Raw genomic sequence first — 55871 nt, 5'->3', positions numbered from 1 at the left:
TCTTCACGTAGTCTTCGAACACGGCGCCGGCCAGCACGTTCAGGCGGGCCTGTTCCAGTTGTTCCTGCACGTCGTCGCGCTGGGTCAGGCCGCGCTTGTTGGCTTCCTGCACGAGCAGTTCGCGGTCGATCAGCATGTTGCGCGCGCGCGAGCGCAGCTCCGGGTTGTCGGGCTGGCCGGTGCCGGCGATCAACTTGTCCAGCTTTGCCGACGAAATGGCCTTGCCATTCACGACGGCGGCATTCTGGGCGATGGCCGGCAGGCTGCCGGCAGCAAGCACAGCCGCCAGGCTGAACGAGAGGACGGTGGTCTTCATGGAATCAGGTCTGAGAGTTGCTGGAAGAATCGCGTGATGATGCGCGGGATTGGTACTCTTGGTCGGTGAACGCAGTCACGGCAAGTGCGTGGATCTGCGCGGGGAACAGACCGCGCAGCGCATCATACACCATGCGGTGTCGCGCAACCCGGCTGTGACCCGTAAAGCGCTCGCTGACGATTGTCACGTCGTAATGTCCGCCGCCGGATGCGGCGCCGGCATGTCCGGCGTGCAGCGCGCTGTCGTCGCGCACGGCCAGGTGGCTGGGAGCGAGCGCTTCGCGCAGCATCGCCTCGATAGTGGCGGGATCGGCTGCCATCAATGGTTTCCTTCGGTTCGTGGGGTGCGGGGGCGGGGCCGTCAGTCCTGGCTGTTCTCGGGCATGTGGCGCGACAGCCAGACGCTCTGGGCGACGATGAACACCAGCATCAGCCCCATGCTGCCGAACAGCTTGAAGTTGACCCAGGCCTCGGTCGAGAACTGGTAGGCCACGTACAGGTTCAGCACGCCCATGGCGGCAAAGAAGCCGGCCCAGGCGGCGTTCAGGCGCGCCCACACCGGGTCGGGCAGGGTCACCTGTTTCTCCATCATGGCGCGGATCAGGTTCTTGCGCCAGCCGATCACCGAGCCCAGCAGCGCCACCGCGAACATCCAGTAGAGCACGGTCGGCTTCCACTTGATGAAGGTCTCGTTGTGCAGCACCAGCGTGGCACCGCCGAACACCGCGATGATCAGCAGGCTGACCCACTGCATCGGCTCGACCTTGCGGTGGCGGAACCAGACCCAGCCGATCTGCAGCACGGTGGCGCCAATGGCCACGGCGGTGGCGGTGTAGATGTCGGCCAGCTTGAAGGCGGCAAAAAACAGGATGACCGGGAACAGGTCGAACAGGAATTTCATGCGGTACCAGGTTGTGTCCGGCGTGCTTGCCGGAGCATTCAGCGCTGCGGGTCGCGCCGGGGTTTGTCGTCGCTGCCGGCAGCGTGGGCCTCATCCGCCGCACGCTGTGCCGGGTCGCGATCATCGAATTTTAGCGCAGCCGAGTTGATGCAATAGCGCAGGCCGGTCGGCGCGGGGCCATCCTCGAAGACATGGCCGAGATGGCTGCCGCATTCCTTGCAGCGAACCTCCACCCGCGTCATGCCGTGGCTGTGGTCGACGTGCTCGGCAATCACCTCACCGTTGATGGCGCGGAAATAGCTGGGCCAGCCGCAGCCGGCATCGAACTTGGTGGCGGATTCGAACAGCGGCGTGCCGCAGCCCACGCAGTGGTAGATGCCGTTGTCCCAGTGGTCCCAGTAGCGGCCGGTGAACGGGCGCTCGGTGGCGGCCTCGCGGGTCACGCGGTATTCGATGTCTGAGAGTTGTTCACGCCACTCGGCGTCGGTCTTGGTGGTGGTCATGGTCTTGTCCTCGCAGGGCTTCCTCGGCTGGGTTCCTCAGTTAAGGCATTGGTCGTGCAAACTGCGCGAACCTTACACCGGCTGGGGCCGGCGTGCAGGGCGCGGATGACATGGCGTCACGACGAGCAACTGACCTCCAGGCCGGAGGCCCAGTCCGGCGGCAGCGCCGCGTAGTGCTCTGCTTCCGGCTGCTCGTCGAAGGGGCGCGACAGCACTGCCAGCAGGCGGTCCACTTCGGTGAAGTCCTTCTCGCGTGCGCGCCGGATCGCGGTTTCGGCCAGGTGGTTGCGCAGCACGTACTTGGGGTTGACTGCCAGCATTTCCAGTTCGCGCGCGGCGTCGTGCGACTGCTCGGCGCGCAGGCGCGCGCGATAGTCGGCCACCCATGCGTCGAAGGCGGCGCGGTCCAGGAACAGGTCGCGCACCGGCGCGTCGCGCGAGGCATCGGCGGACGAAATGCCGCACAGCTTGCGCCAGAACAGCGTGTAGTCCACGCGCTGGCCGTGCAGCAGCTGGAACAGGCTGGTCAGCAGCGGCTCATCGCTCTTGTCATCGCCGCCGGCGGGCGGGCGCAGGCCCAGCTTGGCACGGTAGTGGCGGAAGAATGCCGCGGCATAGCGGTCGCGGAACGGGTCCAGCGCCGCGCGCGCGGCTTCCACGGCGGCGTCGCGCGCGCCTTCCTGGTCGGCATCCTCTGGCGGCAGCCACAGCGGCAGCAGCGCCTGCGCCAGGCAGTGCAGGTTCCAGAATGCCACCTGCGGCTGCTGGCTGTAGGCGTAGCGGCCCTGCGTGTCGGAGTGGTTGCAGATATGGTTGGCGTCGAACGCGTCCAGGAAGCCAAATGGACCGTAGTCGATGGTCAGGCCCAGGATCGACATATTGTCGGTGTTCATCACCCCGTGGCAGAAGCCCACTGCCTGCCAGTGCGCGATCAGGTCGGCGGTGCGCAGCGAGACCTCGCGCAGCAGCGCCTGGTAGGGCTGGGTGTCGTCGCGGCAGGCGGGCATGAAGTTGTCGATGACGAAATCCGCCAGCTTGCGCAGCGCGGCGACGTCGTCGTGCGCGGCGAAATGCTCGAAGTGCCCGAAGCGGATAAAGGTCGGCGACAGCCTGGTCACCACCGCGGAGGTTTCGATGGTCTCGCGCCGCACCGGCGCGTCCGAGCCCATGATAGACAGCGCACGCGTGGTCGGCACGCCCAGTGCGGCCATGGCTTCGGAGCAGAGGTACTCGCGGATCGATGAGCGCAGCACCGCCCGGCCATCGGCCATGCGCGAGTAGGGCGTCAGGCCCGCGCCCTTGAGCTGGATTTCCCACGGGCCGGTGGCGGTCTCGGCCTGCGCCAGGCGGATGGCGCGGCCGTCGCCGAGCTGGCCAGCCCAGACCCCGAACTGGTGCCCGGAATAGACCGTGGCGAGCGGGTCGGCCCAGTCCGGCACCTGGTTGCCGATAAAGGTCTCGATGAAGTCCTGCTGGCTGCCGATGCCGGCATCCCAGCCGAGCAGGGCCGCAGCGGCCGGCGCCACCCCCACCAGGTAGGGTGCTGGCAGCGGCGTCGGGCGCAGCCGCGTGAAGAACTGCGCGCCGAGTTCGGCGAAGCCGGGCGCGGTGCGCCAGGGCGCGGACAGCGTTGCCGGCGTGGCTGCGTCGGAGGGCTGCGGAGCTTGTGACTGGGGCGTGTCTGGCATCGCGTAGGGGCGCCTCGGGGCGCAAGGGGCGGTGCGAATTCCGTGCGCTCGTCGATGTGCGGCGAACCGCGTAAAAAGCGGTGCAGCGCGGCATGCCGGGGGCACGAAAATGCGGTGGTGGCTAGGGAAAACGACATGTTGAGGTGCAACATGCCACGCAGTATTGTACGTCCTCAACGGCACTCGACCGCTCGACCGAGTTAATGCCGCCATGCACCGCACGGTTATTTTCCTCCTTCAGTGCGCACATGAATCCGGTGCATGGGCTTTTCGCAGAATTGCGGCCCCGAATTCGATGGCAATACCGGCGGCAACCCCGACGGCAATACACAACGACAGTACAGCAGTGCACAACGAGATCGGCCGGACGCCGATTTGGTGCATGGAAACGACCGCCAAAAAATAGTACGGTTGTTCGTTTTCAGGCGAACTAGACAAGACTTTCAGGAGGCAGGTTCATGGCATTGATGGGTCAAATGATGAGCGCGCCGCTGCTCATTTCCTCCATCATCAAACACGCCGCGCGTTATTACGGCAGCACCGAGATCGTCTCGCGGCGCACGGAGGGCGACCTGCATCGCTACACGTACCGCGATTGCGAACTGCGCGCCCGCAAGCTGGCGCAGGCGCTCGGCGCACTGGGCGTGAAGCGGGGCGAGCGCGTCGGCACGCTGGCCTGGAACGGCTACCGCCACCTCGAGATCTACTACGGCGTGTCCGGCATGGGCGCCGTCTGCCATACCATCAACCCGCGCCTGTTCCCCGAGCAGATCGCCTATATCGTCAACCACGCGGAAGACGGCTATATCTTCTTCGACCTGACCTTCCTGCCGCTGGTGGAAGGCGTGGCGCCGCATTGCCCCAACGTCAAGGGCTGGGTGGCGATGACCGACCGCGCGCATATGCCGGCCGAATCGAAGGTGCCGCTGCTGTGCTACGAGGAACTGGTCGACACGCAGGACGGCAACTACGAATGGCCGCAGTTCGACGAGAACCTGGCGTCGAGCCTGTGCTACACCTCGGGCACCACCGGCAACCCCAAGGGCGCGCTGTACTCGCACCGCTCGACGGTGCTGCACTCGTACGCGTCGGCACTGCCCGACGCGCTGGGCTGCTCCGCCAGCGACGTGATCCTGCCCGTGGTGCCGATGTTCCACGTCAATGCCTGGGGCCTGCCGTACTCGGTGCCGCTGGTCGGCGCCAAGCTGGTGCTGCCCGGTGCCAAGCTGGACGGGGCCTCGATCTATGAACTGTTCGAGCAGGAGAAGGTGACCTTCTCCGCCGGCGTGCCGACGGTGTGGCTCGGCCTGCTCCAGCACGTGCAGTCGAACCAGCTCAAGTTCTCCAGCTTCCGCCGCACCGTGATCGGCGGCTCGGCCGCGCCGCCGGCGATGATCCGCGCACTCGAGGCGCTGGATGTGGAGGTGATCCACGCCTGGGGCATGACCGAGATGTCGCCCCTGGGCACGTCGTGCAAGCTGCTGGCCAGGCACCAGGACCTGTCCGACGCCGAGCGCCACAAGATCCAGGAAAAGCAGGGCCGCGTGATCTTCGGCGTCGACATGAAGATCGTCGATGGCGACGGCAACGAGCTGCCGTGGGACGGCAAGGCCTTCGGCGACCTGATGGTGCGCGGGCCGTGGATCATCGACCGCTACTTCCGCAACGATGACAACCCGCTGGCCGACGGCTGGTTCCCGACCGGCGACGTCGCCACCATCGACGCCGACGGCTTCATGCAGATCACCGACCGCAGCAAGGACGTGATCAAGTCCGGCGGCGAATGGATCTCGTCGATCGATATCGAGAACGTCGCCGCCGCGCACCCCGCGGTGCATATGGCGGCCTGCATCTCGGCCTACCACCCCAAGTGGGATGAACGCCCGCTGCTGGTGGTGGTGAAGAAGCCCGGCGCCGAAGTCACCCGCGAAGAACTGCTGCAGTTCTTCGAAGGCAAGGTCGCCAAGTGGTGGATCCCGGACGACGTGGCCTTTGTCACCGAGATCCCGCTGACCGCCACCGGCAAGATGCAGAAGCTCAAGCTGCGCGAGCAGTTCAAGGACTACAAGCTGCCGACCGCCTGACGCCGGCACGCGCTTTCCGGTGCGCCATGCCTGCTTGCGGCATGGCGTGTTCGGGGCCGGCTGCACGGCGTGGCATGGAGGACGCCGCGCAGCCAGCCAAATTCGACGACAAGCCAACGACAAGAGTGAAGGAGACAGGTATGACCAAAATGCGTCCGCTGGTGGCCGGTGTGGCCGTGTTTGCCGCACTGGGTTCTGCGCTGGTTTCAGGTACCGCACTCGCGGATACGGTGAAGATCGCCTTCATTGACCCGCTCTCGGGGCTGATGGCTCCCGTTGGGCAGAACCAGCTCAAGAGCTGGCAGTATGTCGCCGACATCGCCAACCAGAAGAACTGGGCCGGCGCGCACAAGTTCGAGGTGGTGGGTTTCGACAACAAGCTGTCGCCGCAGGAAAGCCTGACCATCCTCAAGCAGGCGGTCGACCAGGGCATCCGCTATATCGTGCAGGGCAACGGCTCGTCGGTCGGGCTGGCGCTGCAGGACGCGGTGGCCAAGCACAACGAGCGCAACCCGGGCAAGGAAATCGTCTACCTGAACTACGCCGCGGTGGACCCGGACATGACCAATGCCAAATGCAACTACTGGCATTTCCGTCTCGACGCCAACTCGGACATGAAGATGGAGGCGCTGACCACCTTCCTGGCCAAGGATCCGAACGTCAAGAAGGTCTACCTGATCAACCAGAACTACTCGTTCGGCCACCAGGTGGCGCGCGCCGCCAAGGACTACCTCAAGCGCAAGCGCCCGGACATCCAGATCGTCGGTGAAGACCTGCACCCGCTGGCGCAGGTCAAGGACTTTGCCCCGTACGCGGCCAAGATCAAGGCCTCTGGCGCCGATACCGTGATCACCGGCAACTGGGGCAGCGACCTGGCGCTGCTGATCAAGGCGGGCAAGGATGCCGGCCTGACCGCCAACTACTACACCTACTACGCCGGCACCACCGGCGTGCCCACGGCGATGGGCGCCACCGGCGCCGAGCACGTCAAGTATGTCGGCTACTACAACCCCAACAACAAGGGGTTCAAGGGGGCTGATGTCATCGAGGGCTTCAAGAAGAAGTACAACGACGACTTCTACGTGATGGCCTCCTACACCGGCATTGCCATGCTGGCCAAGGCCTTCAAGGACACCGGCTCGACCGATCCGACCAAGGTTGCCAAGGCGCTCGAGGGCATCAAGGTCGACAGCATGAACGGCACGGTCGAGATGCGCAACTCGGACCACCAGGCGCAGCAGTCGCTGGTGGTCGCCACCTGGACCAAGGTGGACGGCAAGGAAATCAAGTACGACCAGGAAAACACCGGCTACGGCTGGAAGACCAACGCGCTGATGGACCAGTACGTGTCGGCGCAGCCGACCTCCTGCCAGATGAAGCGGCCGGGCTGATCCTGTCCGTGACGGGCCGGCCACGCTGACAAAGTGGCCGCCCGATCCTGCATACTTTCAGTCTTTTTCGGTCGATACCGGGGAGCGTCCGGGGCGGGCATCCGCCCCCGGAGGGCGACGCTCACCCTCAATCCAACCGGACGGACGCCGGCATGCCCACGCATGGCGGCGCCAGCTTGAAGGACACGCTGTGGAATTCTTCGTCATCTCACTGCTGAACGGCATCAGCTACGGGCTGCTGCTGTTCATGCTGTCATCGGGCCTTACGCTGATCTTCAGCATGATGGGCGTGCTCAACTTTGCCCATGCCAGCTTCTACATGCTGGGCGCCTACTTTGCCTACACCATCGCCAGCAAGGTCGGGTTCTGGCCGGCGCTGATCTTCGCGCCGCTGCTGGTGGCCGGCGCGGGCGCGCTGGTGGAGCGCTTCGGCCTGCGCACGGTGCACAAGTACGGCCACGTGGCCGAACTGCTGTTCACCTTCGGCCTGGCCTACCTGATGGAAGAGGGCGTCAAGCTGGTGTGGGGCCTGGCGGCGGTGCCGTACCGGATTCCCGCGGAGCTGGACGGGCCGCTGTTCACGGTGTTCACCTCGTCCTTCCCCAAGTACCGCGCCTTCATGATGCTGGTGTCGCTGGGCATGCTGGTGGCGATCTACCTGGTGCTGACGCGTACCCGCATCGGGCTGGTGATCCAGGCCGCGCTGACGCACCCGGAAATGGTCGAGGCGCTGGGCCACAACGTGCCGCGCGTGTTCATGATGGTGTTTGGCGGCGGCGCCGCGCTGGCCGGGCTGGCGGGAGTGATCGGCGGCAATGCCTTCGTCACCGAGCCGTCGATGGCCGCGGCGGTCGGGTCGATCGTGTTCGTGGTGGCGGTGGTGGGCGGCATGGGATCGCTGGTGGGCGCCTTCATTGCGTCGATCCTGATCGGCGTGCTGCAGACCTTCGCGGTCACCATCGACGCCTCGCTGGCGGGCCTGATGACCAGCCTGGGGCTGGCCGTCAGCGAGGCCACGCCGTTCTATTCCTTGTGGAAGCTCACGGTGGCCCAGGTGGCGCCGGTGCTGCCGTACCTGCTGCTGGTGGTGATGCTGATCTTCCGCCCGCGTGGACTGATGGGAACCCGGGAGAGCTGACGCCATGGAGCAAGCGATGCAACAACCCCGCGAGCCGGTGGTGACCGGCCGCACCCTGCGCTACCGCCCGCTGAACCTGGCGCGCTGGATCATCTGGAGCCTGACCGTGCTGGTCATGCTGGTGCTGCCGCTGATCTTCACCGGGGGCTTCGCCATCACGCTGATGTCGCAGATGGGCATCATGATCATTTTTGCGCTGTCGTACAACATGCTGCTCGGGCAGACCGGCATGCTGTCGTTCGGCCACGCGGTCTACTCCGGCCTGGGCGCGTTTATCGCCGTGCATGTGCTGAACATGGTCGGGGCGGGCAAGGTCTGGCTGCCGGTGTCGATGCTGCCGCTGGTGGGCGGCGTGGCCGGCGCCTTCTTCGGCGTGATCTTCGGCTACGTCACCACCAAGAAGTCCGGCACCACCTTTGCCATGATTACCATGGGCATCGGCGAGATGGTGTTCGCCAGCTCGCTGATGTTCCCGGAGTTCTTCGGCGGCGAGGGCGGCATCTCCACCAACCGCGTGGTCGGCGACCCGTTCCTGGGCATCACCTTCGGGCCCGGGCGCCAGGTCTACTACCTGATCGCGGCGTGGTGCCTGCTGTCGATGGTGGCGATGTACGCCTGGACGCAGACGCCGCTGGGCCGCATCGCCAACGCCGTGCGCGACAACCCCGAGCGGGTCGAGTTCATCGGCTACAACACCCAGCGCGTGCGCTACCTGGTGCTGATCCTGTCGGCATTCTTCGCCGGTATCGCCGGGGCGCTGGGCGCCATCAACTTCGAGATCGTCTCGGCCGAGAACGTCAGCGCGGTGCGCTCCGGCGGCGTGCTGCTGGCGGTGTTCATCGGCGGCGCGGGCGTGTTCTTCGGGCCCATCATCGGCGCGGTGGTGTTCGTGCTGTTCGCGGTGGCGCTGTCGGACCTGACCAAGGCCTGGCTGCTGTACCTGGGCCTGTTCTTCGTGCTGATGGTGATGTTCGTGCCGGGCGGGCTGGCCAGCCTGCTGCTGATGCAGGTGCCGCTGCTGGGCAAGGGCAAGCTGGGCCGCATGCTGCCGTCCTATGCGCGTGCCGGCGGCGCCGGGGTGGTGCTGCTGCTGGCCATGATCCTGACGGTCGAGCTGGTCTACAAGGTCCAGGTCGACAGCGCCAACGGCACCACGATGTCGCTGTTCGGCGTCGGCTTCGATGCCGCGAGCTGGGCGCCATGGCTGGTGGCGGCCGCGCTGTGGGCGGCTGGCCTGTTCGCGTGGCGCCTGGCGGCGGCGCGGGTGCGCAGCGCGTGGGACAAGGTACAGATGGAAATCGCAGGAGGCAGGGCATGACAGCGGCACTGGAACTGACCGATGTACGCAAGAAGTTCGGCCAGACGGAGATCATCCGCGGCGTGAACCTGAGCATCCCGAAGGGTGAGCGCCATGCGCTGATCGGGCCGAACGGGGCGGGCAAGTCGACCACCTTCAACCTGATCTCGGGGCGCTTTGCGCCGACCAGCGGCACGGTGCGCCTGAACGGCGCGGAGATCGGCGGGCTGCAGCCCTTCGTGATCAACCGCATGGGGCTGTCGCGCAGCTTCCAGATCACCAACATCTTCCATCGGCTGTCGGTGTTCGAGAACCTGCGCTGCGCGGTGCTGTGGTCGCTCGGCTACAAGTATTCGTTCTGGCACCGGCTCAAGGGCCTGCGCGACACGCGCGAGCGCGCGGAGGAGGTGCTGGAGCTGATTGGCATGCAGCACCGCCGCGACAGCCAGGCGGGCCTGCTGACCTATGCCGAGCAGCGCGCGCTGGAGATCGGCATCACCATCGCCGGCGGCGCCGAGGTGATCTTGCTGGACGAGCCCACCGCGGGCATGAGCCGCTCCGAATCCGATCACGCGGTGGAGCTGATCCGCAAGGTCACCGTCGGCAAGACGCTGGTGATGGTGGAGCACGACATGAGCGTGGTGTTCGGCCTGGCCGACCGCATCTCTGTGCTGGTCTACGGCGAAGTGATTGCCACGGATACCCCGCAAGCCATCCGCAACAACCGCAAGGTCAAGGAAGCCTACCTGGGCACAACCCTCGACGAGGAAGCCACCGAAGGAGCGCACTGATGGGCAAGCGCATGCTGAACGTCCAGGGCCTGCACGCCTACTACGGCAAGAGCCACATCCTCCACGGCGTGGACGCGCATATCGGCGAAGGCGAGATCGTCGCGCTGCTGGGCCGCAACGGGGTGGGGCGCTCGACCATGGCCAAGGCCATCCTCGGCATGGTCAAGGCCGAGGGCTCGGTGCGGTTTCGCGACGAAGAGATCCTGGGGCGGCGCACCTTCGAGATCGCGCACCTCGGGATTGGCTATGTGCCGGAGAACCGGGACATCTTTCCGACGCTGACGGTGCGGCAGAACCTGCTGCTGGGGGAGAAGCGCAACCCGAGGCAGGCCAGGCCGCGATGGACCGTCGAGGACATGTTCAACATGTTCCCGCGGCTGAAGGAGCGCGAGAACACCTCGGCCGGCGTGCTCTCCGGCGGCGAGCAGCAGATGCTGACGTTGTGCCGCACGCTGATGGGCGACCCCGACCTGGTGCTGATCGACGAACCCACCGAAGGCCTGGCGCCGATGATCGTGGCCTTGGTCGGGGACTACCTGAAGACGCTGAAGGAGCGGGGTATTTCCGTGCTGCTGATCGAGCAGAAGCTGGCGATTGCGCTGGATATTTCCCAGCGCGTCTACGTGATGGGGCACGGGCATATCGTGTTCGAAGGCACGCCCGCGGAGCTGAAGGCCAACTCGCAGGTGAGAAAGGAGTGGCTGGAGGTTTGATCCGGCGCTCGCCGTGGATATGCGCCGGGTCTGCCTCGACCCGGCGCCAAGGCCCCGCCGCACCCTGCGGCACAGCTTCAGCCGGGCTGAAACATCAGAAAAATCAATGGTTTGTCAGCCCCTGGCAGTGACGGGAAATCCCCGCCGCGCGGGCACTCCTACAGGCGCCAGGCGCGCCCGCTGCTGCTAAGTAGACTAGTCAACAAGCTGCCGCGTATTACCGAAAAATGACTATATTGTCACGAAAAAAGTGGCATATGCAGCCATTTCTGCCATTTCCGACCGTATATTCGATATTTTAGTGATTGAATAGGAATGATTCTTGTTTGTGTTTTGATTTCGGCCATCTTATAATCGCCCGCCGTTATGGATGACATGAATCAAAGCTTTCACGCTGCCTGAGCCCTGTCTTCATGACCACGCACAGATCGAGTCAAGAAAACTACAAAGCAACAAAGGGAAGGTAGATCGTGAAACAACAACAGGACACGTTCCGGCTGAATCCGCTTGCCGGGGCGCTGGCCGGCGCCGTGGCAGTGTTTGCCATGCAGGGCGCTGCGGCACAGGAGAGCCAGCCTGCCGCCGCGGCCAGTGCCGACACCAAGCCCGTGACGCTGCAAAGCGTGACGGTGACAGGAGCGAAGGATGATGGTTACAAGGTGGACGAGGCCCAGTCGGCCAAGTTCACCGCGCCGTTGCTGGATACCCCCAAGTCCGTCACGGTGGTGCCGGCACAGGTGGTGCAGCAGACCGGTTCCAACTCGCTGCAGGACGCGCTGCGCACCACGCCGGGCATCACCTTCGGCGCCGGCGAAGGCGGCAACCCGATCGGCGACCGTCCGTTCATCCGCGGCTTCGACTCGATGTCGAGCATCTATGTCGACGGCGTGCGCGACACCGCTTCGCAGACCCGCGACACCTTCAATATCGAAAGCATCGAAGTCATCAAGGGCCCGAGCTCGGCCTTTGGCGGCAAGGGCTCGGCCGGCGGCATGATCAACATCGTGTCGAAGCTGCCGACCAGCGAGAACTTCGTGCAGGGCTCGGTGGGCGTGGGCACGGACTCGTATTTCCGCGCCACGGCAGACGGCAACTACGTGCTCAACGACAATACTGCCGTGCGCCTGAATGCGCTGGGGTATACCGCCAACGTGCCCGGCCGCGACGAGGTCGACCAGAACTCCTGGGGCTTCGCGCCGTCCGTGACCTTTGGCCTGAACTCACCCACGCAGGTCACGCTGTCGTACTACCACCTGCAGGGCAACGGCATGCCGGACTACAGCATTCCGTATTCCCGCCCCGCCAGCCAGTCGAGCAAGGCCAACCCGTCGCAGCCGGCCAGTGTCGACCGCAACAATTTCTACGGCCTGACCAATCGCGATTTCCAGAAGACGCAGTCCGATATCGCCACGGCCACGGTCAAGCATGACTTCCGCAACGGCCTGGTGTTCAGCAACACCACTCGCTGGGGCCGCGCGACCAACGACTACATCGTCACCAACCCTGACGACAGCAAGGGCAACGTGCCGCGCGGCTTTGTCTGGCGCAACACCAAGAGCCGCGATTCGGCGACCGAGACGCTGACCAACCAGACCGACCTGAGCGCCAAGTTCGACACCGGCAGCCTCAAGCACACCGTGCTGTTCGGCTTTGAGTTCAGCCGCGACGATACCGATAACACCCCGTACAACGTGGTCTCGGCCAACCGGGCGGCGGCAGCGGGCATCTGCAACGCGTCGCTGGTGGCCAGCTTCGACTGCGCGCCGCTGGCCAACCCGAACCCGAACGACCCGTGGCGCGGCAGCATCAGCAAGATGCCGGTCACTACCACCACGACCACCAACACGCAGTCGGTCTACCTGTTCGACACGGTGGAGATCACCAAGCAGTGGCTGGTCAACGGCGGCATCCGCTACGACAACTACGACACGCACGCTTTCGCCAACGCGTACACCAACCCGAACACCGGCGCGGCCGTGGCGCAGCTGGATGTCCGCAACAAGTCGCACTTCTTCAACTACCAGGCTGGCGTGGTGTACAAGCCGGTGGAGAACGCCAGCATCTACGTGTCGTACGGCACCTCGTCGACGCCGCCGGGTTCGACCAACGGCGACGGCGCCGACAATATCACCGCGGCGCAGCGCAACCTGGAGCCGGAGACCTCGCGTTCGGTGGAAATCGGCACCAAGTGGGACCTGCTGGCCCGCCGCCTGTCGCTGACCGGTGCGATCTTCCAGATCGAGAAGAACAACGCGCGGGTCGCGGTTGACGCCAACACCACGATCAATGCCGGCAAGCAGCGCGTGAAGGGCTTCGAACTGGGCTTTGCCGGCAACCTGACCGACAAGTGGGGCGTGTTCGGCGGCTATACCTACCTGAACAGCGAGCTGATCGACAACGGTCCGCAGGCAGTCAACGCGGCCAACAACGGCAACCAGTTCCCCAATACGCCGAAGAACAGCTTCAGCCTGTGGACCACCTACCAGGTGCTGCCGGCGCTGACGGTGGGCGCGGGTGCGTATTATGTCGACAAGGTCTATGCCAACCCGGCCAACTCGCTGTATGTGCCGTCGTACTGGCGCTTTGACCTGATGGGCGCCTACAAGGTGAACAAGAACCTGTCGCTGCAGCTCAATATCCAGAACCTGTTCGACAAGACGTACTACACCAAGGCGCACAACCACTACGGCGCACTGGGCGCAGGGCGCTTTGGCATGCTGACGGCGAACTTCAGGTTCTGATTGCTACTGCGGCCGGAGTTCGACAACCACGGCCTGCGCAAGCTGTGTGTTCCCTCTCCCGCTTGCGGGAGAGGGTCGGGGCGAGGGCGGGGCGCCCCGGCGAAGTCATTCCGGTGACATGCCAGCGCCGGCCCTCACTCCCTGCCCGTCACCCGCAAGCGGTAGACGGGAGCGATCCGGTGGCTTCGGCAAGTCAAACGGCATATCGTCGTAATCAATCAGCCGCGACTTCTTCACGGCCCGGTATCCCCACCACAGCGCCAGGAACGCCGGCACGCCGATATAGGTCGCCACGATCTCCGGCCACCGGTTCGGAATATCCGCAAACGCCTGGTAGTTCTGCCCGGCCACGATCACCACGCACAGCACCACGGTAAAGATGGGGCCGAAGGGATAGAGCGGCGAGCGGTAGGCCAGCATGCCCACGTCATAGCCCTGGTGCACCAGCCCGCGACGGAAGCGGTAATGGCTGATGGCAATGCCCAGCCAGGCAAAGAAGCCGGTCATGGCCGAGGTGTTGAGCAGCCACAGGTAGACCGCCTTGTCCCCGAACAGCGAACTGAAGAAGCACAGCGCGCCCACGGCGGTGGTGGCCAGCAGCGCGTTGAACGGCACGCCGCTCACGGTCAGCTTGCCGAACGCGCGCGGCGCGCGGCCGCTGACGGCCAGGCCGTAGAGGATCCGGGTCGATACATACATGCTGGAGGTGCCGGCCGAGAGCAGCGCGGTCAGCACCACCGCGTTCATCAGTCCCGCGGCAAAGGCCAGGCCGGCGTGGCGGAACACCAGTGCGAACGGGCTCACGCCCACGTCGGTGACGTCGTTGCGCAGCAGGCTGGGATCGGTATAGGGAATCAGCACCCCGATGATCAGGATCGCGACCACATAGAACAGCAGGATGCGCCAGAAGGTCTGCCGGATCGCGCGCGGGATGGTCCTGGCCGGGTTCTCCGCCTCGCCGGCGGCCACGCCCACCGTTTCCGTGCCCTGGAAGGAGAAGCCCGCGATCATCGCCACGCCGATCATGGCCGGGATGCCGCCGACAAAGGGCGCGTCGCCCATGGTGAAGTTGTGCCAGCCGGACTGCGGGCCGCCTTTCATGATGCCGAAGATCATCAGCAGGCCCGCGCCGAGGAACACGATCACGGTCACCACCTTGATCAGCGCGAACCAGTACTCGGCCTCGCCGAAGCCGCGCACCGAGAACGCATTGAGCCCGAACATCAGCAGCAGGAACGCGGCGCTCCAGACCACGCCGGGCATTTCGGGGAACCAGTACTGCATCACCAGCTGCGCCGCGGTCAGTTCCACGGCGATGGTCACCGCCAGGCTGAACCAGTAGTTCCAGCCCAGCGCGAAGCCGAAGCCTTCGTCGACATAGAGCGCGCTGTAGGTGACGAAGGAGCCGGCCACCGGCATATGCACCGCCAGCTCGCCCAGGCTGGTCATCAGGCAATAGACCATCAGCCCGAGCAGCATATACATGAGCAGCGCGCCGCCGGGGCCGGCCTGCGCGATCGAGGCGCCCGAGGCCACGAACAGCCCGGTGCCGACTGCGCCGCCGATGGCAATCATGCTCAGGTGGCGGGCCTTGAGCCTGCGCTTGAGGTGGTCGTGCTCGACCACCGGGTGCTGGTGCTCGTGGGCGTGGGAGTGTGAGGGGGAAGACATCAGGGTCGCTGGACCTTCCGCCGATCCGGCATCTTGTGGAACCCGGACGGCAAAAAACGAAAAGCCGCGAGTTTACAGGGTCGGCCAGCGCGATTTGTCCGTGTCGGACAAATAAAGTCCGATACTGGTTTAGAGGCGGCACTCAGTCGCAGTCGGCAAGTGCTTTATCCGCCATGGCAGGGCGATTTGGCACCGGGTTAGGCGCCCCCGCCATGCATCGCGGTCAGGGGCGGCATTCGCGCCGCGCATGTCGCCGGAAAAGTCCGAAAATTGAAATTGAACGACCGTGCTATTTTGTGTATGCTTGTTTCGCCCAAGCGCCGGAAGGCGTTGCGGGACGCGGGAAAGCGGCAGGTCGGGCGGAGGGTTTACCCGCTCATGACGGCCGCCTCCCGCAGCAGTCGTCGGCCGCCGCCGGCCGCGCCGTGCAGTAAAAAATGAATTCGAGAATTCGAATCCCGAGACAACTTTTGACACCAAAGGAACCAGCATGACAGCGCAGTATCAGGTTCAGGACGGCGTAGCCGTCATCACGCTCGACAATCCCCCTGTCAACGGCCTGGGTCACAGCACCCGGCTTGGCATCGTCGAAGGCATGACCCGTGCGCTGGACGATGCCGCCGTCAAGGCCATCGTCATCACCGGCGCTGGCAAGGCTTTCTCGGGCGGCGCCGACATCCGTGAATTCAATACGCCCAAGGCCATGCAGGAGCCGACGCTGCACTCGGTGATCCGCGTGCTAGAAGGCTCGTCCAAGCCGGTGGTGGCCGCCGTGCACTCGGTCGCCATGGGTGGCGGCCTGGAGCTGGCGCTGGGCTGCAACTACCGCGTGGCGTCCAAGGGCGCCCAGATCGCGCTGCCGGAAGTGAAGCTGGGCCTGCTGCCGGGCGCCGGCGGCACGCAGCGCCTGCCGCGCGTGATCGGCCTGGAGGCCGCGGCCAACATGATCGTGTCGGGCACCCCGGTGCTGTCCGAGAAGTTTGCCGGCACCAAGCTGTTCGATGAAATCGTCGACGGTGACGTGCTGCCCGCCGCGGTCAAGTTCGCGCAGAACGTTGGCGCCGCCACCGGCCCGCACCCGAAGGTGCGCGACCTGAAGGTGCGCCACGAGAACCCCGAAGGCTACCTGGGCTTTGCCCGCAACACCGTGGCCGCGATGGCCAAGAACTTCCCGGCGCCGCTGAAGTGCCTGGAAGCGGTGGCCGGCTCGCTCAAGCCGTTCGAACAGGGCCTGAAGCAAGAGCGCGAGGGCTTCCTCTACCTGGTCACCACGCCGGAATCGCGCGCGCTGCGCCACGCCTTCTTTGGCGAGCGTGCCGCCAGCAAGATCCCCGATGTGCCCGAAGGCACGCCGACCCGCAAGATCGAGAAGGTCGCCGTGATCGGCGCCGGCACCATGGGCGGCGGCATCAGCATGAACTTCCTCAATGCGGGCATCCCGGTCACCATCCTGGAAACCAAGCAGGAAGCGCTCGACCGCGGCGTCGGCATCATCCGCAAGAACTACGAGAACAGCGCCAAGAAGGGCAAGCTCACGCAAGAGAAGGTCGAGCAGCGCATGGGCCTGCTGACCACCACGCTGTCCTATGACGACCTCAAGGACGCCGACCTGATCATCGAGGCCGTGTTCGAAGAGATGGGCGTCAAGGAGACCGTGTTCAAGAAGCTGGATGAAGTCGCCAAGCAGGGCGCGATCCTGGCCTCGAACACCTCGACGCTCGACGTCAACAAGATCGCCTCGTTCACCAGGCGTCCGCAGGACGTGGTCGGCATGCACTTCTTCAGCCCGGCCAATGTGATGAAGCTGCTGGAAGTGGTGCGTGGCGAGAAGACCGGCAAGGACGTGCTGGCCACGGTCATGCAGGTCGGCAAGAAGATCAAGAAGACCGCGGTGGTGTCGGGCGTTTGCGACGGCTTTATCGGCAACCGCATGATCGAGCAGTACAGCCGCCAGGCTGGCTACCTGCTGGACGAAGGCGCGCTGCCGGAGCAGGTCGACAAGGCCATCGAGAAGTTCGGCTTTGCCATGGGCCCGTTCCGCATGGGCGACCTGGCCGGCAACGACATCGGCTGGGCCATCCGCAAGCGCCGCGCGGTGGACAAGCCGGACATCCAGTATTCCAAGACCGCCGACCTGCTGTGCGAGATGGGCCGCTTCGGCCAGAAGACCGGCGCGGGCTGGTACGACTACAAGGCGGGCGACCGCAAGCCGTACCCGAACCAGCAGGTCAACGACATGATCGTGCAGCACTCGAAGGACCTGGGCATCACGCGCCGCAAGATCTCTGACGAAGAGATCGTCGAGCGCCTGGTGTTCGCGCTGGTCAACGAAGGCGCCAGGATCCTGGAAGAAGGCATTGCTTCCAAGGCCTCGGATATCGACATGGTGTACCTGACCGGCTACGGCTTCCCGCTGTTCCGCGGCGGCCCGATGCTGTACGCGGACCAGGTCGGCCTGTACAACGTGGCGCTGTCGATGAAGCGCTACGCCAAGGGCTACCACGGTGAAGCGTGGCAGGTCGCGCCGCTGCTGCAGAAGCTGGCGGACGAAGGCAAGGGCTTCAACGGTTAATACCGCCACACGGTTCAGCCTGGAGCTGAGATGAACACCACCATCGGACCGGACGATTGCCTGCTGGTGATCGACGTGCAGAACGACTTCATGCCGGGCGGCGCGCTTGCCGTGCCCCACGGCGATGAAGTGGTGCCCGTCGTCAACCGGCTGGCGCGTGCGTTCGGTCATGTGGTGCTGACGCAGGACTGGCATCCCGTCAGCCACGTCTCGTTCGCGGCCAACCATGCGGGCACGCAGCCGTTCCAGACGCTGACGCTGCCGTATGGAGAGCAGGTGCTGTGGCCGGTGCACTGCGTGCAGGACACGCCCGGCGCTGCGCTGCATGCGGGCCTGCACGTGCCGCATGCGCGGCTGGTGATCCGCAAGGGTCACCATGCCGACGTGGACAGCTACTCCGCTTTCCTGGAAGCGGACCGCACCACGCGCACCGGGCTGGCCGGCTACCTGCGCGAGCATGGCGTCAAGCGCGTGTTCTGCGCGGGTCTGGCGACGGACTATTGCGTGGCCTGGAGCGCGCTCGATGCGCGCGCCGCGGGCTTTGCAGCCGCGGTGATCGAGGATGCGTGCCGTGCCATCGACCTGGACGGGTCGCTGGCCAGGGCATGGCAGGACCTCGGCGCCGCCGGCGTTGTGCGTGTCACGTCCGCTGAACTGCTCAAGGGCCAGGGCTGAACCGAACCACCGAACTGAACGACACAAGAGATTCCGAGGAGCAAGACATGAACGAAGCAGTCATCGTATCCACCGCGCGGACCCCGCTGGCCAAGAGCTGGAAGGGCGCCTTCAACATGACCCACGGCGCCACGCTGGGTGGCCATGCCGTCCAGCACGCCATTGCCCGCGCCAAGATCGAGGCCGCCGAAGTGGAAGACGTGCTGATGGGCTGTGCCAACCCGGAAGGTGCCACCGGCGCCAACATCGCACGCCAGATCGCACTGCGCGCCGGCTGCCCGGTGACCGTGCCCGGCGCCACCGTCAACCGCTTCTGCTCGTCCGGCCTGCAGACCATCGCCATGGCCGCGCAGCGCGTGATCGCCGATGAGGGCGACATCTTCGTCGCCGGCGGCGTGGAAAGCATCTCGTGCGTGCAGCAGGAGATGAACCGCCATATGGTCCAGGAAAGCTGGCTGCTGAAGAACAAGCCGGAAATCTACTGGAACATGCTGCAGACCGCCGAGAACGTGGCCAAGCGCTACAACATCGCGAAGGAGCGCCAGGACGAGTACGGCGTGCGCAGCCAGCAACGCGCCGCCGCCGGGCAGGAAGCCGGCAAGTTCAAGGACGAGATCGTGCCGATGACGGTGCTGGCCGGCGTGGCCGACAAGTCCACCGGCCAGCTGGTGACCAAGGAAGTCACCATCTCCGCCGACGAAGGCATCCGCGCCGACACCACCCTGGAAGGCGTGGCCAAGATCCGCAGCGCCGTGCCGGGTGGCGTGATCACCGCCGGCAATGCCTCGCAGTTCTCGGACGGCGCTTCGGCTGCCGTGGTGATGAACGCACGCGTGGCCGAGGCCCGCGGCCTGCAGCCGCTGGGCGTGTTCCGCGGCTTTGCGGTGGCTGGCTGCGAGCCGGACGAGATGGGCATCGGCCCGGTCTTTGCCGTGCCCAAGCTGCTGAAGAAGGCTGGCCTGAAGGTCGACGACATCGGCCTGTGGGAGCTGAACGAAGCCTTCGCGGTGCAGGTGCTGTACTGCGCCGATACGCTGGGCATCCCGATGGACCGCCTCAACGTCAACGGCGGCGCCATCGCCGTGGGCCACCCCTACGGTGTCTCGGGCGCGCGCCTGGTCGGCCATGCGCTGATCGAAGGCAAGCGCCGCGGCGTCAAGTACGTGGTCGTGACCATGTGCATCGGCGGCGGCCAGGGCGCAGCCGGCCTCTTCGAAGTGCTCTGATGTCCGCTGCGGGCACCGGGCAGGCCAGGCCTGCCGACATGCTCGCCTGGGGCCGGGAGGTGCTGGCCAGCCAGCCTTTCTCGGTCCTGGTCGGCACCGAGCTGGCGGCGCTGTCATCGGGCAAGGCCGAGTTGCGATTGCCGATCCGCCAGGATCTGCGGCAGCAGCATGGCTTCCTGCACGGCGGCGTGGTCAGCTACCTGGCCGACAACGCGCTGACCTATGCGGGCGGTGCGGCCATGGCGGTGCCGGTGGTGACATCCGAGTACAAGATCAACTACGTGCGCCCGGCGATCGGCGAGATGCTGGTCGCCCGCGCCGAATGCGTCAGCGCCGGCCGCCAGCAGGCGGTGGTGCGCTGCGATGTGTTCGTCGTCAAGGATGGCGAGGAGAAGCTCTGCGCGGTCGCGCAGGGAACGATCGCGCGCCTTGGCGAAGGCGCCTGAGCGGCAGGCAGGGAAGGGCGCGGCAGCGCCCTTTTTTGACCGCGCCCGGCGCCTTCCACGCTGGCAAAAAGAATTCGCGGCACGCCACGCAGTGCGCCGCATGGAGACACCATGTCGATGATCCTTTCCCGCCGCGACCTGAATTTCGTGCTGTACGAATGGCTCAAGGTCGACGAGCTCACGCGCATCCCGCGCTATGCCGACCACTCGCGCGAGACCTTCGACGCCGCGCTGGACACCTGCGAGAAAATCGCCACCGACCTGTTCGCGCCGCACAACAAGAAGAACGACCAGCAGGAACCGCATTTCGACGGCGAGACCGTCAGCATCATCCCCGAGGTCAGCACCGCGCTGAAGGCCTTCTGCGAGGCCGGCCTGATGGCCGCCGGCCAGGACTATGAACTGGGCGGCATGCAGCTGCCGGTGGTGGTCGAGAAGGCCGGCTTTGCCTACTTCAAGGGTGCCAACGTCGGTACCAGTTCGTACCCGTTCCTGACCATCGGCAACGCCAACCTGCTGCTCGCGCACGGCACGCCGGCGCAGGTCGAGACCTTCGTCAAGCCGGAGATGGAAGGGCGCTTCTTCGGCACCATGTGCCTGTCCGAGCCGCAGGCGGGCTCGTCGCTGTCGGACATCACCACGCGCGCCGAGTACGAGGGCGAATCGCCGCTGGGCGCGCAGTACCGGCTGCGCGGCAACAAGATGTGGATCTCTGCCGGCGAGCACGAGCTGTCGGAAAATATCGTCCACCTGGTGCTGGCCAAGATCCCCGGCCCGGACGGCAAGCTGATCCCGGGCGTGAAGGGCATCTCGCTCTTCATCGTGCCCAAGTACCTGGTCAATGAAGACGGCTCGCTGGGCGAGCACAACGACGTGGTGCTGGCCGGCCTGAACCACAAGATGGGCTACCGCGGCACCACCAACTGCCTGCTCAACTTCGGCGAAGGCATGAAGTACCAGCCGGGCGGCAAGGCCGGTGCGATCGGCTACCTGGTGGGCGAGCCGCACAAGGGCCTGGCCTGCATGTTCCACATGATGAACGAGGCGCGCATCGGCGTGGGCCTGGGCGCGGTGATGCTGGGCTATACCGGCTACCTGCACGCACTGGACTACGCGCGCAACCGCCCGCAAGGCCGCGCGGTCGGCCCCGGCGGCAAGGATGCGGCCAGCCCGCAGGTGAAGCTGGTCGAGCACGCCGATATCCGCCGCATGCTGCTGGCGCAGAAGAGCTATGTCGAAGGCGGCCTGGCGCTGAACCTCTATTGCGCGCGCCTGGTCGACGAGGAAGAGGCCGCTGCGGCCGCCGGCGACGAAGCCGCGCATGCGCGCCTGGCGCTGTTGCTCGATATCCTGACCCCGATCGCCAAGAGCTGGCCGTCGCAATGGTGCCTGGAGGCCAACAACCTGGCGATCCAGGTGCATGGCGGCTACGGCTACACGCGCGAATACAACGTCGAGCAGTTCTACCGCGACAACCGCCTCAACCCGATCCACGAAGGCACGCACGGCATCCAGGGCCTGGACCTGCTGGGCCGCAAGGTGGTGATGAAGGACGGCGCCGCCTTCAAGCTGCTGGGCGAGCGCGTGCAGGACACCATCGCCCGCGCGCTCGCCGCCGGCAATGCCGAGTTGTCGCAGCAGGCAGGCGCCCTCGGCGCCGCCACCAAGCGCCTGGCCGAGGTCACGCAGGCGCTGTGGAGCGCGGGCGACCCCAACGTGACGCTGGCCAATGCCTCGGTCTACCTGGAGGCCTTCGGGCACGTGGTGGTGGCGTGGATCTGGCTGGAACAGGCACTGCTGGCGCAAGCCGCGCTGCCGCGCGCGAACGGCAAGGAAGACGAGGACTTCTACCGCGGCAAGCTGGCCGCGGCGGCCTACTTCTTCCGCTGGGAGCTGCCCAAGGCCGGCCCGCAGCTGGCGCTGCTTGAATCGCTCGACCGCACCACGCTCGACATGCAGGACGCGTGGTTCTGAGCGGCGCTTGCCCATCCCCGAACACTACAGAACGAAGGAAGACAATATGCGTACCATCCAGCAACTGTTTGACCTGAAAGGCAAGACCGCGCTGATCACCGGCGGCTCGCGCGGGCTTGGCCTGCAGATTGCCGAGGCGCTGGGCGAGCAGGGCGCGCGCCTGGTGCTGTCGGCGCGCAAGGCCGACGAGCTGCAGGCGGCGCAGGCGCACCTGAAGTCGCTCGGCATCGAGGCCGACTGGATCGCCGCCGACGGCTCGCAGGAGTCGGAGGTCGCGCGCCTGGCGGACGAAGCCATCGCCAGACTGGGCCACGTCGACATCCTGGTCAACAACGCCGGCGCCACCTGGGGCGCCCCGGCCGAAGACCATCCGGTCGAAGCCTGGGACAAGGTGATGAACCTGAACATCCGCGGCCTGTTCCTGCTGAGCCAGCGCATCGGCAAGCTGTCGATGATCCCGCGCCGCTACGGCCGCATCATCAACGTGGCGTCGATCGCAGGCCTGGCCGGCAACCCGCCGGGCAGCATGGAGACCATTGCCTACAACACCTCCAAGGGTGCGGTGGTCAATTTCACGCGCACGCTGGCGGCCGAGTGGGGCGAGCACAACATCACCGTCAACGCGCTGGCGCCGGGCTTCTTCCCGTCGAAGATGACCAAGGGCTCGCTCGAGCGCATGGGCGTTGAGGCGATGTGCGCCGGCGTGCCGCTGCATCGCCTGGGCGACGATGAAGACCTGAAGGGCGCCGCGCTGCTGTTTGCCAGCGACGCCGGCAAGCACATCACCGGCCAGATCCTGGCGGTGGACGGCGGCGTCAGCGCGGTCTGAGCCGGGCAGGGCGCATTCCGGGCAAGCCGCACCGTGCGGCTTGGCGGAATCCCGGATTGCCCTCAAACTTGGGGCCGGCGCGAGGCCTCGGCCTCGCCGGCACCTAATTCTCGGACTCGCAATTGCCATGAACCAGTTCAAAGGCCCCCTGACCCACATCCCCTTCCTTGCCGACCTCGGCGTGACCTGCAGCCTCGCCGAAGGCGGCCGCAGCGAGATCGCGCTGCCGATCGAGAAGCGCCACCAGAACAGCTGGGACATGGCCCACGGCGGCGTGATCATGACGCTGCTCGACGTGGCCATGGCGGTGGCCGGCCGCAGCAGCGACGCGGACGGCCGGGGCGTGGTCACGATCGAGATGAAGACCAGCTTCATGGCGCCGGGGCGCGGCGCGCTGACCGCGCGCGGCACTACCGTGCACCGCACCACCACCATGGTGTTCTGCGAAGGCGAGATCGTCGATGCCGACGGCAAGACCGTGGCGCGCGGCTCGGGCACCTTCAAGTACATCCGGCGCATGCCGCCGCAGCGCCCGGGTGAAACCGATACCGGTGCCGACGGCTGAGCGCCGGCGCCGATGCAGCAGACGGGGCAGCGCGGCTGTCCCTCCCGACGCAGTATTCAAGCCGTTCCAGTTTCCTACTGAAAGGAATCGACCATGTCCAAAACGTTCAAGCGCATCGTCCTGGCCTCGCGTCCCGAAGGCGCGGTGACGCCGGCCAATTTCCGCCTGGAAGAAGTGCCCGTGCCGCAGATCGCCGACGGCCAGGTGCTGGTGCGCAACCACTACCTGTCGCTGGACCCGTACATGCGCGGCCGCATGAACGACAGCAAGTCCTATGCCGCGCCGCAGCCGCTCGATGAGGTCATGATCGGCGGCACCGTGGGCGAAGTGGTGGAAAGCAGGAACAGCAAGTTCAAGCCGGGCGACAAGGTGGTCGGCATGTTCGGCTGGCAGGAGATGGGCGTCAGCGACGGCACCGGCCTGCAGCCGGTCGACACCACGCATATCCCGCTGTCGGCCTACCTCGGTTCGGTCGGCATGCCGGGAGTGACCGCCTGGTATGGCCTGAACAAGATCATCCTGCCCAAGCCGGGCAAGACCATCGCGGTCAGCGCGGCCTCCGGCGCGGTGGGCAGCGTGGTCGGGCAGCTGGCCAAGCTGGCCGGCTGCCGCGCGGTCGGCTTTGCCGGCGGCAAGGACAAGTGCGACTACGTGGTCAATGAGCTGGGCTTCGATGCCTGCATCGACTACAAGGCGGCCAAGGATCCCAAGGAGCTCTACAAGATGCTCAAGGAAGCCACCCCGGACGGCATCGACGGCTATTTCGAGAATGTCGGCGGCGATATCCTGGACGCCGTGCTGACGCGCATGAACGCCTTCGGCCGCATTGCCATGTGCGGCATGATCGCGGGCTATGACGGCCAGCCGCTGCCGCTGAAGAACCCGCAGCTGATCCTGGTGTCGCGCCTGACCATCGAAGGCTTTATCGTCTCCGAGCATATGGAAGTCTGGCCGCAGGCGCTGAAGGAACTGGGCACCGCCGTCGCCCAGGGCAAGCTCAAGTTCCGCGAGAGCATTGCCGAAGGCCTGGCCAGCGCGCCCGAAGCCTTTATCGGCCTGCTCAAGGGCAAGAACTTCGGCAAGCAGCTGGTCAAGCTGGTCTGACCGGCGCATGCAGGGCCGCGGCGCGCCTGCCGGGCGCGCCGCGGGCAACGGATTTCACCAAAAGGATGGAGACACCGATGAATGCCCCGCAAGCCCCGCAAATCCAGAGCGGCGACGAGATCGGCGCCGGCCTGCCCGAAGAGGTCAAGGCACGTTACCGCAACCTGCCGCGCCCGCCGCAGTTCGCCACCGCCGCCGAAGAGCGCCTGCACCGCAAGCAGCGCCTGGCCGCGGCCTTCCGGCTGTTTTCCAGGTTCGGTTTCGACGAAGGCGTGGCCGGCCATATCACCGCGCGCGACCCGGAGTTTCCCGATACCTTCTGGGTCAATCCCTTCGGCGTCCATTTCAGCCAGGTCAAGGTCTCCAACCTGATCCGCTGCGACCACCACGGCGACGTGGTCGAGGGCGACTACCCGGTCAATGCCGCGGCCTTCGCCATTCATTCGCGCGTGCACCAGACCCGCTCCGACGCGGTCGCGGCAGCGCATTCGCACAGCACCCATGGCCGCGCGTGGTCCACGCTGGGCCGCCCGCTCGATCCGCTCACGCAGGACGTGTGCGCGTTCTACCAGGACCATGCGGTCTATGACGATTTCGGCGGCGTGGTGGTGGAGCTCGACGAGGGCCAGCGCATCGCCAATGCGCTGGGCCAGAACAAGGCCGCCATCCTGCAGAACCATGGCCTGCTGACGGTCGGCAAGACCGTGGACGAAGCCGCCTGGTGGTTCATCACCATGGAGCGCTCCTGCCAGGTCCAGTTGCTGGCCGAAGCCGCTGCGGCGCGCACCCAGGCGCCGCTCAAGCTGATCTCCGATGCGGCCGCGCGCCAGGCCTATTCGATCGTCGGCACGGCGCAGGCGGGCTGGTTCCAGTTCCAGCCGCTCTATGCCCGCATCGTCAAGGAACAGCCGGACCTGCTGGACTGAACCGCACGGCACACGCTGGCAAACATGGAGTTGGATCGCATGGCCGACATCATTCTTCACCAGTACGCAACTTCGCCATTCGCCGAGAAGGTCCGCCTGCTGCTGGGCGCCAAGGGACTGGCGTGGCAGGCGGTGGAAATCCCCGCCATCCTGCCCAAGCCTGACCTGCTGGCGCTGACCGGCGGCTACCGCCGCACGCCGGTGCTGCAGGTCGGTGCCGATATCTACTGCGATACCGCGCTGATCTGCGAGGTGCTGGACGCGCTGGCGCCCACGCCGGCGCTGTATCCGCCGGCCCAGGCTGCGGCGGCGCGGGTCGCGGCAGCCTGGTTCGATGCGGCGCTGTTCACGGCTTCGGTGACCTATGTGTTCCAGCCGGCCGGCGTTGCCAGCATGCTGGGCCACCTGTCGCCGGCGCAGGTCCAGGCCTTTAGCGCGGACCGCAAGGCCATGCGCGGCGACACCAATGCGCTGCGCATGCCGTTGCCCGAAGCCACCGCGCTGCTGCATGAAACGTTCGGCCAACTGGAAACGCAGTTCGCGGCCGGGATCGGGCATGTGGCCGGGCCGGCGCTGTCGGTTGCCGATTTCTCGCTGTACCACAACCTCTGGTTTATCCGCCGCGCCGGCGCGCTGGCGCAGCTGCTGGAGGCTTATCCGCGCTTGCAGGCCTGGTATGCGCGCATGAACACCTTCGGCCATGGCCGGCCGCGCGTGATCGACAGCGAGGACGCGATCGGCGCCGCGCGCAGTGCCGATCCGCTGGCGCTGGATGAGGGCGTGGTCGTGGATGCAGGCCTGCAGGCCGGCGACCCCGTCACCGTCACGCCCACCGACTATGCGCGCGATCCGGTGGCCGGCGTGCTGCTGGCGCTGAGCGCGCGCCGCGTCACGCTGCGCCGCCAGGATCCGCGTGCCGGTGCGCTCAATGTGCATTTCCCGCGGCAGGGCTACCAGGTGCAGCGCGCCGCCTGAGCGCGCGCATGGCACACGGCCCGCCGTTCCCCAAACGAAACACGCGACAGGACAGACGATATGAAGGATTTCTCCAACAAGGTGGCTGTCATTACCGGCGGCGCCTCGGGTTTCGGCAAGGAGTTTGCCCACATTGCCGCCGACCTCGGCATGAAGCTGGTGCTGGCGGATGTGCAGGAAGACGCGCTGGACGCGACCGTGGCGGAATTCAAGGCACGCAATGTGCCGGTGATCGGGTTGCGCACGGACGTCTCGCGTGCCGACCAGGTGCAGGCGCTGGCCGATGCCGCCATCGAAGCCTTCGGCCAGGTCAACCTGCTGTTCAATAACGCCGGCGTGGGTGCGGGCGGCTTGATCTGGGAGAACTCCGAGAAGGACTGGGAGTGGGTGCTGGGCGTCAACCTGTACGGCGTCGTGCACGGCGTGCGCATCTTCACGCCGCTGATGCTGGCCGCGGCAGAGAAGGATCCGGCCTACCAGGGCCACATCGTCAACACGGCGTCGATGGCGGGCTTGCTGAACCCGCCGGCAATGGGCGTGTACAACGTGTCCAAGCACGCGGTGGTGGCGTTGACTGAAACCCTGTACCAGGACCTGGGCCTGGTGACCGAGCAGGTGCGGTGCTCGGTACTGTGCCCGTACTTCGTGCCGACCGGCATCAACCAGTCACAGCGCAACCGGCCCGCCGACCTGGCCAACCAGGCGCCGCCGACGCGCTCGCAGCTGGTATCGCAGGCCTTGTCGGACAAGGCCGTCGGCTCCGGCAAGGTGACCGCCGCCGAGGTCGCGCAGCTGACCTTCGATGCCATCCGCGACGAAAGCTTCTATATTTATTCCCACCCCCAGGCGCTCGCCCCCGTGCGCCAGCGCTTCGAGGACATCGTCGGGCAGCGCAATCCCGGCGATCCGTTTGCCGACAAGCCCGAGGTCCGCGCGGGCCTCGTTGCCGCGCTGCGCGGCTGACGCCAGCACAACGCCACAACGAGGAGGACCGCATATGGAGAACAACATGGCTGCCCCCGCCGCCGTGATCCGCCACCTGCAGTACGCCACGCTGCCCAACGGTACCCGCCTGCACTACGCCAGCGCGGGCGAGCGCGGCAAGCCGCTGATGCTGTTCGTGCACGGCTTTCCTGAATTCTGGTTCGAATGGGAGGCCCAGCTGGCCGAGTTCGGGCGCACGCATTTTGCCGTGGCGCCGGACCTGCGCGGCTACAACCTGTCGAGCAAGCCCGCCGAGGTCGAGGCCTACCGGCCGCGCCATATCGTCGAAGACCTGGTGCAGCTGGTCAGCGCGCTGGGCTATGACCAGGCCGTGGTGGTGGCGCACGACTGGGGCGGGGCGATCTGCTGGAACCTTGCAATCCAGTTCCCGCAACTGGTGCGCCAGCTCATCATCGTCAACTCGCCGCATCCGTACCTGTTTGCGCGCGCGCTGGCCACCGATCCCGGGCAGCAGGCCGCTTCCGCCTACATGAACTGGCTGCGCAAGCCGGGCTCGGAAAAGGCGCTCGCCGCCAACGACTTCGCGCTGCTGGACCGGATGCTGGCCGATGCCGACGGCAAACCTGCGGCCTGGTACACGCCCGAGACGCGCGCCAGGTACCACGCGGCATGGTCCCAGCCGGGCGAAGGCCAGGACGCCGGCGTCCATCCGCTTACCGGCGGCGTCAATTTCTACCGCGCCTCGCCCATGCACCCGCCCGGCGAGGGCGAGCCGCCGCCCGACATCTCGCGCCTGGATCCGGCCGCCTTTGTGGTCAGGGTGCCGACACTGGTGATCTGGGGCGAGCGCGACCGCGCGCTGCCGAAGTCGCTGGTGGACGGGCTGGCCGATTTCGTGCCGGACCTGCGCGTCGAGCGCATCCCCGAGGGCACCCACTGGGTGATCCACGAACAGCCGGAACGCGTCAACCAGCTTATCCGCAGCGCGCTGCCGGCTTGACCCGGACGTGCGGCTGCCCTGGGGCAGCCGCACATGGCGTTCAGGTCAAACGCTCGCGGTAGAGCCGGTAGTTTTCGTCGTCGAAGCAGACGAAGGTGACCTGCTCTATATCTGGCGCCCCGGCCAGCGCCTCGCGCACCGCGGCGATGGCGATATCCGCCGCGCGCTCGCGCGGGAAGGCGTAGATGCCGGTGCTGATATTGGGGAACGCCAGCCTGCGCAGGTGATGCTGCGCCGCCAGCCGGATGCTGTTGCGGTAGGCGTTGGCGAGCAGTTCGTCCTCGCCCTGGTCGCCGCCTTGCCAGACCGGCCCGACCGCGTGGATCACGTATGGCGCCGGCAGGTGGCCGCCGGTGGTGATCACCGCCTCGCCGGTGGGGCAGCCGCCCTGCGCGTCGCGGATCGCGCGGCAGGCCTCCTTGATGGCGGAGCCGCCGGCCCCGTGGATGGCCCCGTCGACGCCGCCGCCGCCCAACAGGCCGCTATTGGCCGCGTTGACGATGGCATCGACTTCCATCCGGGTGATATCGCCATGGACTACCTGCAAATGCTCGCCGCTCATGTTGTCTCCTGCGCTGTGGAGGGAGGGCCGCCGGACAGCCGCTTGGTCGGTCTGACCGGCGGGAAGCTGCTGTGTGCTACATGGACTGCTCAAGCATACGCCGATAATCCGCGGCGCTGGCTTCTTTCGGGTTGGTCTTGTGGCAGTGGTCGACCAGCGCACCGGCAATCACCTTGTCGAACATGTCCTCGGTGACGCCCATCTGGCGCAGCCCGGTGGGCAGCCCCAGGCGCGCGGTCATGTCGTGCACGGCCTGCGCGATATCGGCGCCGTCGGGCAGGTGCATGGCGCGGCGCAGGCGTGCGTAGCGGTCGTCGCGCACCACCGTGGGCGCGTCGGCATTGAAGCGCAGCACCGCGGGCATCACCACCGCATTGAGGGTGCCGTGGTGCAGGCCGGTGCGGCCGTCGATCTTCAGCCCGCCCAGCGGGTGCGACAGCGAATGCACGCAGCCCAGCCCCTTCTGGAACGCCATCGCGCCCTGCATCGATGCGCTCATCATGTTCAGGCGCGCGTCGCGGTCCTGGCCGTCGCGGGTGGCGCGCTCGATATGGCCCCAACCGCGCTCCAGGCCGTCCAGCGCAATGCCGTCCGCGGGCGGGTTGAAGGCGGGGGCCAGGAAGGTCTCGATGCAGTGCGCGATTGCATCCATGCCGGTGGCCGCGGTCAGCCCGGCTGGCAGTCCCAGCGTCAGTTCCGGGTCGCAGACGGCGGACTTGGGCAGCAGGTGCCAGGAATGGAAACCCAGCTTGCGGCCGTCGTCCAGGATGATGATGGCGCCGCGCGCCACCTCGCTGCCGGTGCCCGAGGTGGTGGGCACCGCGATCAGCGGCGCCGCCTTGTCGGTGATCCTGGCGCTGCCGCCTTCGATGGTGGCATAGGTGGTCAGCTCGCCCTCATGCGTGGCCAGGATAGCGATGCCCTTGGCCAGGTCGATCGACGAGCCGCCGCCCACCGCCACCAGCCCGTCGCAGCCGGCCTCGCGGTACTGCGCGGCGGCCTTGCGCACCATGGCCTCGGTCGGGTTCGACGGGGTTTCATCGAACACCGCAACCTGCAGGCCCTGCATTGCATCGATGGCACGCTGCGCCACGCCCGCGGCGACCACGCCCTTGTCGGTCACCAGCAGCGGGCGGCGGATGCCGATGCGCTCGCATTCGGACTTGAGCAGGCTTACCGCGCCGAAATCCAGGTGGATGTGGGTCAGATAGTAGATAAACGCCATGTTTGCTTGTCTCCTGCCGGGATCTGCCGCCAAATTGTCTTCTGCACGGGCCTGAGCGGATGCTCGCCAGGCACGCTGTCTTGGGTTTCAATGGACCTGCACTACTGCGTTTCCGGAGTCCTCGGGACCGCTTCAGCCGATCATCGCGCAAAAACTTGCCGCGTGGCAGGCTGACAGCGATTTTTCGGGGTTATCTCGTACTGCCGGGCCCCTGGAACATCTGGCATCATACTAAAATCGAACGATCGTTCACAATTCGAACTTGTCCCGATGCGGGCGACGCGCCAGAGCTTGTGCGCGCCGCTGGCACCGGGTCCGGATCCGCGTCATTCCCTATGTCCGCCGCACCGCCTTCCAACCCTGATGCGCCCGCCACGCCCGGCCTGCCGTCCAGCCCGCTCGACCCGCAGGTGGCCGCGCTGCTGGAGCTGATCGCGCGCGCCAAGCGGCCGCCGATCCACGCGATGGAGCCCGAGGACGCCAAGCTCGCCTACGAGAAAAGCGCGCCGATCCTGGATATCAACCCGCCGCCCGTGCATATGGCGGAAGACCTGCTGGCGCCGGCGCGCGACGGCCACGCCATCCCGCTCAGGCTGTACACCCCGCGCGAGGCCAGCTGGACCGAGCCGCTGCCCTTGCTGGTGTATTTCCATGGCGGCGGCTTCACCGTCGGCAGCGTCGATTCGCACGATCCGCTGTGCCGGCTGCTGTGTGGCCAGGCGGACTGCATGGTGCTGTCGGTGGACTACCGGCTCGGGCCGCAATGGCGTTTCCCGACCGCGGCCAACGACGCCTTCGATGTGCTGCACTGGGTCTTCGCCGAAGCCGGCCGGCTGGGGGCCGACCCGGCGCGCATCGCCGTGGGTGGCGACAGCGCCGGCGGCACGCTGGCCGCGGCGTGTGCCGTGGAGGCCCGCAATGCGGGCCTGGCGCCCGTGCTGCAGTTGCTGATCTATCCCGGCACCTGTGCGCGCCAGGACACGCCGTCGCACCGCGCGCTGGCCGATGGCTACCTGCTGACGGCGGACATGATCCGCTGGTTCTTTGCCCAGTACCTGGACCAGGAAGCCAGCCGCGACGACTGGCGTTTCGCCCCGCTGGATGGCGGCGGCGCCGGCGCCGAGGTGCGCGGCACATGCCCGGCCTGGATCGCCGTGGCCGGCTACGACCCGCTGCACGACGAGGGCGTGGCCTACGCAGAGAAGCTGCGCGCCGCCGGCGTCGCCGCCACGCTGGCGGACTACCCCGGCATGATCCATGATTTCTTCAAGCTGGGCCGTTTCGTGCCGGCGGTGGCGCAGGCACATGCCGACGCCGTTGCCGCGCTGCGCGCCGCGTTCGGCACACCGCACAACTAGACCAGCAGCCACGGTCAGGGCCGCACCGGCCCCGGCCTTCCATTTTCAGCAGTGACTTGCAGCACAAGGAGACATAGTCAAATGCAACGCCGCCACTTCATTGCCCGCGCGGGCATCGCCGCCGCCGCCGCGGCACTGGGCCTTGCCGCCATGCCCGCCCAGGCACAGGCCGACAAGTTCCCGCAGCGCCCGATCCGCCTGGTGATCGGCTACACCGCCGGCGGCTCCACGGATATCCCGTTCCGCGTGCTCGCCGACAACGCCTCCAAGATCCTGGGCCAGCCCGTGATCGTCGAGAACAAGCCCGGCGCGGGCGGCGTGCTGCCCGCGCAGATGATGCAGACGACCGCGCCGGACGGCTACACGCTGGCCCAGGTCGCCATGCCGGTCTACCGCCTGCCGTACACCACCAAGATCAACTGGGACCCGGTCAAGGACCTGAGCTACATCATCAACCTCGCCGGCTATTCGTTCGGCCTGGTGGTGCCGGCCGATTCGCCGATCAAGACGATGCAGGAGTACATCGCCTACGCCAAGGCCAATCCGGGCAAGCTGACCTACGGCTCGCCGGGCTCCATGACCACGCTGCACCTGACCATGGAAGAGCTGGCCATGAAGCAGGGCGTGCAGTTCTCGCACATCCCCTACAAGGGCAATTCCGAGTCGATGCAGGCGCTGCTGGGCGGCCACGTGATGTCGGTGGCCGACACGCCGGCATGGGCACCGTACGTTGAGCAGGGCAAGCTGCGCCTGCTGTCGACCTGGGGCGAGAAGCGCTCGGCGCGCTTCCCCAACGTGCCGACGCTGAAGGAACTGGGCATCGGCATCGTGCAGACCTCGCCGTTCGGCCTGGTCGCGCCCAAAGGCACCGACCCGAAGATCGTGCAGAAGCTGCATGACGCCTTCAAGAAGGCCATGGACATGCCCAACTACCGCGAATCGCTGGCCAAATTCGACATGGAGCCGTACTACATGAACAGCCAGCAATACGCGCAGTTTGCGGCCGAGACCGTCAAGAAGGAAAAGGCGATCATCGAGAAGCTGGGGCTGGCCAAGGCGCAATAAGCGCAATCAGCCTGCCGCCGCCACCATCGATCCAGGCCGCCGCGCCTGCCGGCCCTGTCCGGCGGGCCGGCGGCCTGGTGCTTTGACAAGCCACGACAAACAAGGAGACCAAGCCGATGGCCAAAGAGGATTTCCGGCACAGCATCCCGCTGCGCGTGCGCTGGGCCGAAGTCGATCCGCAGTCGATCGTCTTCAACGCGCACTACCTGACGTACTGCGATATCTGCGTGACCGAATACTGGCGCGCGCTGGGCATCCGCTACCCGGAAGACGTGCTGCACGCGCATGGCGTCGACATCTTCGTGGTCAAGTCCACGCTGGAATACCACGCCTCGGCACGCTTTGACGACGAGCTGGAAATCCGCGGACGCATGTCGCGCCTGGGGCGCTCGAGCATGCTGTTCCGGGTGGAGATGTTCCGCGGCGACGAACACCTGATCACCGGTGAGATCGTCTATGTGTGCGCGGACCCGGCCACGCAGAAATCGGCGGCGATTCCGGGGCAGGTGCGGGAAATTATCGAGGGGTATGAGGTGGTGAAGCCGGCGGCTTGATTTAGCCGAGGACCTGACCAATGCTACTGGTTTGCGCCCCTCTCCCGCATGCGAAAGGGGCGGGGGAGAGGGCGGCGCGTGACTCGCGAGGGGGACCGGCTCTCAGTAGATAACGGAGCCGTCGCAACAACGAGGCATGGGCGGCTTACTTGTTCAGCCCAGCATCCTCCATATACGCCCGAATCACGTCATCAAAACTCGCGTCACTCTGGAATCCCAGCGACAACGCGCGGTCCGCATTCCACGCCGCCGGCCACGTGCCGACGATCTTCTCCACGCGTTCCTCACGTTCCCACGTGACACGATCCGCCACCGCATTGCCCGCCACGCGGCACAGCGCATCGACCATGCCGGCGGCCGTCACAGACAGCCCCGGCAGGTTGATCACACGACGGTTGCCCAGCCGCTCGCCAGCCAGCTCGATCCCATTGACCAGCGCCGCCACGGCAGCTCGCGGCGACAGCAGCCACAGCGGCGTTTCCGGTGCCACCGGGCAGTTGGCAGCAACACCCGACAGCGGCTCGCGGATGATGCCGCTGGCGAACGACGACGCCGCCGCATTGGGCTTGCCCGGGCGCACGCTGATGGTGGGCAGGCGCAGCACGCGGCCGTCGACGAAGCCGCGGCGGCTGTAGTCCGACAGCAGCAGCTCGCCGATGGCCTTCTGCACGCCGTATGACGATTGCGGGTTCAGCGCGGTATCGTCCTGCACCACCGGCGGCAGCTGGCCGCCGTAGACCGCGACCGAGCTGGTGAACAGCACGCGCGGCTGGTGGCCCAGTTCACGGCAGGTTTCCAGCAGCGCGCGCGAGGCGTCGAGGTTGACGCGCATGCCGAGATCGAAATCCGCCTCGGCCTGGCCGCTGACCACGGCCGCCAGGTGGAACACGGCGCCAGTGTTGATGTCGATGGCCTGGCGCAGCACCGCCGGGTCGGACAGGTCGCCCGTCACCACGCGCACACGCGCATCGTCCAGGCCTTGCGGCGCCACCACGTCCAGCAGCGTCAGGCGCTTGATGGCCACGGGCTGGCCGTCAAGGTTCAGGGTGCCGCGTTGCAGCAGCAGGCGGGCGAGTTGCAGGCCGAGGAAGCCGGCGCCGCCGGTAATCAGTACGTTCATGGCAGGATGGGAGCGGTTGTTCTTGGGGTTGGTCGCGATCAGCGGCCCAGGTAGGGCTTGAGCCAGCCGAGGCCCGCCGAGGTGCCGGCGCGCGGGCGGTATTCGCAGCCGATCCAGCCGTCGTAGCCGAGCGTGTCCATGACCTCGAACAGATACGGATAGTTCAGCTCGCCCACGTCCGGCTCATGGCGCTCGGGCACGCCGGCGATCTGGATATGGCCGATGCCCGCGATGTCGCGCTTGAGCTTCATCGCGACATCGCCTTCGACGATCTGGCAGTGGTAGCAGTCGAACTGCACCTTCAGGTTGGCCGCGCCGACTTCCTTGCAGATGGCCTGGCCGTCGTCCTGGCGGTTCAGGAAATAGCCCGGCATGTCGCGCGTGTTGATCGGCTCGATCAGCACGGTCACGCCCTGGGCGGCGGCAGCGCTGGCGGCAAAAGCGAGGTTCTCGAGGTAAGTGGCGCGGCAGCGCGCGCGGTCGGCAGCGGCAGGGATCAGGCCCGCCATCACGTGGATGCGGTCATTGCCGATCACGCCGGCGTATTCCAGTGCGCGGCCGATGGTGCCGCGGAAATCCGCCTCGCGCCCGGGCAGGGCGGCCAGGCCGCGTTCGCCTGCTGCCCAGTCGCCCGGCGCGGCATTGAACAGTGCCTGCGTGAGGCCGTTCGCGTCCAGGCGCGCGCGCAGCTCGGCGGCGGCGTGCTCGTACGGGAACAGGAACTCCACCGCCCGGAAGCCGTCGGCCGCGGCTGCGGCAAAGCGGTCCAGGAAGGCGTGCTCGTTGTACATCATCGAGAGGTTTGCGGCGAAGCGCGGCATTCGGAACTCCAAAGCGGTAGTACGGATCCGGCCCGATCGAGACTACGTCGAAAGCGGGCCGGCCAGGATCAGCGGTTGACCAGTTTAGCGGGCGTCAGCCACACCAGCACGGCGCCGACGACCAGAATTGCGGACAGCACGTACATGGGCAACTGCGTGCTTTGCGTCATGTCCTTCAGCGCGCCGACCATGTACGGCGACACGAAGCCGGCCAGGTTGCCGACCGAATTCACCACGGCAATACCGGAAGCGGCGGCAATGCCCGACAGGAACGAGGTCGGAAGCGACCAGAACAGCGGCGCGCAGGTCAGCACCCCGGCAGCGGCCAGCGACAGTGCGGCGATGGCCACCGTTGTATTGTTGGTGAACGAGGCAGCAATGGCAAAGCCCGTGGCACCCATCAGCGCCGGCACGATCAGGTGCCAGCGGCGCTCGCGGCGCGCGTCGGCGCTGTGGCCCAGGATGTTCATGACGATCACGGCGCAGATGAACGGGATCGCGGACAGCAGGCCGATGTTCAGGTTGCCGGTCACGCCGCTGGCCTTCACCAGCGTCGGCATCCAGAAGGTCAGTGCGTACTGGCCGGTGACGAAGCAGAAGTAGATCAGGCACATCCACCACACGCGGCGGTCGGAGAACACCGCGCCCAGCGAGTGGCCGTGGGCCTTGCCGGCGGCGCTGGCGGCGTTATGGGCGCTGCGCTGGTCTTCCTCGATATTGCGCTTGAGCACGCGCTTTTCATCGGCGTCAAGCCACGGCGCCTTGTCGATGCCGTCGCGCAGCACGAACACCGTCACCACGCCGATCACAAGCGCGGGCAGGGCCTCCAGCAGGAACATCCATTGCCAGCCGCGCATGCCGTGGGTGCCGTTGAACGCGTCCATGATCCAGCCCGACAGCGGGTTGCCGAACATGCCCGCGATGGGGATGCCCGACATGAACAGCGCGATCATCTTGCCGCGGCGGTTGGCCGGGAACCAGTAGGTCAGGTACAGGATCACGCCGGGATAGAAGCCCGCTTCGGCCAGGCCGAGCAGGAAGCGCATCACGTAGAACTGGGTCGGCGTCTTCACGAACAGGAACAGCGCCGAGATGATGCCCCACGTGATCATGATGCGCGCGATCCAGATGCGCGCGCCGATACGATGCATCAGCAGGTTGCTGGGCACCTCGAACAGGAAGTAGCCGATAAAGAACAGGCCGGCGCCGAGGCCGAACACGGTTTCGGAGAAGGCCAGGTCCTGGCCCATCTGCAGCTTGGCGAAGCCGACATTGACGCGGTCCAGGTAGGCGACCACGTAGCACAGCATCAGGAACGGCATGACGCGCCAGAACACCTTGCTGTAGGCGCGTTTTTCGATCTGGGCTTCGGTGTCCAGCCGGGCGTTGCCGCCCAGGCTGTCAAGGGCGGGCACGCTCGCCGCCGGTTGGTTTGGATTCACGGTGGTCTCCGGGTATGGTGGTGGGTCTAATGCGGCGGCGCGCGGACTGCAGGCATGCGCGTCCCCCGCACGGTGGCCGCAAGGCAACCGCGCCGGGTGAAGCCGTCGTTTATCGGGGAAAAGCGGTTGTTACCAGCGCGCCTGGAAGGCGTCGCGCAGCTCAGCCAGTGCGCCGTCGGGCAGCGCCGCGCGGGCGGCGAAGCCCGGCGAGTCTTTCATCGTCATCCATAGCTTGGCGGTTTCCTCCAGTTCTTCCAGCGCGAACGCGGCGCGCGAGACGCTGGATTCCCACACCACCGGGCCAAGGCGCTCCAGCAGCACGCCACGCACCTGCGCGGCGAGCGTGGCCACGCGCGCGGCCACGGCCGGATCGCCGGGGCGATGGTAGGGAATCAGCGGGATATGGCCGACCTTCATCACGTAGTAGGGCGTGAGCGGCGGCAGTACGTCGTCCGGTTGCCAGACACCGGCCAGCGTCAGGGCCACGAGGTGCGTCGAGTGCGTATGCACCACGGCGTGCGCCTCGCGGTTGTTGTCGTAGATCGCGCGATGCAGCGTCAGCGTCTTGGACGGCTTGTCGCCTGAGACCCAGCTGCCATCGGTGGCCACCTTGGCGACCGCGGCCGGGTCCATCATCCCCAGGCAGGCATCGGTCGGCGTGATCAGCCAGCCGTCGTCCAGCCGAGCGCTGATATTGCCGGCCGAGCCCACGGTATAGCCGCGCTGGTACAGGCTGGCGCCGATGCGGCAGATCTCTTCGCGCAGCTTGCTTTCGGTGCTCATCAGTGGCCTCCAAGCTGGCGCAGCGCTTCGTCAAAGAAATCCGGGCCGCCGAAGTTGCCCGACTTGAGCGCCAGCGCCAGCGGCTTGGCATCCAGCGTGACGGTGGCCGGCACGCCCGGTGCAATCTGCGCGCCGATACGCAAGGCGCGCACGCCCAGCGCCTGCACCACCGCGCCGGAGGTTTCGCCGCCGGCCACCACGAAGCGGCGCGTGCCGCGTGCCAGCAGCCCGGCGGCAACCGTGGCCAGGCACTGTTCGACCAGGTTTCCTGCGCGCTCGACGCCCAGTTCGGCCTGCACGGCCTTGACTTCGTCGGGGCTGGAGGTGGCGTAGGTCAGCACCGGTTCGTCATGACCGGCGGCAAACGCCAGCGCCGCGTCGGCCACGGCTTCGCCGCGCGCCAGCGCGAGCGGGTCGATGCGCAGCGCCGGGCGGCCTTGCTCCAGCCAGCGCGCCACCTGGCCATTGGTCGCGCGCGAGGCGCTGCCGGCCAGCACCACGCCTGGGCCGTCGATGGCGGGAACTGCGTCGGCGTCGCCGCGCAGCGGCAGCAGGCCGGCGCGGCGGAAGTTCCCGGGCAGGCCCAGCGCGATGCCGGAGCCGCCGGTGATCAGCGGCAGATTGGCGCAGGCCTCGCCCAGTGTGAACAGGTCCGCGTCGGACACCGCATCGGCAATCGCCATGCGCACGCCGTCGCTGCGCAGCGCAGCGATGCGCTCGGCGGTGGCCTGCGCGCCGCGCGCCACCGCGTCGTAGCGCAGCAGCCCGACCTTGTTCTTGCTCTGGCGCTGCAGTACGCGCACCAGGCTGGCATCGGTCATCGGCGTCAGCGGATGGTGCTCCATGCCCGATTCATTGAGCAGCGCATCGCCCACGAACAGGTGGCCGCGGAAGATGGTGCGGCCGTTTTCGGGGAAGGCCGGGCAGGCGATGGTGAAGTCGCTGTCCAGCGCCGCCAGCAGCGCCTCGGCCACCGGGCCGATGTTGCCGGCATCGGTCGAGTCGAAGGTGGAGCAGTACTTGAACACGAATTGGCGGCAGCCCTGCGCGCGCAGCCATTGCAGCGCGGCCAGCGACTGGGCCACGGCCTCGACGGCCGGGATGGTGCGGGACTTGAGCGCCACCACCAGCGCATCGGCTTCGCCAATGTCCTGCACGGCGGCCACGTCGGGCAGGCCGATGGTCTGCACGGTGCGCATGCCATTGCGCACCAGCGTGTTGGCGAGGTCGGTGGCGCCGGTGAAATCGTCGGCGATGCAGCCCAACAGCGGGCGATGGGCGAGGGTGCCTGCGGTCATCTTCGCTTCCCTCTTATTCAGCCTTGCCCGGCAGTTCGATGCCCGGGAAGATCTTGATCACGGCCGAGTCGTCCTCGCCGCCATGGCCGGCGGTGGAGGCCATCATGAACATCTGGTGCGCGGCCGCAGACAGCGGCAGCGGGAATTTGCTGTTGCGCGCGGTGTCGAGCACCATGCCCAGGTCCTTGACGAAGATGTCGACCGCCGACAGCGGCGTGTAGTCGCCCTTCAGGATATGGGGCACGCGGTTCTCGAACATCCACGAGTTGCCCGCGCTGTGCGTGATCACGTCATAGAGCGCATCGGGGTCCACGCCTTCGCGCAGGCCCAGCGCCATCGCTTCGGCGGCCGCGGCGATATGCACGCCGGCCAGCAGCTGGTTGATGATCTTGACCTTGGAGCCCGCGCCATGCGCGGCGCCCAGGCGGTACACCTTGCCGGCGATGGCGGCCAGCACGCCCTCGGCCAGCGCATAGGCTTCGGCGGGGCCGGAGGTCATCATGGTCATTTCGCCGCTGGCGGCGCGCGCGGCGCCGCCGGAGACCGGTGCGTCCAGCATCAGCAGGCCTTGTTCAGCCAGCCGGCGGCCCAGCGCCTCGGCAAAGCCCGGCGGCACGGTGGCGCTGGCGATCACCAGCTTGCCCGGCTGCATCGCGGCCGCGGCACCGTTGGCGCCGAACAGCACGGCCTCGGTCTGCTGCGCATTGACCACCAGCGTCAGCACCACGTCGCAGCGGCTGCCCAGCTCGGCGGGCGAGGCGCACGGCACGCCGCCGGCATCGGCAAAGCGCTGCAGCACTTCGGGGCGCAGGTCGCACGCGTGCACGTTGAAGCCGGCACGCAGCAGCGACTGCGCGACACCAAAGCCCATGGCACCAAGGCCGATGACGCCGATATTCCTGGACATGAAGGGACTCCTGAAACAGATACGGATGATTCGATGGTTCGGGCTTGCGCGCGCGTCAGTTGGTGGCGCCGTGCGCTTCGCCGCTCTCGTCCGCACCCAGCTGGGCCAGCCGGTGCGCGGCGTTGTACATGTGGTTCTGCGCGGCATTGCGCGCGGCCAGCGGGTCGCCGGCGCGGATGGCGGCGACGATGGCCTGGTGTTCTTCACGCACCTGGCGCGAAAAGTCCGCGCGGCGCGCCTCGTTGGTGCGGGTCACGCGCGTGGCCGCTTCCAGGTACTGGCTGAGGAAGGCCAGCGTCTTCAGGAAATACGGGTTGCCGGTGGCTTCGGCGATGGCGCGGTGGAAGGCCACGTCCTCGGGCACGCCGTCGCCGCCTTGCGCTACCTCTTCGTCGAGCCGGGCCAGTGCGGCGTCGATGGCTGCCATCGACGCATCGGTGCGGCGGCGGGCGGCCTGCGCGGCCACCTCGGCCTCGATCGCGCGGCGCAGCTCGACGATCTGCAGCACCGATTCCAGCGTGCCGGTTTCGGTGTAGTCGATGCGCAGCGGCCGGATGCCGGCCTGCAGCGTCACGAACACGCCGCTGCCCTGGCGCGACTCCACCACGCCTTCGTACTTGAGCCGGGAGATGGCTTCGCGCACCACCGTGCGGCTGACGCCGAATTCCTCGGACAGCACCGCCTCGGTCGGCAGCTTGGCGCCGCGGGCAAAGGCGCCGCTCTGGATCTTGTCCAGCAACTGTTCGGCGACGTTGTCGGTCAGGGCGCGGGCTGGGACTTTCTGGAACACGGAAGTCTCCGGGTCATTTGGTAATAAGGTCATCATACAAATTTGCTAAGGCGATGCCTCCCCGGGCAAACCCTAGTCTGGTGCGGAAAATGCCGTCTTTGATCCACTTTGGTGCGATATGCACGCCCCGCACCACAGGCGTATCATGAGCGCCCGCTCGGATTTCGGGCCCTGCCATTCAACCAGCCTGATTGCACCGCCATGCCAGTCACCGTCCTGATCTGCCCCTGGTCCGAAGCCCGCGAACGCGCGCGCGCCATCCGCTACACCGTCTTCGTCGAAGAGCAGGGCGTGCCGGTGGAGCTGGAATGGGATGAGTGGGACGAGCCGAGCTGGCACGCGCTGGCGCTGGCCGGGGATGGCACGCCGGTCGCCACCGGACGGCTGCTGCCGGATGGCCATATCGGCCGCATGGCCGTGCTGAAAACTGCGCGCGGCACCGGCGTCGGGGCGCTGGTATTAGAAGCGCTGATGGAGAAGGCGGAGCAGCTCGGGTACCCGGAACTGGTGCTCAATGCGCAGACGCACGCGGCGCCATTCTATGCGCGCGTGGGCTTTGCGCAGGTGGGGCCGGAATTCGAAGAGGCGGGCATCCCGCACGTGGAGATGCGCAAGCGGCTGGCCGGCTGAGCGCCGGAATCCTCGGTTCCAGCGGGCCTCAGCGCGGCGCGGGCACGATGCCGGTGTCGCGTTGCAGGTTCAGCTTGCCGTGGAAGTTGACGTCGCCGATGCGCCCGTCGGCGTCGAAGCTGCGCTCGCTCAGGTCGAAACGGCCATCGTGGCGCACGCGCAGCACCGTGCTGGCGCGCGTGCCGTACAGCGGCGAGCGGATAAAGGCCGACGACAGCAGCTTTTCCCATTCCGGCGCCACGCCCGTGGCAGGCAGTTCGAAATCCGCCGCCTGGCGCGCCTCGGCGAGCATTTGCAGGTAGGGCTCGGCGCTGGCGTTGGCCTGGCCGCTGTCGGCGGCCAGCACTTCGGCCAGCGCGCCCACGCGGCTGCGCACCTTGGGCCAGGGCGTGTCGAGCAGGGCGTTGGACAGGCCGTACAGGCCCGGGCGCAGCCGTTGCGGCTGGCGCGAGGCGGCGCGGTTGCTGTACCACCAGAGTTCACGCAGGTCGCTCGCCAGCAGGTTGAAGCCGTTGTAGCGGCCGTCTTCGCCGGCGAGGCCGTCCAGGTAGTCGAACGGTGCCTCGCGTCCGCGCAGGAAGCCGGCCACCAGCTCGCCGCGCGAGCGCGCGTCGGTGCGTTTTTCGGACGGGGCGCGGTAGTTGGTCAGTGCGGCGAAGCGGCCGTCGGCGTTGACGCCCATCCAGGTGCCGGGCTCGCCGATGACTTCCGCCAGGTCGCGCCCGGCCAGCACCTGCGGCGCATCCTGCCACCAGTGCGCGGCCGCCGCGGGGCGGACATAGAATTCATCGCGGTTGCCGGCGACGACCAGGGCATAGTCCGGGTGGGATTGCCAGGCAACCAGGATCAGACACATCGCTTTGCTTCCTTTGCCGCCGGGGTCGCTGCAGTGGCACCCGGCGTACTTCAGTCCAACGGCAGCCTGGACGCCTACAACACGTCCAGGTCGACAAAGTGCTCGGCCCGCCGCTCGCCATCGACCCATTGGTCCAGCCCGCTCTGCCGCCACAGGCCTTCCAGCGTGGCATCGAACGCGGGCGGCACGTCGGCATAGCACTCCATCCAGGTCTGCACGCCGGCGCGGGTTTCCGGCCTGCGCATCAGCGTACCACCAATTCCGGTTGCTTCGGCGACCGTCTCCATCCAGCGGTGCCAGTGCGGCAGCGCCTCGACGGCAACGGCTTCCGGGACGCGGAAATAGACGTAGAGGTGATCGCTCATGGCAGTTCCTGTGGGTTTCAGCCAGCGGCCTGGGCGGACTCGCCCAGCGGCACCTCGTAGGGCAGGGTGGCGGTGGCTACTGCCGCGCCCTCGGCGCTGCCCAGGCGCAGCGCGCTGGCGGCGGCATCGATCTTCAGCTCGGCCAGCCCGGCCCAGCCGCCCTGGGGCGCCGGTGCGGCGTTGACGATCATGCCGCACGGCTGGCCCGGATCTTCCGGACGGTAGATTTCAGCCGCGGGCGCCGGCACTTCGCCTTCACCCTGCACCAGCCACATGCGGCGCTTGAGCGTGCCGCGGTACTGGCTGCGCGCCACGATTTCCTGGCCGGGATAGCAGCCCTTGCGGAAATTGACCCCGCCCACCAGTTCGAAATTGATCATCTGCGGCACGAACTGCTCTTGCGTGGCCGCGACGATGCGGGGCAGGCCCGACTGCACTTCCAGCCAGTCCCACAGCGCGGGCGACGCGCCCTGCAGCGTGGCGGCAAGTGCCGCGCGCACCGCCTCGGCGCGCTCGGCCGGCAGCACCAGCTGCCAGCGCGGCTGGCCCGCGCCATCCGGCAGGCGGATCACGGTGATGCCGTCGGCTTCGGCCACGGCAAAGGCGACCTCCGGCACGGGCAGGCCGGCAGCGGCCAGGGCCTTGGCAGCGCCGGCCCCGGCGAGGCCGAGGACCGCATGGGTGGGGGTGATATCTGACAATTTGGCCTTGGAGCGCAGCACGAACATCGACAGGCGCTTCTGCACCGGGGCCTGGATGTCGGCCGACAGCTGCAGCACGATGCCTCCGGCATCGCGCCACATCAGGAAGGTGGCGAGCAGGCGCCCCTTGGGCGAGCAATAGCCCGCCAGGCGGGCCGCGCCGGCCTTCAGGTCTTCGACCGCATTGGTCAGCTGGGTGTGCAGGAAGCTGCCGGCATCGTCGCCGGCCACACGGACCAGGCCGAGCCCGGCCGGGCTGCAGACGATGCCGCTGCCGCTCAAGGCTTCAAGGTTTGCGGCGAGTTCCTGGGCTTGGGCATTCATCACTGGCATTGCGTGGCAATCGTTGAGGCAATTCGGGAGAGGGAAGGCACCGGTCGTGCGCCGTGCCGGGCGGGCCGGCAAGCGGCGCCCGCGCCGCGGCGCATGGTCGGTGCGAGGCTGCCGGTTATTATATGGGGCTATGAGATTTTCGGCCGGCGCCGGCAGCACGTGGCGGCAAGCGGTGGTGCGCAAGCCTTCCGACGAATCCGGCCAGCCGCCCCTATTCCTGATACATGAAACGATTTTTCCTTAGTCTTGGCCTGGCCATCCTGGTGTTCGCGCTGGCGGCCGCGGGCGCGTTCGCGTGGTGGGCCAATCACCCGCTGCCCCTCAGCAAGTCACCCGTGGAAGTGGTGATCAAGCCCAATTCCGGTGTCGCCAGCGTCGGCCGCCAGATCCAGCGCGGCGGCGTCGGCATGGATCCGCGGCTGTTCCTGCTGCTGGTGCGCCTGACCGGCCACGGCCCTGACCTGAAGGCAGGCGGCTATGAATTCGTGACCGGCGCCACGCCGCTGTCGATCATCGGCAAGCTGGCGCGCGGCGAGGTCACCCACTATGTGGTCACGGTGATCGAGGGCTGGGGATTCCGCAAGATGCGCGCCGCCGTGGACGCCAGCCCGGCGCTGCGGCACGACACCCGGGACATGTCCGATGCGGACCTGATGAAGGCAATCGGCGCGGCCGAGACCTCGCCCGAAGGCATGTTCTTCCCGGACACCTACCTGTTCGCGCGCGGCAGCAGCGATATCGACCTGTACAAGCACGCCTACCGTGCCATGCAGCGGCGCCTGAACGAGGCCTGGAACGCACGCTCGCCCGACCTGCCGTACAAGACCCCGTACGAGGCCCTGGTGATGGCGTCGATCGTCGAGAAAGAAACCGGCCAGGCCACCGAACGCCCGATGATCGCCGCCGTGTTCATCAACCGGCTGCGCAAGAACATGATGCTGCAGACCGACCCGACCGTGATCTACGGCCTGGGCGATGGCTTCGACGGCGACCTGCGCAAGCGCGACCTGCTGGCCGACACCCCGTACAATACGTACACCCGCACCGGCCTGCCGCCCACGCCGATTGCGCTGCCGGGGCTGGCCTCGCTGGCGGCGGCCACCACGCCGGCGCCATCCGACGCACTGTACTTCGTCGCCCGCGGCGACGGCAGCAGCCATTTCTCCAACTCGCTTCCCGAACACAACCGCGCGGTCGACAAGTACCAGCGCGGCAAATAGGCATTCCATGCGCGGAAAATTCATTACGTTTGAAGGCATCGACGGCGCCGGCAAGAGCACCCATATCGACTGGGTCGCCGACCGCCTGCGCGCACGCAGCGATATTGCCGGTGTCGTCACCACCCGCGAGCCCGGCGGCACGTCGCTGGGCGAAGACCTGCGCCAGATCCTGCTGCATCGCAAGATGCACCTGGAAACCGAGGCGCTGCTGATGTTCGCGGCCCGGCGCGAGCATATCGCCGAGGTCATCGCCCCCGCGCTGGAGCGCGGCAAGTGGGTGATTTCCGACCGCTTCACCGACGCCACCTTCGCCTACCAGGGCGGGGGCAGGGGCCTGGCCACCGAGCGCCTGGAAGTGCTGGAAGACTGGGTGCAGGGCAGCCTGCAGCCGGACCTGACGCTGCTCTTCGACGTGCCGCTGGAAACCGCCAGCGAGCGCCTGGCCGGCGCGCGCGCGCCTGACAAGTTCGAATCCGAGTCGCGCGCGTTCTTCCAGCGCACCCGCGATGAATACCTGCGCCGCGCGGCCCAGTCGCCGCAGCGCTTCCGGGTGATCGACGCCACCCGCAGCATTGCTGACATTCGCGATGAACTTGAAAAAATCATCGCAACTGTCTGATTTCTGGCCGATATATGCCTGGCGTGATAGACATGAGTGCTGCGCCATTGTGGAAGCTGCAATGACGGGGCTATCACAGGTAAAACTTGAAGTTAGATCACCAACCTACTGATTCACATGCTATATCCCTGGCAGAAGGAAGACTGGCAAAGGCTTGGCGCGCTGCGTGAACGGCTGCCGCATGCCTTGCTGATCCATGGCCAGCAAGGCATCGGCAAGCGCGACCTGGCCCTGCATTTCGCGCAGGGGCTGTTGTGCGAGGCGCCGCTGCCGGACGGCCAGCCCTGTGGCCAGTGCGCCGCCTGCCACTGGTTCAGCCAGGGCAACCACCCGGACTTCACCGTGGTGCGGCCCGAGGCGCTGGACGCCGCGGCCGAGGCCGAGACCGACGAGGGCGGCAAGAAGAAGGCGCCCAGCAAGATCATCCGCATGGAGCAGGTGCGCGCACTGATCGAGGCCGTGGGCGTGGGCACGCACCGGGCCGGGCTGCGCGTGGTGGTGGTGTATCCGCTCGATGCGCTGCAGACCGAGGGCGCCAACGCACTGCTGAAGACGCTGGAAGAGCCGCCGCCGTCCACCGTGTTCCTGCTGGTGACCGACCGCCTCGACCGCATCCTGCCGACCATCCTGTCGCGCTGCCGCCAGTTCTCGGCCCAGCGCCCGACGCCGGAGGCAGCGCTGGCCTGGCTGCGCGGCCAGGGCGTGGCCGATGCCGAGGCCCAGCTGGCGCTGGCCGGCGGTTCGCCGCTGACCGCGCTGCATGCGGCCGAGGCCGAGGAGCAGCCGCTGCAGCGCTGGCTGGTCGGCCAGCTGGGCGCCGCCGCCGCCTTCGACGCCGCTGCGGCGGCCGAGCAACTGCAGAAGCTGCCGGTGCCTGCCGTGCTTGGCATCCTCCAGCGCTGGACGTACGATCTCCTGACGCTGCGCCTGGACGGCAGCGCCACGCCGCGGTACCTGCCCAAGGAACGGGCCGTGCTGGCGCGCTGCGCCGGGGCCACCGACGCGCGCCGCCTGCAGGCCTTTGCCAGCCGGTTGAGCGCGCATCGCCGCAGCGAGAACCATCCGCTGGCGGCCCGGCTGGTGATGGAAGCGGTATTCCTGGAATACCGCCAGCTGTTCCGGTAGTACGCCTGGCAGTCAAAAAAAGCCATAACAACAAGCAGCACCGTCATTCAGGGGGTCAACCATGAACACAGCAGTCGCCGGCGCACCGCCCGCTGCGCCAACCGGCAGCGGGGCGGCATCGCGTCCCAATGTGCTGTCCTTGTCGATCAAGGACCAGGCCGGGCTGTATGCGGCCTATATGCCGTTCCTGGCGCGCGGCGGCATTTTCGTGCCGTCGAACCGGCCGTTCCGGCTGGGCGAGCAGGTGTTCCTGGTGCTGTCGCTGCTGGACCGGCCGCAGAAATACCAGATCGCGGGCCATGTGGCCTGGATTACCCCGGCGGGCACGCCGATGAAGACCCCCGGCGTCGGCGTGCATTTCCCCGACGACGACAACGGGCGCAACCTGCGCCGCGCGGTGGAGGAGATCCTGGGCAAGATGCTGGAGTCCGGGCGCCCCACGCAAACTTTATGAACGTTGTGAGGTTGTTATCACAACATTTTGATTTTCAATGAATTTTTCACTTCGCATTGCCGAGCTCCGCGACCTGCCGGGCATCGTTGCCATCTATAACAGCACCGTGCCCTCGCGTATGGTCACCGCCGATACCGAACCGGTCACCGTGGCTTCACGCCAGGCCTGGTTCGATGCCCACCAGCCCGGGCGCCGCCCGCTGTGGGTGTGCGAGGATGCCGACGGCCGCATGGCCGGCTGGATGAGCTTTTCAGACTTCTACGGCCGCCCGGCCTACGGCGCCACCGCCGAGGTGTCGATCTACCTGGACGCGCAGCGCCGCGGCCAGGGGCTGGGCCGCTACCTGCTGCAACAGGCCATCGACCATGCGCCCAGGGTCGGGGTGAACACGCTGCTCGGCTTTATCTTCGGCCACAATGCGCCCAGCCTGGGCCTGTTCGCGTCGCTGGGCTTTACGCGCTGGGGCGACCTGCCGCGCGTTGCCGTGCTCGACGGTGTCGAGCGCGACCTGATCATCGTCGGCCGCCGCGTGGACTGAGCCGCCCGCCAACAGAGATTCCCCATGTTTGTCGATTCCCACTGCCATATCGATTTCCCCGAGCTGGCCGCGCGCCTGCCGGAACTGCTGGAGAACATGCGCGCCAACCAGGTCACGCATGCGCTGTGCATCTCGGTCACGCTGGAAGACTTCCCGCGCGTGCTGGCGCTGGCCGAGCAGCATCCCAACCTGTACGCCTCGGTCGGCGTACACCCGGACTACGAAGAGGGCGAGGAACCCACGCTGGAGCGCCTGGTGGAGCTGTCCGCCCATCCGCGCGTGGTCGGCACCGGCGAGACCGGGCTGGACTACTACCGCCTGAACGGCCGCAGCATCGCCGACATGGAATGGCAGCGCGATCGCTTCCGCACCCATATCCGCGCCGCGCGCCAGACCGGCAAGCCGCTGATCATCCATACCCGCTCGTCCGCCGACGACACGCTGCGCCTGATGCGCGAAGAGAACGCGCGCGAGGCCGGCGGCGTGATGCACTGCTTCACCGAGACCTGGGACGTCGCCCGCCAGGCCCTGGACGAGGGTTTCCATATCTCGTTCTCCGGCATCGTCACCTTCAAGAGCGCGGCCGACCTGCAGGAGACCGCGCGCAAGGTGCCGCTGGAGCGCATGCTGATCGAGACCGATTCGCCTTACCTGGCGCCGGTGCCATACCGCGGCAAGACCAACGAACCTGCCTGGGTGCGCCATGTGGGCGAGTTCATCGCGCAGCTGCGCGGGGTCCCGGTGGAACAGGTTGCGGAGCAGACGACGGAAAATTTCTTCAATCTATTCAAGCACATTGACAGGGAGTCGCATGTTTGACATGAAGTTTGCCCGACGCGCCGCCGGCGCCCTTGCGCTGGCCGCCGCCACCCTGGCGCAGGCGGCGCCTGCCGACGACATGCGCAAGGCCGTCGAATTCGACGACGCCAACACCGTCAAGAAGCTGCTGGCCAAGGGCGTCGATCCCAACCTGGTGGACAGCCGCGGCAACCCGGCGCTGGTGCTGGCGCTGCGCGAGAAGTCGCTGAAGGCGGCCACGGTGCTGATCCGCGCCAAGGACATCGACTTCGACAAGGCCAACCCGGCCGGCGAGACCCCGCTGATGATGGCCGCGCTGCAGGGCGAGCTGGACATGGTCAAGCTGATGGTCGACGAGATGGAGGCCGAGATCAACAAGACCGGCTGGACCCCGCTGCACTATGCGGCCACCAATGGCCACAACAACGTGGTCAAGTACCTGGTCGACCATGCCGCCTATATCGACGCCGAAAGCCCCAACGGCACCACGCCGCTGATGATGGCCGCGCGTGGCGGCCATATCGAGACCGTCAAGCTGCTGCTGGACGAGGGCGCCGACATGCGCCTGAAGAACCAGCAGGGCATGACCGTGATCGACTTCGCCGAGCGCTACAACCAGGCCGAGATCGCCAAGGGCCTGAAGGCGCGCTGGCAGAAGCTGTACCCGCAGACGCCGATCGTGGCGGCGCCGCCGCTGAAGGCGCCCACCGGCGAGCCGGGCGGGCAGCGGCCCGCGGCGCAGCAACCCGCGGCGCAGCAGCCCAAGACCAAGGGCTGGTAAGCGCTGATGCCGGCGATGGCCGTCGGCGCACGCCTGCGCCAATGGGCGCGCGGGCTCAAGGCGAGCCTGCTGACGCTATGGTTTTGCAGCCGCCACCCCGGCACGCCGTGGAGCGCGCGGCTGCTGGCCGCGCTGGTGGTGGCCTACGCCTTCAGCCCGATCGACCTGATCCCCGATTTCATCCCGGTGCTGGGCTATGTCGATGACGTGCTGCTGGTGCCGCTGGGCATCTGGCTGGCTCTGCGGATGATTCCGGTGCCAGTGAAGGATGAATGCCGCGGCCGGGCCGATGCATGGCAGGCCACGCATGCAAAACGGCCGCGCAATCGCGCGGCCGCCGTGGTCATCGTGCTGGTGTGGGTGTTGCTGGCCTGGCTGGCGTGGCGCTGGCTGGCGCCGCGCTAAAGCGCGGTCAGACGTCGTCCGCCAGCCGCACGCCCGTGAACTGCCAGCGCTGGTGCGGATAGAAGAAGTTGCGGTACGTCGCCCGGATATGCGATTCGGGCGTGACGCACGACCCGCCGCGCAGCACCATCTGGCCGCTCATGAACTTGCCGTTGTACTCGCCCACCGCACCCGCGTTCGGGCGGAAGCCCGGATACGGCAGGAAGGCGCTGCCGGTCCATTCCCACACATCGCCGAACATCTGGCGCAGCACGCCTGAGGTGTTCTGCCGGTCCGGCAACGGCCGCAGCGCGCGGCCTTCAACAAAATTCCCGGTGGCGGGCAGGCCGCGCGCCGCGTGCTCCCATTCGGCCTCGGTCGGCAGCCGGCGTTCGGCCCAGCGCGCGAATGCCTCGGCCTCATAGAAGCTGACGTGGGTGACGGGGCTGTCCGGGTCGACCGGATGCATCCCGCGCAGCGTCATCTGCCACCACGTGCCTTCGCGTTCTTCCCAGTAGAGCGGGGCCAGGATGCCTTGCTCGCACAGCCAGCGCCAGCCGTCGGACAACCACAGCCCGGCCGTCTGGTAGCCGCCATCCTCGATGAATTCAAACCATTGCCGGTTGCTGACCGGGTGCGAGCACAGCGTGAACGGTGCCAGGTAGGCCTTGTGCCGCGGGCTTTCACAGTCAAAGGCAAAGGTCTCGCCGCGGTGGCCGATCTCCACCAGGCCGCCGTCAAAGCCGATCCAGTCCGGCGCGGGCCGAGGGTCGGCGATCACCGGCTCGGGCAGTTCCGGGGCAAAGGCGGGGCGCAGCGGGTTCTGCGCGAACAGATGCAGGATGTCGGTCAGCAGCAGTTCCTGGTGCTGCTGTTCATGCTGCAGGCCAAGCATGATCAGCGCCGCCTCGTCATCGGTCTGGGCGCTGCCCAGCAGGGTCAGCATCGATTCGTCCACGGCCTCGCGGTAGGCCAGCACCTCGTCCAGCGAGGGGCGGGTCAGCTGCCCGCGCTGCGGCCGCGGGTGGCGCGGGCCGACCGCTTCGTAGTACGAGTTGAATAGGTAGCGGTAGTCCGGGTCCACCGGCTCGTAATCGGGGATCCGCGCAGCCAGCACGAATTCCTCGAAGAACCATGTGGTGTGCGCCAGGTGCCATTTTGCCGGGCTGGCGTCGTCCATGGACTGCACGGTGGCATCGGCATCGGACAGGTCGGCCACCAGGGTCTCGGTGGCGGTGCGTACGTGGCGATACTGCGAAAGCAGGGCGGGTTCGTGCGGCGGATGGAGGGCGGCGGCTGGCAACAGGGCTGAAGTCATGCGGGCTCCCGGGAGTGGATCGGTCGATGACTGCAGGCGGCAGGACAGCCGCGGGCAAATAGCCGGGGCCGGCGCGCCGCCCATGGCACGCGGGGCGCCGTAGCGCCCCGATCCATCATAGACCCGATCCGTCCGCGGGGCGAGCCGGCGCCGTCCTGCAGCGCCGGCCGGCCACAGGACTTCAGGCGGCCAGGCGGCTGGCGTCGTTCAGTGCCGCGATTTCGGTGCGGGCGCTGGCCAGGCCGGCTTCGCGGAACTGCGGACCCATGGCCAGGCCGTGAGCACGCACGTAGGTGATGTCGGTGATGCCCAGGAAGCGGAACACGATGTCGACGGTCTTTTCGTGCAGGTCCAGCTCATTGGCATCCTGGCGCACGCCGCCGCGCGACGACACCACGATCACGCGCTTGCCGCCGGCCAGGCCCACCGGGCCGTTCTCGGTGTACTTGAAGGTGCGGCCAGCCTGCGCGATGCGGTCGATCCAGGCCTTGAGCTGGCTGGGGATGCTGAAGTTGTACTGCGGCACGCCCACCACCAGCACGTCGGCGGCCAGGAATTCGGCCAGCCATTGCTCGGTGCGCTGCAGCTCGGCTTCCTGAACGGCGTTCAGGCCTTCCTTCGGGCCGCCCAGCACGGGCAGCAGGTTGCCGGACAGGTGCGCCGGAGCGTCCTGGTCCAGGTCGCGCACGGTGACCTTGGCGCCCGGGTTGGCGGCGACCAGGTCGGCCACCACGCTGGCGGTCAGGCTGCGCGAAACGGAGTTGTCGCCAAGGACGCTGGAATCGATCTGCAGGATGTTCATGTCTATCTCCACAAGGGGTGCGGTTGCGATGGATGAAAGATAGCGGCTGGCCATTGGTATCGGTAGTGAGGCAAAATGCAAATGATTGTTCTACCGACGCAACGCCAGCCTGGCGGCCGCACGGTGATCCCGGAGCCATCCATGCAAGACCTCAACGACTTGTCCCTGTTTGCCCAGGTGGTCGAACACGGCAGTTTTTCCGCGGCCAGCCGCGCCTCAGGCGTGCCCAAGTCACGCCTGAGCCGGCGCATCGCCCAGCTGGAGCGCGACCTGGGCGTGCAGCTGCTGCGCCGCACGACACGGCAGGTGCGCGTTACGCCGCTTGGCGAATCCTTCTACGAACGCTGCCGCGCCATGCTCAATGAGGCCAAGGCGGCCCGCGAGGTCATCGAGCAGGCGCGCGAGCAGCCCGGCGGCACGCTGCGCGTGAGTTGCCCGATCGCCATCGCCCAGATCCTGCTGGCACCGGCGATCGGCCATTTCATGCGCGCCAACCCGGCCGTGCGCATCGAGCTGGAGACCACCAACCGGCGCGTGGACGTGATCGGCGAAGGCTTCGACCTGGCCCTGCGCGTGCGCGAGTCCATGGAGGACTCCAGCCTGGCCGTGCGCACCTTCGGTGAAAGCCAGCTGATGCTGGTGGCCAGCCCCGCGCTGCTGGACAGCATCGGCCGCCCGCGCACACCGCAGGCGCTGGACGGCATGCCGGGCGTGGGACAGCCGCCGCACGACGGCAAGCATGTCTGGAACCTGCGCTGCAAGACCAGCGACTCGATCCAGATTGCCTATGAACCGCACCTGGTCACCGAAGACTTCGTGCTGCTGCGCGAGGCGGCGATCGCCGGCGCGGGCGTGGCCATGCTGCCGCGGATGTATTGCCGCGATGCGCTGGAAAGCGGCGAGCTGGAACTGGTGTTGCCGCAGTACGACATGCCGGTCGGCACGCTGCATGCGGTGTTCCCCTCCCGCAAGGGCGTGACGCCTGCCACCCGGCGTTTTCTCGACTTCCTGGGCGAGGTCCTGCCCGAATGCGCATCCAAGGTCGGCATGCTTGAGCCGCGGCAGCCGGCGATGCACCGGCTGGTGTAGCGCAGGCCTCCCGGATACGGCATGGCGGGATTGGCGAGGTGGTGTGCCGGTCGCATCCCGGCCAGCAGGCAGTCTCGTATTTGCGGCTTTACCTTCACGCCGCCTCGCACTAAGGTACAGGGGCGAACCTTGCGCGTGAGGGTAAAGGCGCTTGGCTTCGACAACCAACTCGACAGACAACGGCAAGGAGAACGGCCATGGGTGGCTCTCAGGGTTCCCAGGACTTGGGCAAGGCGCTGCTGCGCATCGTGCTTGGCGTGTTGATCCTGATGCACGGCATCGCCAAGCTGACCGGTGCGTCCGGCATGGGCTTTGTGGGGAAGGTGGTCGCCGACGCCGGCTTGCCGGCATGGCTGGCCTACGGCGTCTACATTGGGGAAGTAGTGGCCCCGATCCTGCTGATCATCGGGCTGTGGAGCCGGCTGGCGGCGCTGATCGTTGCCATCAACATGCTGTTTGCGGTGGCGCTGGTGCATACCAAGCAGCTCGGCATGCTGTCCGATACCGGCGGCTGGGCGCTTGAGTTGCAAGGGATGTTCCTGGCCGCGGCGCTGGCGGTGGCCCTGCTGGGCGCGGGCCGGTTCAGCGTGGGCGGCATCAATGGCAAGCTGAATTAGCCCATCGGGTCAGATGGCGTACGGTGCGCCGGCGTTCCGGCGCCGGTGGCGCTTGCGCGTGGCGGCATGGCTGCATGTGCGCGCTGCCGCGGACATCATGGAGATGTATCGTGAAACCCTTCCGGCAGCTATTTCCGGTCGTGGCCGCGGCGCTGGTCCTGTCAGGCTGCGCCAGCGTGCCCGACATCAAGACCGACTACAACCGCAGCACTGACTTCAGTGCCTACCGCAGCTTTGGCTTCGTCGAGCATCTCGGCACCGATCGCCAGGGCTATGAAAGCCTGACCACCCAGTACTTCAAGTCCGCCGTGCAGCGGGAACTGACCGCGCGCGGCTACCGCTATGCGGCGCAGTCGCCGGACTTGCTGGTCAACTTCAATGCCCGGCTGCAGGAGAAGGTCCAGGTCAGCCCGGCGCCGACGCCGATGATGGGCTACTACGGTTATCGCGGCGGGCTGTATGCGCCGTGGCCGGGCTACGGCTTCTACAACGACGTCTATACCTACACCGAAGGCACGGTCAACATCGACCTGGTCGACCGGCGCCAGATGAAGCTGGTCTGGGAAGGCGTGGCGGTGGGCAGCGTGGACACCAGCGACAAGGCCAGCGCCCAGCAGCGCATCGACAAGACCGTGGCGCAGATCTTTGCCAAGTATCCGTTCCGGGCCGCGCAGTAGCGCGGGCTCGGGGCCAGCTCACGCCGCCGGCGTGACTGCCGCCCGGTCGATGGCATCCGCGACGAAGACCTCGGCCGGCTTGGGCGCGGACCACAGGTAGCCCTGGCCCAGTGGGCAGCGCAGCGCCAGCAGCGCTGCGCGCTGGGCGTCGGTCTCGACGCCTTCGGCCACGCACTCCAGGCCCAGCTCGCGCGCCAGGTTGATCATGTTGCGGCAGATCGCGGCACGCTGGCCATGTCCGTCGACATCGACAATGAACGAGCGGTCGAGCTTCAGCTGCGTGAAAGGCAGGTCCGCCAGCAGCTTGAGCGTGGCGATGCCAACGCCGAAATCGTCGATCGCCACGCCGTAGCCGAGCAGCCGCAAGCGGTTCAGCGCGACCGACAGGGCCAGCGTATCGGGCACCGGATAGCCCTCGGTCAACTCCACCGTCAGCGCTTGCCGCGGCACGCCGCTGGCGGCCACCAGGGCATCGAACGTCTCCAGCACACCGGGCCGGCACAGGGTTTGCGCCGAGGCATTGATGCCCAGCGTGATGTGGATGCCCGCCGCGCGCAGCCGCTGCTGCGCTGCCAGGCACTGGCGGGTTACGAAGAAGAACACCGGGTCGGCCGCGTCGAGCGCTTCGAGCCGTGGGATAAAGAGGTCGGGCTGCACCAGGCCGTGTTCGGGATGGCGCCAGCGCACCAGCGCCTCGGCACCGGCCAGCCGGCCGCTGGCAATCTCGTGCTGGGGCTGCAGCATGACCAGCAGGTCCGTGCCCGAGCGGGTGGCGGCGACCAGTTCTGCGTCGTCGGGCGACCACGCCGGCGGGGCGGATTCGCCCGCAGGCTGGCGCACCAGCGCATCGGCCAGGATCTCTTCCACTGCATCGCGCGACAGCGGCTTGCGCAGCGCGTGCACGCGCGGGATGCCGGCGGCGTGCGCCAGGCCGCGGTTTGAATCCAGGATGTCCTCCGCCAGCGCCGTCACCCAGACCCACACCGGCGCCGCCCCGGCAAAGGCATGCTGCCCGCGCCGGTGCAGCTCGGCAATCAGCTCGGGGCCGTTGCCGCCAGGCATTTCGATGTCGCAGAACACGATGTCGAACGGTTCGCGTGCAAGGATCTCGGCCGCCTGCGTGCCGTTTTCAGCGCAGACCAGGGTCTGCACGCCCAGATGCCGCAGGATGCCCTTGGCCGCGACGCGTTGGAACGGATGGTCTTCGACGACAAGAACGCGCAGCCTGGCGTAGCGGATCGGCATGGGGGAGGGGGAGGCGGCGGGCCGCCTGGAATGCAATTCGATTGGGGGTTGCCCGCATGGTAGCGCGGCGCCGCTGCGCCAACCACCGGATGGCGCAAAGTCTGGCGCCGCTGGCATCCGGAATCGCACAGGGATCGTAGCGCAATCGCCCCGGAAACGCGCTGCGTTACGAATATTTGCGCTTTCCGATTCAATCGCCGCCTGCCATAACCGCTACAATCGCTGCCCGTAGTTTTGAACATGGCATGTCGATAATGGGTTTTGGCTGGTTCGGATTTTCGACTTTCTGGATAGTGCCGCTGGTCTGGCGGCTGGTGACGCGCTGGCTCGCCGGCGAGCGCCGGCTGGCAGGGCCCGGCTCATTGCGCGTCTGGCTTGGCACGCTCACCGTGCTGTGCGCGAGCGCCAGCCTGGAAGCACTGACCAGTGGCAGCGATCCGGACTCGAGCGCCGGCGGTTCGGCTGGTCGCGCACTGGCCGGCATGATGGGCAACCTGTTCGGCTGGACCGGTGCCTTGCTGTTGATGCTGGGCGTACTGGCGCTGGCCGCGCCGATGGTGTTCGGTGAAACCTGGCGCAGCCTGTTTTCGCGCAAGCCGCGCCGCGCCGCCGCGCCTGACGCGGCGCCGGAAGAGCCGCCGGTTTCCTTTGCTGCCACCCAGCCGATGCGCGAGGCAGAGCGCCGCGATGCGCCGGCGGCAGGCAACCCCGGCTGGACCGCGCCCGCCACGCGCCATCGCAGCTTCGAAGCGGTTTCGGCGCGCCGCCAGCCCGCCTGGCAACCGCCGCGCCGCACGCGTGAATCCCCGCCGCAGCCGGGCGAGATCTGGCTGCACCACGCCGAGTCGCCGGGCGCGGTCAAGCCGGCGCGCAGCGCGCCGCCCGCACCCGCCGCGGCGGCACCGGCGCCGCGTCCGGCCCAGC

56 protein-coding genes (1 of these 56 running past the window's edge) are annotated in these 55871 nt (G+C 67.1%); 35 read left to right on the top strand and 21 right to left on the bottom strand.

Annotated elements, in window-relative coordinates:
- The 5 genes from AC3WLE_RS21150 to AC3WLE_RS21130 form a co-directional block, all read right to left on the bottom strand.
- Positions 1 to 316, bottom strand: the 5' end (the start) of a protein-coding gene (locus AC3WLE_RS21150) for a peptidylprolyl isomerase (RefSeq protein WP_010810058.1). The gene continues 479 nt to the left of window position 1, outside the view; only the first 316 of its 795 coding nucleotides appear in the window; its start codon is at positions 314 to 316; its stop codon lies off the left edge, out of view.
- A 4-nt stretch (positions 317 to 320) separates the two neighbouring features.
- Entirely contained in the window at positions 321 to 635 is a 315-nt protein-coding gene (locus AC3WLE_RS21145) for a BolA family protein (RefSeq protein WP_010810057.1), read from the bottom strand.
- Between the two features lie 41 nt (positions 636 to 676).
- Positions 677 to 1216, bottom strand: a complete 540-nt coding sequence (locus AC3WLE_RS21140) for a septation protein A (protein ID WP_035820219.1) — start codon at positions 1214 to 1216, stop codon at positions 677 to 679.
- Positions 1217 to 1254: 38 nt separating this feature from the next.
- On the bottom strand, positions 1255 to 1719 hold the full coding sequence (msrB, locus tag AC3WLE_RS21135; RefSeq protein ID WP_035820225.1) for a peptide-methionine (R)-S-oxide reductase MsrB: 465 nt from the start codon (positions 1717 to 1719) through the stop codon (positions 1255 to 1257).
- Between the two features lie 116 nt (positions 1720 to 1835).
- Positions 1836 to 3407: a protein adenylyltransferase SelO gene (locus AC3WLE_RS21130; protein ID WP_492352359.1), complete on the bottom strand. Its 1572-nt coding sequence runs from the start codon at positions 3405 to 3407 to the stop codon at positions 1836 to 1838.
- A 458-nt stretch (positions 3408 to 3865) separates the two neighbouring features.
- Between AC3WLE_RS21130 and AC3WLE_RS21125 the strand changes: the two genes are divergently transcribed.
- From AC3WLE_RS21125 to AC3WLE_RS21095, 7 genes are all read left to right on the top strand, one after another.
- Positions 3866 to 5491: a 3-(methylthio)propionyl-CoA ligase gene (locus AC3WLE_RS21125; protein ID WP_492356299.1), complete on the top strand. Its 1626-nt coding sequence runs from the start codon at positions 3866 to 3868 to the stop codon at positions 5489 to 5491.
- A 140-nt stretch (positions 5492 to 5631) separates the two neighbouring features.
- Positions 5632 to 6882 (top strand): branched-chain amino acid ABC transporter substrate-binding protein, encoded by a 1251-nt coding sequence (locus AC3WLE_RS21120; protein WP_492320156.1) that lies wholly within the window; start codon positions 5632 to 5634, stop codon positions 6880 to 6882.
- A 190-nt stretch (positions 6883 to 7072) separates the two neighbouring features.
- Entirely contained in the window at positions 7073 to 8020 is a 948-nt protein-coding gene (locus tag AC3WLE_RS21115; protein ID WP_010810051.1) for a branched-chain amino acid ABC transporter permease, read from the top strand.
- A 4-nt stretch (positions 8021 to 8024) separates the two neighbouring features.
- Positions 8025 to 9338 (top strand): branched-chain amino acid ABC transporter permease, encoded by a 1314-nt coding sequence (locus AC3WLE_RS21110; protein WP_492320157.1) that lies wholly within the window; start codon positions 8025 to 8027, stop codon positions 9336 to 9338.
- On the top strand, positions 9335 to 10108 hold the full coding sequence (locus AC3WLE_RS21105; protein WP_013956531.1) for an ABC transporter ATP-binding protein: 774 nt from the start codon (positions 9335 to 9337) through the stop codon (positions 10106 to 10108). The genes AC3WLE_RS21110 and AC3WLE_RS21105 overlap by 4 nt, the downstream gene beginning before the upstream one ends.
- Positions 10108 to 10821, top strand: coding sequence for an ABC transporter ATP-binding protein (locus AC3WLE_RS21100; protein ID WP_492320158.1), 714 nt, complete (start codon positions 10108 to 10110; stop codon positions 10819 to 10821). The genes AC3WLE_RS21105 and AC3WLE_RS21100 overlap by 1 nt, the downstream gene beginning before the upstream one ends.
- A gap of 470 nt (positions 10822 to 11291) precedes the next feature.
- Positions 11292 to 13562 (top strand): TonB-dependent receptor, encoded by a 2271-nt coding sequence (locus AC3WLE_RS21095; RefSeq protein WP_492356298.1) that lies wholly within the window; start codon positions 11292 to 11294, stop codon positions 13560 to 13562.
- Positions 13563 to 13667: 105 nt separating this feature from the next.
- Here AC3WLE_RS21095 and AC3WLE_RS21090 read toward each other — a convergent pair whose 3' ends face one another.
- Positions 13668 to 15233 carry an amino acid permease gene (locus AC3WLE_RS21090; protein WP_492356297.1) on the bottom strand — a complete coding sequence of 522 codons (1566 nt, stop codon included), beginning with the start codon at positions 15231 to 15233 and terminating at the stop codon, positions 13668 to 13670.
- Between the two features lie 490 nt (positions 15234 to 15723).
- On the opposite strand from AC3WLE_RS21090, the gene AC3WLE_RS21085 reads away from it, so the two are divergent.
- The 12 genes from AC3WLE_RS21085 to AC3WLE_RS21030 all read left to right on the top strand — a co-directional run bounded on the left by AC3WLE_RS21085 (position 15724) and on the right by AC3WLE_RS21030 (position 28470).
- Positions 15724 to 17805: a 3-hydroxyacyl-CoA dehydrogenase NAD-binding domain-containing protein gene (locus AC3WLE_RS21085; protein ID WP_492320161.1), complete on the top strand. Its 2082-nt coding sequence runs from the start codon at positions 15724 to 15726 to the stop codon at positions 17803 to 17805.
- A gap of 30 nt (positions 17806 to 17835) precedes the next feature.
- A complete protein-coding gene (gene pncA / locus AC3WLE_RS21080; protein ID WP_492356296.1) occupies positions 17836 to 18480 on the top strand; it encodes a bifunctional nicotinamidase/pyrazinamidase in 645 nt (214 codons plus the stop codon).
- Between the two features lie 47 nt (positions 18481 to 18527).
- On the top strand, positions 18528 to 19706 hold the full coding sequence (locus AC3WLE_RS21075; RefSeq protein WP_492320163.1) for an acetyl-CoA C-acyltransferase: 1179 nt from the start codon (positions 18528 to 18530) through the stop codon (positions 19704 to 19706).
- Positions 19706 to 20152 carry a PaaI family thioesterase gene (locus AC3WLE_RS21070; RefSeq protein ID WP_492320164.1) on the top strand — a complete coding sequence of 149 codons (447 nt, stop codon included), beginning with the start codon at positions 19706 to 19708 and terminating at the stop codon, positions 20150 to 20152. Before AC3WLE_RS21075 ends, AC3WLE_RS21070 begins: the two co-directional genes overlap by 1 nt.
- Before the next feature lie 111 nt (positions 20153 to 20263).
- Positions 20264 to 22126 (top strand): acyl-CoA dehydrogenase, encoded by a 1863-nt coding sequence (locus AC3WLE_RS21065; protein ID WP_492356295.1) that lies wholly within the window; start codon positions 20264 to 20266, stop codon positions 22124 to 22126.
- A gap of 46 nt (positions 22127 to 22172) precedes the next feature.
- Complete coding sequence (locus AC3WLE_RS21060; protein ID WP_492320166.1) at positions 22173 to 22955, top strand: SDR family oxidoreductase; 783 nt, start codon at positions 22173 to 22175, stop codon at positions 22953 to 22955.
- Between the two features lie 127 nt (positions 22956 to 23082).
- A complete protein-coding gene (locus AC3WLE_RS21055; protein WP_492320167.1) occupies positions 23083 to 23520 on the top strand; it encodes a PaaI family thioesterase in 438 nt (145 codons plus the stop codon).
- Between the two features lie 93 nt (positions 23521 to 23613).
- Positions 23614 to 24624: an NADP-dependent oxidoreductase gene (locus AC3WLE_RS21050; RefSeq protein WP_011615136.1), complete on the top strand. Its 1011-nt coding sequence runs from the start codon at positions 23614 to 23616 to the stop codon at positions 24622 to 24624.
- Positions 24625 to 24701: 77 nt separating this feature from the next.
- Positions 24702 to 25550, top strand: coding sequence for a class II aldolase/adducin family protein (locus tag AC3WLE_RS21045; RefSeq protein WP_492356294.1), 849 nt, complete (start codon positions 24702 to 24704; stop codon positions 25548 to 25550).
- A gap of 39 nt (positions 25551 to 25589) precedes the next feature.
- Positions 25590 to 26525: a glutathione S-transferase family protein gene (locus AC3WLE_RS21040; protein WP_492356293.1), complete on the top strand. Its 936-nt coding sequence runs from the start codon at positions 25590 to 25592 to the stop codon at positions 26523 to 26525.
- 60 nt (positions 26526 to 26585) lie between these two features.
- Entirely contained in the window at positions 26586 to 27488 is a 903-nt protein-coding gene (locus AC3WLE_RS21035; protein WP_010810036.1) for an SDR family oxidoreductase, read from the top strand.
- A 34-nt stretch (positions 27489 to 27522) separates the two neighbouring features.
- Positions 27523 to 28470, top strand: coding sequence for an alpha/beta fold hydrolase (locus tag AC3WLE_RS21030; protein WP_492320169.1), 948 nt, complete (start codon positions 27523 to 27525; stop codon positions 28468 to 28470).
- A 40-nt stretch (positions 28471 to 28510) separates the two neighbouring features.
- On the opposite strand, the gene AC3WLE_RS21025 is transcribed toward AC3WLE_RS21030, so the two are convergent.
- Together AC3WLE_RS21025 and gbd are read right to left on the bottom strand one after the other, a co-directional pair.
- Positions 28511 to 29032, bottom strand: a complete 522-nt coding sequence (locus AC3WLE_RS21025) for an O-acetyl-ADP-ribose deacetylase (protein ID WP_492320170.1) — start codon at positions 29030 to 29032, stop codon at positions 28511 to 28513.
- A 76-nt stretch (positions 29033 to 29108) separates the two neighbouring features.
- Positions 29109 to 30257, bottom strand: a complete 1149-nt coding sequence (gene gbd, locus AC3WLE_RS21020; RefSeq protein ID WP_436221556.1) for a 4-hydroxybutyrate dehydrogenase — start codon at positions 30255 to 30257, stop codon at positions 29109 to 29111.
- A 335-nt stretch (positions 30258 to 30592) separates the two neighbouring features.
- On the opposite strand from gbd, the gene AC3WLE_RS21015 reads away from it, so the two are divergent.
- From AC3WLE_RS21015 to AC3WLE_RS21005, 3 genes are all read left to right on the top strand, one after another.
- Positions 30593 to 31615 (top strand): alpha/beta hydrolase, encoded by a 1023-nt coding sequence (locus AC3WLE_RS21015; protein WP_492320172.1) that lies wholly within the window; start codon positions 30593 to 30595, stop codon positions 31613 to 31615.
- Between the two features lie 81 nt (positions 31616 to 31696).
- Positions 31697 to 32680 (top strand): tripartite tricarboxylate transporter substrate binding protein, encoded by a 984-nt coding sequence (locus AC3WLE_RS21010; protein WP_492320173.1) that lies wholly within the window; start codon positions 31697 to 31699, stop codon positions 32678 to 32680.
- 116 nt (positions 32681 to 32796) lie between these two features.
- Positions 32797 to 33234: a YbgC/FadM family acyl-CoA thioesterase gene (locus tag AC3WLE_RS21005; protein ID WP_492320174.1), complete on the top strand. Its 438-nt coding sequence runs from the start codon at positions 32797 to 32799 to the stop codon at positions 33232 to 33234.
- A gap of 145 nt (positions 33235 to 33379) precedes the next feature.
- Here AC3WLE_RS21005 and denD read toward each other — a convergent pair whose 3' ends face one another.
- The 7 genes from denD to AC3WLE_RS20970 all read right to left on the bottom strand — a co-directional run bounded on the left by denD (position 33380) and on the right by AC3WLE_RS20970 (position 40395).
- Positions 33380 to 34354: a D-erythronate dehydrogenase gene (denD, locus tag AC3WLE_RS21000; protein ID WP_492340321.1), complete on the bottom strand. Its 975-nt coding sequence runs from the start codon at positions 34352 to 34354 to the stop codon at positions 33380 to 33382.
- Between the two features lie 38 nt (positions 34355 to 34392).
- Positions 34393 to 35175, bottom strand: a complete 783-nt coding sequence (otnI, locus tag AC3WLE_RS20995; RefSeq protein ID WP_492320176.1) for a 2-oxo-tetronate isomerase — start codon at positions 35173 to 35175, stop codon at positions 34393 to 34395.
- A gap of 68 nt (positions 35176 to 35243) precedes the next feature.
- The gene (locus AC3WLE_RS20990; protein WP_492320177.1) at positions 35244 to 36617 is read right to left on the bottom strand and encodes an MFS transporter; all 1374 of its coding nucleotides are present in this window, start codon (positions 36615 to 36617) and stop codon (positions 35244 to 35246) included.
- Between the two features lie 129 nt (positions 36618 to 36746).
- Positions 36747 to 37400, bottom strand: a complete 654-nt coding sequence (gene otnC / locus AC3WLE_RS20985; RefSeq protein ID WP_492352352.1) for a 3-oxo-tetronate 4-phosphate decarboxylase — start codon at positions 37398 to 37400, stop codon at positions 36747 to 36749.
- A complete protein-coding gene (otnK, locus tag AC3WLE_RS20980) occupies positions 37400 to 38698 on the bottom strand; it encodes a 3-oxo-tetronate kinase (RefSeq protein WP_492356292.1) in 1299 nt (432 codons plus the stop codon). The genes otnC and otnK overlap by 1 nt, the downstream gene beginning before the upstream one ends.
- Before the next feature lie 13 nt (positions 38699 to 38711).
- Complete coding sequence (gene ltnD, locus AC3WLE_RS20975; RefSeq protein WP_492320180.1) at positions 38712 to 39605, bottom strand: L-threonate dehydrogenase; 894 nt, start codon at positions 39603 to 39605, stop codon at positions 38712 to 38714.
- A gap of 55 nt (positions 39606 to 39660) precedes the next feature.
- Entirely contained in the window at positions 39661 to 40395 is a 735-nt protein-coding gene (locus tag AC3WLE_RS20970; protein ID WP_492356291.1) for a FadR/GntR family transcriptional regulator, read from the bottom strand.
- A gap of 201 nt (positions 40396 to 40596) precedes the next feature.
- Here AC3WLE_RS20970 and AC3WLE_RS20965 point away from each other — a divergent pair, with 201 nt between their 5' ends.
- Positions 40597 to 41025: a GNAT family N-acetyltransferase gene (locus AC3WLE_RS20965; protein WP_492320181.1), complete on the top strand. Its 429-nt coding sequence runs from the start codon at positions 40597 to 40599 to the stop codon at positions 41023 to 41025.
- A gap of 28 nt (positions 41026 to 41053) precedes the next feature.
- Here the strand turns inward: AC3WLE_RS20965 and AC3WLE_RS20960 are convergent, their stop codons facing one another.
- The 3 genes from AC3WLE_RS20960 to ygfZ all read right to left on the bottom strand — a co-directional run bounded on the left by AC3WLE_RS20960 (position 41054) and on the right by ygfZ (position 43280).
- Positions 41054 to 41881 (bottom strand): NRDE family protein, encoded by an 828-nt coding sequence (locus AC3WLE_RS20960; protein ID WP_492356290.1) that lies wholly within the window; start codon positions 41879 to 41881, stop codon positions 41054 to 41056.
- Between the two features lie 74 nt (positions 41882 to 41955).
- Positions 41956 to 42246: a DUF4936 family protein gene (locus tag AC3WLE_RS20955; RefSeq protein WP_492356289.1), complete on the bottom strand. Its 291-nt coding sequence runs from the start codon at positions 42244 to 42246 to the stop codon at positions 41956 to 41958.
- A 17-nt stretch (positions 42247 to 42263) separates the two neighbouring features.
- Positions 42264 to 43280, bottom strand: a complete 1017-nt coding sequence (gene ygfZ, locus AC3WLE_RS20950; protein WP_492356288.1) for a CAF17-like 4Fe-4S cluster assembly/insertion protein YgfZ — start codon at positions 43278 to 43280, stop codon at positions 42264 to 42266.
- Between the two features lie 224 nt (positions 43281 to 43504).
- On the opposite strand from ygfZ, the gene mltG reads away from it, so the two are divergent.
- The 8 genes from mltG (at position 43505) to AC3WLE_RS20910 (ending at position 49220) form a co-directional block, all read left to right on the top strand.
- Positions 43505 to 44500, top strand: coding sequence for an endolytic transglycosylase MltG (gene mltG, locus AC3WLE_RS20945; RefSeq protein ID WP_492356287.1), 996 nt, complete (start codon positions 43505 to 43507; stop codon positions 44498 to 44500).
- 7 nt (positions 44501 to 44507) lie between these two features.
- Complete coding sequence (gene tmk, locus AC3WLE_RS20940) at positions 44508 to 45119, top strand: dTMP kinase (RefSeq protein WP_492320185.1); 612 nt, start codon at positions 44508 to 44510, stop codon at positions 45117 to 45119.
- A gap of 117 nt (positions 45120 to 45236) precedes the next feature.
- The gene (locus AC3WLE_RS20935) at positions 45237 to 46244 is read left to right on the top strand and encodes a DNA polymerase III subunit delta' (RefSeq protein WP_492320186.1); all 1008 of its coding nucleotides are present in this window, start codon (positions 45237 to 45239) and stop codon (positions 46242 to 46244) included.
- A gap of 61 nt (positions 46245 to 46305) precedes the next feature.
- Complete coding sequence (locus AC3WLE_RS20930; protein ID WP_010810001.1) at positions 46306 to 46698, top strand: PilZ domain-containing protein; 393 nt, start codon at positions 46306 to 46308, stop codon at positions 46696 to 46698.
- 37 nt (positions 46699 to 46735) lie between these two features.
- Positions 46736 to 47236 carry a GNAT family N-acetyltransferase gene (locus tag AC3WLE_RS20925; protein WP_492320187.1) on the top strand — a complete coding sequence of 167 codons (501 nt, stop codon included), beginning with the start codon at positions 46736 to 46738 and terminating at the stop codon, positions 47234 to 47236.
- A gap of 24 nt (positions 47237 to 47260) precedes the next feature.
- Positions 47261 to 48055 carry a TatD family hydrolase gene (locus AC3WLE_RS20920; RefSeq protein ID WP_492320188.1) on the top strand — a complete coding sequence of 265 codons (795 nt, stop codon included), beginning with the start codon at positions 47261 to 47263 and terminating at the stop codon, positions 48053 to 48055.
- Positions 48048 to 48815 (top strand): ankyrin repeat domain-containing protein, encoded by a 768-nt coding sequence (locus tag AC3WLE_RS20915; RefSeq protein WP_492320189.1) that lies wholly within the window; start codon positions 48048 to 48050, stop codon positions 48813 to 48815. The genes AC3WLE_RS20920 and AC3WLE_RS20915 overlap by 8 nt, the downstream gene beginning before the upstream one ends.
- 15 nt (positions 48816 to 48830) lie before the next feature.
- Positions 48831 to 49220, top strand: a complete 390-nt coding sequence (locus AC3WLE_RS20910; protein WP_492320263.1) for a YkvA family protein — start codon at positions 48831 to 48833, stop codon at positions 49218 to 49220.
- A gap of 7 nt (positions 49221 to 49227) precedes the next feature.
- Here the strand turns inward: AC3WLE_RS20910 and egtB are convergent, their stop codons facing one another.
- Both egtB and AC3WLE_RS20900 read right to left on the bottom strand, forming a co-directional pair.
- Positions 49228 to 50517: an ergothioneine biosynthesis protein EgtB gene (gene egtB / locus AC3WLE_RS20905; protein WP_492320190.1), complete on the bottom strand. Its 1290-nt coding sequence runs from the start codon at positions 50515 to 50517 to the stop codon at positions 49228 to 49230.
- Between the two features lie 181 nt (positions 50518 to 50698).
- The gene (locus AC3WLE_RS20900; protein WP_018315412.1) at positions 50699 to 51319 is read right to left on the bottom strand and encodes an FMN-dependent NADH-azoreductase; all 621 of its coding nucleotides are present in this window, start codon (positions 51317 to 51319) and stop codon (positions 50699 to 50701) included.
- Between the two features lie 141 nt (positions 51320 to 51460).
- Between AC3WLE_RS20900 and AC3WLE_RS20895 the strand changes: the two genes are divergently transcribed.
- From AC3WLE_RS20895 to AC3WLE_RS20885, 3 genes are all read left to right on the top strand, one after another.
- On the top strand, positions 51461 to 52408 hold the full coding sequence (locus tag AC3WLE_RS20895) for a LysR family transcriptional regulator (RefSeq protein ID WP_492320191.1): 948 nt from the start codon (positions 51461 to 51463) through the stop codon (positions 52406 to 52408).
- Positions 52409 to 52605: 197 nt separating this feature from the next.
- A complete protein-coding gene (locus AC3WLE_RS20890) occupies positions 52606 to 53025 on the top strand; it encodes a DoxX family protein (RefSeq protein WP_492320192.1) in 420 nt (139 codons plus the stop codon).
- A gap of 110 nt (positions 53026 to 53135) precedes the next feature.
- Positions 53136 to 53702, top strand: coding sequence for a DUF4136 domain-containing protein (locus tag AC3WLE_RS20885; RefSeq protein ID WP_010809992.1), 567 nt, complete (start codon positions 53136 to 53138; stop codon positions 53700 to 53702).
- Between the two features lie 18 nt (positions 53703 to 53720).
- Here AC3WLE_RS20885 and AC3WLE_RS20880 read toward each other — a convergent pair whose 3' ends face one another.
- Positions 53721 to 54947 (bottom strand): EAL domain-containing response regulator, encoded by a 1227-nt coding sequence (locus AC3WLE_RS20880; protein ID WP_492356286.1) that lies wholly within the window; start codon positions 54945 to 54947, stop codon positions 53721 to 53723.
- A gap of 254 nt (positions 54948 to 55201) precedes the next feature.
- On the opposite strand from AC3WLE_RS20880, the gene AC3WLE_RS20875 reads away from it, so the two are divergent.
- Positions 55202 to 55871: DNA translocase FtsK 4TM domain-containing protein (locus tag AC3WLE_RS20875; RefSeq protein ID WP_492363593.1), on the top strand; the 670-nt coding region annotated here is incomplete at its 3' end.

It is taken from the genome of Cupriavidus sp. FW306-1B-F12B (genome assembly GCF_058781795.1).
Note: the sequence above shows the minus strand (reverse complement) of the source record. Positions and strands in the feature narration are given on the sequence as shown.

Coding starts and splice junctions, on each gene's coding strand:
- AC3WLE_RS21145 (WP_010810057.1), bottom strand. CDS start 635: ATGGCAGCCGATCCCGCCACTATCGAGGCGATGCTGCGCGAAGCGCTC.
- AC3WLE_RS21140 (WP_035820219.1), bottom strand. CDS start 1,216: ATGAAATTCCTGTTCGACCTGTTCCCGGTCATCCTGTTTTTTGCCGCC.
- msrB (WP_035820225.1), bottom strand. CDS start 1,719: ATGACCACCACCAAGACCGACGCCGAGTGGCGTGAACAACTCTCAGAC.
- AC3WLE_RS21130 (WP_492352359.1), bottom strand. CDS start 3,407: ATGCCAGACACGCCCCAGTCACAAGCTCCGCAGCCCTCCGACGCAGCC.
- AC3WLE_RS21125 (WP_492356299.1), top strand. CDS start 3,866: ATGGCATTGATGGGTCAAATGATGAGCGCGCCGCTGCTCATTTCCTCC.
- AC3WLE_RS21120 (WP_492320156.1), top strand. CDS start 5,632: ATGACCAAAATGCGTCCGCTGGTGGCCGGTGTGGCCGTGTTTGCCGCA.
- AC3WLE_RS21110 (WP_492320157.1), top strand. CDS start 8,025: ATGGAGCAAGCGATGCAACAACCCCGCGAGCCGGTGGTGACCGGCCGC.
- AC3WLE_RS21105 (WP_013956531.1), top strand. CDS start 9,335: ATGACAGCGGCACTGGAACTGACCGATGTACGCAAGAAGTTCGGCCAG.
- AC3WLE_RS21100 (WP_492320158.1), top strand. CDS start 10,108: ATGGGCAAGCGCATGCTGAACGTCCAGGGCCTGCACGCCTACTACGGC.
- AC3WLE_RS21090 (WP_492356297.1), bottom strand. CDS start 15,233: ATGTCTTCCCCCTCACACTCCCACGCCCACGAGCACCAGCACCCGGTG.
- AC3WLE_RS21085 (WP_492320161.1), top strand. CDS start 15,724: ATGACAGCGCAGTATCAGGTTCAGGACGGCGTAGCCGTCATCACGCTC.
- pncA (WP_492356296.1), top strand. CDS start 17,836: ATGAACACCACCATCGGACCGGACGATTGCCTGCTGGTGATCGACGTG.
- AC3WLE_RS21075 (WP_492320163.1), top strand. CDS start 18,528: ATGAACGAAGCAGTCATCGTATCCACCGCGCGGACCCCGCTGGCCAAG.
- AC3WLE_RS21070 (WP_492320164.1), top strand. CDS start 19,706: ATGTCCGCTGCGGGCACCGGGCAGGCCAGGCCTGCCGACATGCTCGCC.
- AC3WLE_RS21065 (WP_492356295.1), top strand. CDS start 20,264: ATGTCGATGATCCTTTCCCGCCGCGACCTGAATTTCGTGCTGTACGAA.
- AC3WLE_RS21060 (WP_492320166.1), top strand. CDS start 22,173: ATGCGTACCATCCAGCAACTGTTTGACCTGAAAGGCAAGACCGCGCTG.
- AC3WLE_RS21055 (WP_492320167.1), top strand. CDS start 23,083: ATGAACCAGTTCAAAGGCCCCCTGACCCACATCCCCTTCCTTGCCGAC.
- AC3WLE_RS21050 (WP_011615136.1), top strand. CDS start 23,614: ATGTCCAAAACGTTCAAGCGCATCGTCCTGGCCTCGCGTCCCGAAGGC.
- AC3WLE_RS21045 (WP_492356294.1), top strand. CDS start 24,702: ATGAATGCCCCGCAAGCCCCGCAAATCCAGAGCGGCGACGAGATCGGC.
- AC3WLE_RS21040 (WP_492356293.1), top strand. CDS start 25,590: ATGGCCGACATCATTCTTCACCAGTACGCAACTTCGCCATTCGCCGAG.
- AC3WLE_RS21035 (WP_010810036.1), top strand. CDS start 26,586: ATGAAGGATTTCTCCAACAAGGTGGCTGTCATTACCGGCGGCGCCTCG.
- AC3WLE_RS21030 (WP_492320169.1), top strand. CDS start 27,523: ATGGAGAACAACATGGCTGCCCCCGCCGCCGTGATCCGCCACCTGCAG.
- AC3WLE_RS21025 (WP_492320170.1), bottom strand. CDS start 29,032: ATGAGCGGCGAGCATTTGCAGGTAGTCCATGGCGATATCACCCGGATG.
- gbd (WP_436221556.1), bottom strand. CDS start 30,257: ATGGCGTTTATCTACTATCTGACCCACATCCACCTGGATTTCGGCGCG.
- AC3WLE_RS21015 (WP_492320172.1), top strand. CDS start 30,593: ATGTCCGCCGCACCGCCTTCCAACCCTGATGCGCCCGCCACGCCCGGC.
- AC3WLE_RS21010 (WP_492320173.1), top strand. CDS start 31,697: ATGCAACGCCGCCACTTCATTGCCCGCGCGGGCATCGCCGCCGCCGCC.
- AC3WLE_RS21005 (WP_492320174.1), top strand. CDS start 32,797: ATGGCCAAAGAGGATTTCCGGCACAGCATCCCGCTGCGCGTGCGCTGG.
- denD (WP_492340321.1), bottom strand. CDS start 34,354: ATGAACGTACTGATTACCGGCGGCGCCGGCTTCCTCGGCCTGCAACTC.
- otnI (WP_492320176.1), bottom strand. CDS start 35,175: ATGCCGCGCTTCGCCGCAAACCTCTCGATGATGTACAACGAGCACGCC.
- otnC (WP_492352352.1), bottom strand. CDS start 37,400: ATGAGCACCGAAAGCAAGCTGCGCGAAGAGATCTGCCGCATCGGCGCC.
- otnK (WP_492356292.1), bottom strand. CDS start 38,698: ATGACCGCAGGCACCCTCGCCCATCGCCCGCTGTTGGGCTGCATCGCC.
- ltnD (WP_492320180.1), bottom strand. CDS start 39,605: ATGTCCAGGAATATCGGCGTCATCGGCCTTGGTGCCATGGGCTTTGGT.
- AC3WLE_RS20965 (WP_492320181.1), top strand. CDS start 40,597: ATGCCAGTCACCGTCCTGATCTGCCCCTGGTCCGAAGCCCGCGAACGC.
- AC3WLE_RS20960 (WP_492356290.1), bottom strand. CDS start 41,881: ATGTGTCTGATCCTGGTTGCCTGGCAATCCCACCCGGACTATGCCCTG.
- AC3WLE_RS20955 (WP_492356289.1), bottom strand. CDS start 42,246: ATGAGCGATCACCTCTACGTCTATTTCCGCGTCCCGGAAGCCGTTGCC.
- ygfZ (WP_492356288.1), bottom strand. CDS start 43,280: ATGCCAGTGATGAATGCCCAAGCCCAGGAACTCGCCGCAAACCTTGAA.
- mltG (WP_492356287.1), top strand. CDS start 43,505: ATGAAACGATTTTTCCTTAGTCTTGGCCTGGCCATCCTGGTGTTCGCG.
- tmk (WP_492320185.1), top strand. CDS start 44,508: ATGCGCGGAAAATTCATTACGTTTGAAGGCATCGACGGCGCCGGCAAG.
- AC3WLE_RS20935 (WP_492320186.1), top strand. CDS start 45,237: ATGCTATATCCCTGGCAGAAGGAAGACTGGCAAAGGCTTGGCGCGCTG.
- AC3WLE_RS20930 (WP_010810001.1), top strand. CDS start 46,306: ATGAACACAGCAGTCGCCGGCGCACCGCCCGCTGCGCCAACCGGCAGC.
- AC3WLE_RS20925 (WP_492320187.1), top strand. CDS start 46,736: ATGAATTTTTCACTTCGCATTGCCGAGCTCCGCGACCTGCCGGGCATC.
- AC3WLE_RS20920 (WP_492320188.1), top strand. CDS start 47,261: ATGTTTGTCGATTCCCACTGCCATATCGATTTCCCCGAGCTGGCCGCG.
- AC3WLE_RS20915 (WP_492320189.1), top strand. CDS start 48,048: ATGTTTGACATGAAGTTTGCCCGACGCGCCGCCGGCGCCCTTGCGCTG.
- AC3WLE_RS20910 (WP_492320263.1), top strand. CDS start 48,831: ATGGCCGTCGGCGCACGCCTGCGCCAATGGGCGCGCGGGCTCAAGGCG.
- egtB (WP_492320190.1), bottom strand. CDS start 50,517: ATGACTTCAGCCCTGTTGCCAGCCGCCGCCCTCCATCCGCCGCACGAA.
- AC3WLE_RS20900 (WP_018315412.1), bottom strand. CDS start 51,319: ATGAACATCCTGCAGATCGATTCCAGCGTCCTTGGCGACAACTCCGTT.
- AC3WLE_RS20895 (WP_492320191.1), top strand. CDS start 51,461: ATGCAAGACCTCAACGACTTGTCCCTGTTTGCCCAGGTGGTCGAACAC.
- AC3WLE_RS20890 (WP_492320192.1), top strand. CDS start 52,606: ATGGGTGGCTCTCAGGGTTCCCAGGACTTGGGCAAGGCGCTGCTGCGC.
- AC3WLE_RS20880 (WP_492356286.1), bottom strand. CDS start 54,947: ATGCCGATCCGCTACGCCAGGCTGCGCGTTCTTGTCGTCGAAGACCAT.